Genomic DNA, 54,855 nt, shown 5'->3' on the forward strand with positions numbered 1-54,855 from the left:
CGCCCTGCGCGAGGTCCTCGACCGGCTCTGACCGCCCCGCCCCCGGCGCCCCACCGCGGTGGGCCGCCGGGGGCTTCGCCCGGGTTCAGCGCTCGACCACCACCTCGCCGCCCACCACGACCGTCTCGGCCACCGTGCCCGGGATCTCCTCGGGGGCGACGCGCAGGATGTCGCGGGAGAGGACGACGAAGTCGGCCAGCTTGCCCACCGTCAGCGAGCCCCGCTCGTGCTCCAGGAAGTTGGCGTACGCCGAGCCCATCGTGTAGCCCTCGACCGCGGTGGCGACGTCGATCGTCTCCCCCGCCGTCCACGCCTCGCCGCCGCCGGGCGGGCGGCGGGTGACGGCGGCGTGGATGCCCACCATGGGGTCCATCTCGGCGACGTTCCAGTCGCTGGAGAGGGCGAGGACCGCCCCGGCGGCGTGCAGGCTGCGCAGCGGCCAGGCCTTGTGCCAGCGGTCGGGGCCGACGTTCTCGGCCCAGTCCTGGCCGGGTCCCGCGATGTCCGGGGCGGCGTGCCGGGGCTGCATGCAGGCGACGACGCCGAGGGCGGCGAAGCGCGGGGTGTCGGCCGGGTCGAGGCACTCGACGTGGACGACCTGGTGGCGGGCGTCGCGCGGCCCGTTCACGGAGCGGGCCCGCTCGACGGCGTCGAGAACGGTCCGGATGCCCCGGTCGCCGGTGGCGTGGACGAAGCACTGGAAGCCGCGCGCGTCGAGGTGGGTGAGCAGGTCGGCGAACTCCTCGGGCGGGTAGAAGGTGTCGCCGCGGTGGTGGGAGCAGCCCGCGTACGGTTCCAGGAGGGCGGCGGTACGGGGTTCCACGACGTCGTCGATGTACAGCTTGAGCGGGCCGACCCGCAGCCGGTCGTCGGAGAACTCCTCCGCGGCGGCCCGGAACTCGTCCAGGTCGGCGTCGGTGGTGCCGCGCGGGTGGAAGAGCGCGGCGACGATCCGGGAGCGGAGCCGCCCCTCGCCCCGGGCGCGCTGGAAGAGGGCGAGGTCGTCGAGGGAGTTCTGGGGTTCGACGACGGTCGTGATGCCGAAGCCGATGGCGTCGTCGAGGCTCTTGGCGAGCCTGCCGTACTGCCGGTCGGGCGAGGCCCAGGGGAGGCCGAGTTCGCGCAGGGCGCGGTGGCCCTCGCGGGAGAGCCCCTTGATGGCGAAGTCCTTGACGAACCCGGTGGGCTCACCGGTCGTGGGGTCGGTGACGGCCCGTCCGAAGGGGAGGTCGGTGTGGTCGCGGTCGACGCCGAGCCGGCGGAGGGCGGCGGTGTTGAGCCAGGCGGTGTGGACGTCGTAGCTGAGGACGAGGGCGGGGGTGTCGCCGGTGGCCGGGTCGAGGTCGGCGGCGGTGGGCATCCGTCCGCCGGGGACGGCGGAGTAGTCGAAGGCCTCGGCCTCGATCCACTCGGCGTCCGGGTGGGCGGTGTGCCAGGCGCGGACGCGGTCGTGGATCTCGTCGAGGGTGCGGGCCCCGGCGAGCTGGACGCAGGCGTCGTCGGAGCCGAGGCGGACGTGGTTGTGGGCGTCGACGAAGCCGGGGAGGACGAGCCGGCCGGCGGCGTCGAGCACCCGGGTGCCGGGCCCGGTCCAGGCCGCCGCGTCGGCGTCGGAGCCGATCCAGACGATCCGGCCCGCGCGGACGGCGAGGGCCTGGGCCTCGGGCAGCGCGGGGTCGACGGTGTGGATCCGGGCGCCGGTGAGGAGGAGGTCGGCGGGGGCGGGGGAAGGGGTGGTGCCGTTCATGCGGGGTGACTCCATGACGTACGTACTGCGAGGGGTGTGCGAGGAGGGTTCGGGTGGGTCTCAGGCGCGCACCGGCGCCACGGTGCGGCGTGCGAGGAGCACGTACACCAGGGCCGAGACCGCCGCGCCGAGCAGGGTGAGGTCCGCGCCGCCGAGGAGGGCGACGAGCGGGCCGGTCCACAGCTCCGAGTCGCAGGTGAGCGCGGAGAAGAGGAGGCCCGCGAGGAGCGCGGTCACACCGGCCGGGTGCCAGCCGGAGCGGTACCAGTAGGCGCCGCCGGCGGGCGTGTGCAGTCCGGCGGAGTCGTACGTGCAGCGGCGGAGCACCATGTCGGCGAGGAAGACCCCGCCCCAGGGGGCGAAGACGATGATCAGGAGGGAGAGGAAGGAGAGGAGCGAGGTGGTGAAGTCGGTGAGGAAGAGGGCGCCGAGGGAGCCGAGGGCTGTGACGGCGGCGCTGATGACGATGGCGCGGGCCCGGCTCCAGGGGATGCCGAGGACCTGGAGGTTCAGGCTCGACGAGTAGAGCGTGATGATCGAGTTGGTGACGGACCCGCCGAGGACCAGGGCGAGGAAGAGGGGCTGGAACCAGCCGGGGAGCAGGCTCTCGGTGCCGGCGACGGCGTCGGTCATGTCGACCTGGGTCGCGGCGGCCACTCCCGCGACGCCCAGGGCGACGGAGGAGACGAAGCCACCGAGGGCTCCGCTCCAGGTCACGGCCTTGAGGGTGGTCGTACGCGGCAGATAGCGGGTGTAGTCGGCGGGCATCGGGAGGTACGAGAAGGGGCCCGCGAGCATCACGACGAAGGCGAGGCTCCACCCCGAGGCGCCGGGCGCGGCGGAGGGGGCGGAGGTGTCGGCGCCGGGCAGCACGAGGACGAGCAGGACGCCGAAGCCGGCGGCGAGGACGTACGCCATCCAGCGTTCGGCGAACTGGACGGTGGCGTGGCCCCAGAGGGCGACGGCGAAGGTCAGCGCGAGGGTGACGCCGAGGGCCAGGGCCCGGGCGGCCGATCCGCCGCTCCAGCCGAGGTCGGCGAAGAAGGTTTCGAGGGCGAGGGTGCCCACCACGGTGTTCACGATGGTGTAGCCGATGCTGACGATCCAGTTCAGCAGGCCGGCGGGCCAGTTGCCGCGCGGGCCGAAGGCGGCGCGGGAGATGACGAGGGTGGCGGTGCCGGTGCGCACACCGCTGAGTCCGGCCGCGCCGATGGCGAGGAAGGAGAGCCCGCTGATCACGACGACGGCGATGGCCTGCCAGAAGGAGAGCCCGAAGGCGACGGCGAGGGAGCCGTTGATGACGTAGGTGAAGGTGAGGTTCGACCCGAACCAGAGCCAGAAGACGTCTTTCGCGCCGCCGTGCCGTTCGGCGTCGGGGATGGGGTCGATCCCGTGCTCCTCGACCTGGAACACCTCGTCCCGGCCCGTGGTCCCTGTGGGTCCCGTGGTCACGGGCGCCGTCTCGTGTCCGAGCACACCGCACTCCTGTCTTGAACGCCGTTCTAACTCTTTGAATGCCATTCAAGATGTGCGATGGGTTCAGGCCACGTCAAGACCTACGGAGGTTGCGATTAAGGTCGACCTGGCGATCGGTTCGCGGAAACGGCAGGACGGGGAGTGTGACGGTGGCAGCGGCGACGGCGGGGGCGGCACGACGACGGGACGGGCACGTCACCCAGGAGCGGATGCTCGAAGAGGCCATGGCGGCGATCGCCGAGGACGGCCTCGCCTCCCTCACCATGTCGGCGCTCGCCGAGCGGCTCGGCACGAGCGGCGGCCACATCCTGTACTACTTCGGCAGCAAGGACCTGCTGCTGCTCGCCGCCCTCCGCTGGAGCGAGGCGGCGCTCACAGAGGAGCGCCGCGCGCTCCTGTCACGGCGGGTCACGGCCGAGCGCAAGCTCGACGGGTTCGTCCGGCTCTATCTGCCGCGCGGCCCGCGGGATCCGCGCTGGACCCTGTGGATCGAGCTGTGGGCCCGCACTCCCGGCAACAGCGCCCTCGGCGAGGCGCAGGAGGAGCTGGACCGGGGCTGGCAGGACGACCTGGAGACGCTGCTCGCGGCGGGGGTCGCGCGGCGGCGCTTCGCCCCCCTCGACGCCGCCGCCCGCGCCTCCGAACTCCTCGCCCTGCTCGACGGGTTGAGCACCCGGGTCGTCCTGGGCCAGCACTCCGGCCGTGACACCCGGCCGGCCCTGGAGGTGGCACGCTCGGCGACCCGGGCACTCATCACGCCGTACGGCCCCGGGACCGACGACACCCCGGCCGTAACCGCCGACTGACGGGAGGCGGGCCCGCCGACTGACGGGGGCCCGGCCCGCCGGGCGCGGGTCAGCCCCGGTACGCCTCCAGCAGGCGGAGCCACGCCTCGCTCAGCGTCGGGTACGACGGGACGGCGTGCCACAGGCGGGCGATCGGGACCTCGCCGACGACGGCGACCGTCGCCGAGTGGACCAACTCGCCGATGCCCGGGCCGACGAAGGTGGCGCCGAGGACGACCTCGCGGTCGAGGTCGACGACCATCCGGGCGTGCCCCCGGTAGCCCTGGGCGTAGAGTCCGGCCCCGGCGACCTGGCGCATGTCGAGGTCCACGGCCCGGGCCCGGTACCCGGCCCGCTCCGCCTCGGCGAGCGACAGACCGACGGCGGCCGCCTCGGGGTCGCTGAACACCACCTGCGGTACGGCCGCGTGGTCGGCGGTGGCCGCGTGCGCGCCCCAACTCCCCTCGTCCAGCGGCTCGGCGGCCCGGGCCCGGGCGGCGATCGCGGCGCCGGCGATCCGGGCCTGGTACTTGCCCTGGTGGGTCAGGAGCGCGCGGTGGTTGACGTCCCCGACGGCGTAGAGCCAGTCGCTTCCGGTCACCCGCAGGCTGTCGTCGACGTCGAGCCACGAGCCCGGCTTCAGACCGACCTTCTCCAGGCCGATGTCCTCGGTGCGCGGGGCCCGGCCGGTCGCGAAGAGCACCTGGTCGCCCTCGACGTGGTCGCCGCCCTCCAGGACCACGGTGACCGGCCCCGTACCCCCGTCGCGCACCACCGCGCTGACGGAGACGCCGGTACGGATCTCCGCGCCGCGCGCGGTGAGGCCCTCGGCCACGTGCTCACCGACGAAGGGTTCCATCCGGGGCAGCAGGCCCCCGCCCCGTACGAGCATCGTGACCTTCGAGCCGAGGGCGTGCCAGGCGGTCGCCATCTCCACGCCCACCACTCCCCCGCCGACCACGACCAGCCGCCCGGGCACCCGGTCGGAGCTGGTCGCCTCACGGCTGGTCCAGGGCCGCGCCCCGGCCAGGCCGGGCAGGTCGGGGAGGACGGCGCGGCTGCCGGTGCAGACGGCCACCGCGTGCCGGGCGGTGAGGACATGGCGCTCGCCCTCGGGGCCCGTGACCTCGACCCGGCGCTCCCCGAGGAGGCGGCCGTGGCCCCGGAAGACCCGTACGCCGATCGAGTCCAGCCAGTCCACCTGGCCGTCGTCCTGCCAGTCACCGACGACCTCGTCCCGGTGGGCGAAGACCTCCAGGGCGTCGAGCGGTCCGTAGACCGACTCGCGCAGGCCCGCGACCTTCCGGGCGTCGGAGCGGGCGAGCACGGGGCGCAGGAGCGCCTTGCTGGGCATGCAGGCCCAGTACGAGCACTCGCCGCCGATCAGCTCGCTCTCGACGATCGCGGCGCTGAGGCCGGCGGCCCGCACCCGGTCGACGACGTTCTCGCCCACCGGACCCGCGCCCAGGACCACCACGTCGTACTCGTGCTCGCGCCCGTCTTCCACCGTTCGTGTCATGGGTCCCAGTCTGGCGGCAGCGGCGCGGAATAGCGCGGCTCGATACGCCGTTGTGCCGGGCGAGTCCCCAGGGGACCGTGAGGACACCGCCAGGAGACCCCGAAAGGCAGGAAAGCATGAGCACCGTAGAGCTCACCAAGGACAACTTCGACGAGGTCGTCAGCGGCAACGAGTTCGTCCTGATCGACTTCTGGGCTTCCTGGTGCGGTCCCTGCCGTCAGTTCGGCCCGGTCTACGAGGCCGCCTCGGAGCGTCACCAGGACCTGGTCTTCGCCAAGGTGGACACCGAGGCGCAGCAGGAGCTGGCGGCGGCGTTCGAGATCCGCTCGATCCCGACGCTGATGATCGTCCGCGACAACGTGGCCGTGTTCGCGCAGCCCGGCGCGCTGCCGGAGACCGCCCTGGAGGACGTCATCGGCCAGGCGCGCAAGCTCGACATGGACGAGGTCCGCAAGTCCATCGAGGACTCCAAGGAGTCCCCGGGGCAGTGACCGTCCGCGAGGGGGGTACGGGAGTCTCTCCCGTACCCCCCTCGCGTCATGTCCGGGACGGACTCGGCGGCGGTGTGGTGAGCCGGCGACGTGGCGGTCCGGCGGCGGACGGTCGGCTCAGCGTTCCAGGACCAGCGCGATGCCCTGGCCGACGCCGATGCAGAGGGCGGCGAGGCCCGTGCCCGAGCCCGCGGCCGCCAGCTGGTGCGCCACCGACCCGGCGAGCCGGGCGCCCGAGGCTCCGAGCGGGTGGCCGATGGCGACCGCTCCGCCGCGCGGGTTCACGATCTCGGGGTCGAGTTCCGGCCATTCCGCGAGGCAGCCGAGCGACTGCGCGGCGAAGGCCTCGTTGAGCTCGAACGTCCGCAGGTCGACGAAGGAGCGTCCGGCCTTCTCCAGCGCGCGCCGGACCGCCTCGACCGGGCCGAGGCCGAAGAGCTGGGGCTCGATGCCGGTCACGGCGGAGGCGCGGATCCGGGCGAGCGGCTCCCGGCCGGTCTCGCGCAGCCCTTCCTCGTCGACGAGGAGCAGGGCCGCGGCACCGTCGTTGAGCGGCGAGGAGTTGCCGGCCGTCACGGTGCCGCCCTCGGTGCGGAAGGAGGGCTTCAGCTTGGCGAGGGCCTCCATGGAGGTGGAGTCGCGGATGCACTCGTCGCGGCCGAGCTCCACGCCCGGGTAGGGCACGACCTCGTCGTCGTACAGCCCCTTCGCCCAGGCCTCCGCGGCCTTGCGGTGACTGGCGAGGGCGAAGGCGTCCTGCTGCTCCCGGGTGAGAGCGTGCTTGTCGGCGATCAGCTCCGCGCCCTCGCCGAGCGCGACCGTCCACTCGGCGGGCATGCGCGGGTTGGTCATGCGCCAGCCGAGGGTCGTCGAGTGGAGCTGCTGGTGACCGGCCGGGAAGGCCCGCTCGGGCTTCTGCAGGACCCAGGGGGCGCGGGACATCGACTCGACGCCGCCGGCGATGGCCACGGAGGCGTCGCCGAGGGCGACGGCGCGGGCCGCCTGGATCACCGCTTCGAGGCCGGAGCCGCAGAGGCGGTTGACGGTGACGCCGGGGACCGAGACGGGCAGCCCGGCGAGCAGGACGGCCATCCGCGCCACGTCGCGGTTGTCCTCGCCCGCGCCGTTGGCGTCGCCGAAGTAGACGTCGTCGACGCGCGCCGGGTCGAGCGCGGGCGAGCGGTCCACGAGGGCCCGGACGACGTGCGCCGCGAGGTCGTCGGGGCGGACCGGGGCGAGGGCGCCCCCGAACTTCCCGATCGGGGTGCGGACGGCGTCGACGATGTAGACGTCGCGGATGCTCATCGGTTCTCTCCCACGTGACCTTCGGAACGACTCTGTCCGCCCGGTGAAAAGGCTTTCGCCCGAGCGCGCGGCCCCGGGGGCCGGGCTCGGGTGCGCGCGCAGAGTCTCCGTCCCGGTGCCCGCCGTGTCAACGGGCCCCTTCGGGCCACGGGACGGGGAGGGGCGCGGAGCGGGACGGAGGGGCGGGTGCGGGGAGGGGCGGAGGGGCGGGCGCGGAGCGGGGCAAAGGGGCGGGCACGGGGAGGGAAGGGGAGGGCGGCGGGGCGGCCCCGGGTCAGGCCGACCCCCGCTCGGGCCGGCCCCGGGTCAGGCCGACCCCCGCTCGGGCCGGCCACGGGTCAGGCCGACCCCCGCTCAGGCCGACCCCCGCTCAGGCCGGCCCCGGGTCAGGCCGGCCCCGGGTCAGGCGCGGGCCGCCGGCCGGACCAGGGCCGTCAGGCCGTAGTCGAGCTCGCGCCCGTCGACGAGCAGTGCCTCGACCGTCCGCGTCTCCGGGTCGATGTCGGCCCGGAGACCGTGCCCCTCGTAGATCGGGTAGCCCGACTCGCCCTGCCGCCCGGTGGCCTCGACGACCGCCGAACGGACAGCGCTGTCCGTCACGGAGGCGTCGCCCCGGTCCAGGACGTGCGAGGGGACCAGCAGGATCTCGAAACGCTTCGGAACTGTGCTCATGCACCCGACGCTAAGCGTTCAGCTGGACTCCCGCCGGACGACCCGCGAGGCGAGCAGCTCACGGCTGCGGGGCGGGGTCTCCGGTTCCCGCACGGCCCGGTCGACCAGCTCCGCCAGCTCGCGGCCGAGGACCATGTCGATCTGTACGGTGCTGAGCCGGGGCCGCAGGAGCCGGCCGAGGAGCAGGTCGTCGGCGCCGACGACGGCGGTCTCCGCCGGCACGGCGACACCCGCGTCCTGGAGCGCCCGCATCAGGAGCATCGCGTACTCGTCGTTGTAGGCGAAGACCCCGTCGAGGCCCAGCTCGCGCCAGCGGGCCGCGAGCGCGTGCGCCGACTCCTCCTCGTACCGCAGGGGCAGGGAGACGACGGTGGCGTCCGTGCCCTCGACCGCGCGCCGGGCGCCGTCGAGCCGGGGGCCGGAGAACATCGCGAGGCCCGGCTCCTCGGGGATGACGACGCCGATCCGGCGCCGGCCGCTCTCCACGAGGTGGGCGGTGGCCACCTCGCCCACCCGGCCCTGGTCCATGACGAGCGCGTGGGCTCCCTCCACCTCCTGGGTGCCGAGGGTGATCACGGCCCGCGCCCCGGACCGCTTGAGGATCTCCACGCCCTGGCCGGTGAGCCGGACCTCGCCGAGCGAGACCACGGCCACGGGCCGGAGCTCGGCCCAGGCGCGGGCGGCCTCCTCGGCCTCCAGGCCGACGCTGCCGTACTGGACCACCGTGTAGTCGAGGCGCCGCAGGGCCCACTGGAAGTCGTTGAAGAACTGGCTGTACAGCGGGCCGACGGGGACGTGGGAGGTGGGCAGCAGCACCATCCGGCTGTGCCCGGCGCGCAGGCTGCGGGCGGCGGCGTGGGGCACGTACCCGAGCTCCTCGGCCGCTTCGCGCACCCGGCGGCGGGTGGGCTCGCTGATGCGGACGGCCGAGGTGTTGTTCAGGACGTACGAGACGGTGGCACGGGAGACGCCCGCGAGGCGGGCGACGTCGGCGCTGGTCGGGACCGTGCGCCCGGTGGGGCGTCCGGGGGTCTGTTCGGTTGGCTGGCTCATCGCTTCGGCATCTTTCCAGAACAATCCGGCACGGGGTCTGGCGGATGGCCGGAATCGAGTGCTACACAATGCTCACACGTGTCACTGACACGTGTAAACACCTCCCGCTCGTTCCGCTTCTCGCCCCCTCGTCGGGCGATCTTCCCCAGGAGGGCACCGTGGCCCTTTCCTCCCCCGAGACCGGCTCCGATTCGGGATCCGGCACCGGATCCGACCCCGGCACCCCGTCCGGATCCGGCACCGCCTCCCCCTCCGGACCCGGCACCCCGTCCGTATCCCCCTCCGGACCCGGCACCGCCTCCCGCACGCCCGGCTCCCCCGCCGCCGCCCGGCCGACGCGCGGCCTGCTTCCCCTGCTCCTCGCCGGGAACACCGCGATGTACGCCTTGTACATCGGCGTCCCCGGCATGCTCCTCGCCCTCCAGATCGAGGAGATCGACCCCGCCGGCAAGGTGGCGAACTTCGGCCTCGTCTCCGGCATATCCGCGATCTTCGCGACCGTCTTCAACCCCGTCGCGGGCGCCCTCTCGGACCGCTCGGGCCGCCGCAACCCGTGGATCCTCGCCGGCGGCCTGCTCGCCGTCCCCGTGATGCTGCTCCTCGGCAGCGTCCACACGATCCTGCTCGTCACCATCGCCTGGTGCCTGGGGCAGGCCGTCATGAACGTCTACCAGGCGGCCCTGACCTCCGTGGTGCCCGACCGGGTGCCGCTGGCCGCCCGCGGCAAGGCCTCGGCGGCCGTCGGGCTCGGGCTGCCCGTCGGCTCGACGATCGGCGCCCTCGTCGGCGCCGCCTTCTCCGAGGACTACCGCACCGGCTACCTCGTCTTCGGCGCGATCCTCGCGGCCACCGCCGTGCTGTTCACCACCTGCGCCCGCGAGCAGCGCATGCCGGCCCGGGCCCCGCTGCCGGTGCGGGAGCAGATCGCGGCGTTCGGCAGCGCCCTGAAGGACCACGACTTCCGCTGGGCCTTCATCGGCCGCGCCCTGCTGGTCCTCGGCTATTTCGCGGTGGCCGGATTCCAGCTGTACATCCTCAAGGACCACACGGACCTGCCCGCCGGGCTGAGCCCCGAGGAGGCGGTGGCGATCCTCATGCCGCTCACCTCGGTCGCCATGGTGGTCTCCACCGTGCTCGGCGGCTGGCTCTCGGACCGGTTCGACCGGCGCAAGCTCTTCGTCGGCGCCTCGGCGGCGCTCGCCGCCGCGGCCCTGCTCATCCCGGCCGTCTCGACGAGCTGGACGGCGATGCTGGCCTTCGCCGTCGTCAACGGACTCGGCTTCGGCTGCTACATGGCCGTCGACACCGCCCTGGTGACCATGGTGCTGCCGAAGGCCGAGGACGCCGCCCGTGACATGGGCGTCCTCAACGTCGCCAACGCGGGCCCGCAGATCGTCGCCCCCTTCGTGGCCTCGCTCGTCGTCTCCCTGAGTGGCGGGTACACGGCGCTGTTCCTGATCGCGGCCGTACTGTCGGTACTCGGCGCGCTCGCCGTGCGCCCCATCCGCAGCGTGCGCTGACCCCGTCGGCGCCCGCAGACCCCCGTCAGAGAGGCGGCACCGTGCGCCTGCACACCACCACCTGGGGATCCGGTGACCGGATCGCCCTCCTCGTCCACGGCATCATGGCCGACCACCGCACGTGGCGGCGGGTCGGACCGGCGCTGGCGGAGCGCGGCTACCGGGTGCTCGCGGTGGACCTGCGGGGGCACGGGGTGAGCGGGCGGGCCGCCGGGCCGGAGGAGTACCGGCCGGAGGACTACGCCGACGATCTCGTCGAAACCCTCCCGGTCGGAGCCGAGTTGGCCGTCGGGCACTCGCTCGGCGGGCTCGTCCTGGCCCACGCCCTGGAGCGGCTGAAGCCGGTCCGCGCGGTCTACTCCGACCCGGCGTGGCACCTGGGCGCGGGCCCCGCCGGCTACCGGGCCGAGCTCTTCGTCCGGGGCAAGTCGCTGACCAGGAAGCAGATCAGGAGCTTCAACCCGGACTGGACGGACGAGGACCTCGACACCGAGATGGAGTCGGTACGCCTCTGGGACGAGCGATCGGCCTACGGCCTGGAGGAGTTCGTGGGGGCCGACCTGTGGCCGGCCCGCGCGACCGTCCCCTCCCTGGTCACCCGCGCCGACCCGAGCACGCTGGTCCCGCCCGACGCCGCCCGGATGCTGGAGGAGCGCGGATTCACCGTCCGTACGGTGGCCAGGTCGGGGCACACGATCCACCGGGACGACTTCGACGGGTTCATCTCCGCTCTGGACGGCTGGATCTGACGTACCGTTCAGACATGGACGACGCGTCGATGGACTCCTCGATGGTGGGACTGCTCGGCCGGGTGACGGGCACCGTCGGGCCCGGTCTCGTCGGTGAGGTGATCGTCCGGATCCGGGGCGGTGCCGAGCACTTCCTCGCCCATCCGGCCTCGCCGAAGGAACGGATCGATGTCGGAACGGTCGTGATGGTCATGGAACATCTCCCTCCACGCACCGTCTATGTCACAGCCGCGTACGACAGTTGACGGAACCGTTGAGTGGCGCCCGTCACAGGCGCACACTCCCCTCACCGGATCCACGTCGGCTCCGGTGAAGGGGGATCTGGCCCATGGGCATCGGCATCCTGGCGGGCGTCGTCGTCGGCGCCTTCATCGTTCTCATCGCGGTGTTCAAAATGATGTGGCGCGTCGCGGAACCCAACGAGGCGCTCATCATCTCCGGTTCCAACCACAAGAACGAGGCTCTCGGCGCGGGCATGGGGTTCCGCATCGTCACCGGCCGCGGCACGCTCGTGCTGCCCGGCGTCCAGGCGGTCCGCAAGCTCTCGCTCGACCTCAACGAGACCCAGCTGTCCGTCGAGTGCGTCACCCACCAGGGCATTCCGCTCAAGGTCCGCGGTGTGGTGATCTTCAAGGTCGGTGACGACTTCGTGTCGATCGCCAACGCCGCGCGCCGCTTCCTCGACCAGCAGAAGCTGATGTCGGAGCGGGTGCACATCGTCTTCGCCGGTCATCTCCGCGCCATCGTCGGCGGGTTGACCGTGGAGGACATGATCCGTGACCGGGAGAAGCTGACCGGGCAGGCCCGTTCGGCCTGTGGCACGGAGATGGAGAAGCTCGGCCTGATCGTCGACTCCCTGCAGATCCACGAGATCGAGGACCCGACCGGGTACATCAAGAACCTGGCCGCCCCGCACGCGGCCGCCGTCACGCGGGACGCGCGCATCGCGCAGGCCGAGGCCAACCGGCGGGCGACCGAGGCCGAACAGCAGGCCGCGGCGCGCATGTCGGAGGCGACCCGCGACAGCGAGATCCTTCAGGCGGGCTACCAGGCCGAGCGGGACCAGGCCTCCGCGCGGGCCCGGCAGGCCGGTCCGCTGGCCGAGGCCGCCTCGCGCCAGGAGGTCGTGGTCCAGGAGACCCGGGTCGCCGAGCTGGAGGGACACCGCAAGGAGCAGCAGCTCCAGGCGGAGGTCCGCAAGCCGGCCGACGCGATGGCGTACGAGACCCGGACGCTGGCCGCGGCCGAACGCGACGCCCGGATCTCGGCGGCCGAGGCCGAGGCGAAGGAGACGGAGCTGGCGAGCGCGGCCCTGGCCACCGCGACCCGGCTCACGGGTGAGGCGGAGGCGGCGGCGCAGCACGCGAAGGGGCTCGCGGTCGCCGAGGCGACCCGGGCGAAGGGCCTGGCGGAGGCCGAGGCGATCAAGGCCCGCGCGGCGGCGCTGGCGGAGAACCAGGAGGCCGTGGTCGCCCAGCAGCTGGCCGAGAAGTGGCCCGAGATCGTCTCGGCGGGCGCGTCGGCGTTCGGGAACGTGGACCAGATGGTGCTCCTGAACGGCGCCGACGGTATGGCGGACGTCTTCGCCAAGGCGCTGACCATGGGCGGGACCGGGCTCGGTCTGGCCCGGCAGCTGCTCTCCACGATGAACCCGGGCGCTCAGGAGCGGCTCGGCACCGGGGTGCCGCCGGCGCCCCGGGTGGCGGAGGCGAGCGTCGAGATCACGGTCGGCGACAAGGAGTAGCGGACCCGGCGGTGAGGGTGAGGGAGGGGCCCGGCGCCGTGACGGCGCCGGGCCCCTTCCGCGTATCCCTGTCGACCCCGTCCCCCGCTCGGCTCAGTTGTGGCCGAACTTCCGTTCCTTGCGGTGCGAGGAGTGCTCCACGAGCGGCATCGAGGGCTCCGGCCGGGGAACCGCCGTGCTCTGTTCCTTCGTTGCCGCCTCGGTGCGGTGCTCATGGCCGCCGGTACGGGCTCCCCGGTTCGTCCGGGTCTGTTTCTTGCCCACGATGGTGCCTCCCGTGCGGAGTTTCGGACGATGGTCCGTATCTCCTCAGCCTGTCACGGGGGTGCGGGGGCCGCATGTCAGGCGGCGGGCGCCCCGACGACCCGGGCGAAGGCGGCCAGGGTGGGTGTGCCCTTGGCGCGGTCCAGGACGGAGAAGACGACCTCCTCGAAGTGGCCGGCGAAGCGTCCGTCCCCGGTGAGCAGCGCCGTGAAAGCGGCTGCGACCTGCTCCGGGTCGTTCTGGAAGACGCCGCAGCCCCAGGCGCCGAGCACGAGCCGGCGGTAGCCCGACGCGGCGGCCGTCTCCAGGACCCGTTCGGCACGGGCGGCGAGGGCGGCGGGCAGGTCGCCGACGCGGTCGGGGGTGCGGCGGCGCACGACGCCCGCGTTGGGGGCGGGCGAGGTGAGGAAGCCGACGGTGAAGGGTTCGGCGAGGAGGGCGCCGCGGTCGTCGCGGAAGACGGGTACGCGGGGCGAGTGGATGACCCGGTCGGTGTAGAAGGCGTCCCGTTCCTCGCGGTGGTGGGCGTAGTAGGCGGGGGCGCGGAGCAGGGTGGTGTGGAGGGCGGAGGACCGGCAGAGGGCCTCCTCCTGGGCCTGGGCGCCGTTGAGGTAGCCGCCGCCGGGGTTGCGCGCGGAGGCGAAGTTCAGGACGGCGACCGGACGGTCCGCGTCGGCGCGGGTCATCCTGCGGGCGGCTTCCAGGCTGCTCTCGCCGGTGACGTCGAGGGTGGGCGTCCGGTCGGTGTCGGGGGTGACCGTGACGGGTTCGGGGCCGTGGAGTCGGGTTCCGGCCAGGGCGGCGGTCAGGTCCTCGGTGAGCGAGACGGTCCGGCCGTCCGGCGCCCGGTAGCGGCCCGCGGCCACGATCTCCTCGGTCTGCCGCGCGATCGCGCGCAGTCGTGCACTCATGGGCTCAGGATGATCGTCCCGTCTCGGCCGGGACAACGGGTTTTCCCGGCCATGACGCCGGGTCCCGGGGTTCCGTGCCGGCTTTCGCGGGCAGCCGGTGAAGCAGGCCGTTTCGGTCGAGCGGGTGCACGGGGGGCGCGTCCGGCGGGCCGGGGGCGCTCTTGCACGCCGCTCGGCAGTGGCTTTAGGTGGAGACAGCGACTCTCCGGGAGCAGTCCCGATGACCAGGAGGTGCACGGATGTCGTCGAGCGGCATACCGCGTGGCGGCCCCCCTCTCACCGTGAGGGAGGCGGAGGACCTGCTGCGATGTATCTGCTTCAAGACCGGCCCGCCCCGTACCGTCGGGGTAGAGCTGGAGTGGCTCGTCCACGAGCTGCGTGACCCCCGCGTCCCCGTGCGGACGCCGAGGCTCGCGGCAGCCCTGGACACCGTGCGGTCCCTGCCGCTGGTGTCGTCCCTCACCTTCGAACCCGGTGGGCAGCTGGAGCTCAGCTCGCGCCCGGCCGGATCGCTCATGGAGTGCCTCGACTCGCTCGCCACCGATCTTCGGGCGGTGCGATCGGCGCTCGGCCGGCTCGGTCTGACCCTCAGCGGATACGGGGTGGACCCCTGGCACGCGCCGCGCGGCCGGGTGCTCCACGAGCCGCGGTACGACGCGATGGAGGCTGCGCTCGACCGGACGGGCCCGGCCGGGCGGGCGATGATGCGCGAGTCGGCCTCGGTGCAGATCTGTCTCGACGCCGGCCTCGAGGAGCCCGGTCCGCTGGGCTACCACCGGCGCTGGCAGCTCGCCCATCTCGTGGGCGCGGTGCTCGTGGCGGCCTTCGCCAACTCCCCGCTGCACGGCGGCCGGCGCACGGGCTGGCGCTCGACGCGGCAGTCCCTGTGGGCGGATCTCGATCCGCTGCGGGCCCTCGCGCCCCCGCGGGACGGAGAGCCTCGCGCGCGGTGGGCGGCGCACGTCCTGGACACCCCGGTGATGTGCGTACGGATGGAGGAGGGGCCGTGGCCGGTGCCGGAGGGGCTGACCTTCCGCGACTGGCTGCGCACGGGCCTCCCCCGGCCCGCCGACGCCGACGACCTGCGGTACCACATGACGACGCTCTTCCCGCCGGTGCGTCCGCGCGGTCATCTGGAGCTGCGGATGGTCGACGCGCAGCCCGGTCCGGACGGCTGGATGGTTCCGGTGGCGGTGACGACGGCGGTGTTCGACGACCCGGAGGCGGCCGAGACCGTGTACCGGGCGGTCAAGCCGCTCGCCGAGCGCGACGGGCCGGGTCCCGCGCCGCGCAATCCGCTCTGGGTCGCGGCGGCCCGGGACGGCCTCGCCGACCCCGAGCTGCACGCCGCGGCGCGCGCCGTCTTCTCGGCCGCCCTGGAGGCGCTGCCCCGGATCGGGGCGAGCGACGAGGTGCGGCGGGCGGTCGCCGCGTACCAGGAGCGGTACGTGCTCCCCGGGAGCTGCCCGGCCGACGACTTCGAGGCGGTGACGTCATGACGACGACGGAGACGGGACCCCGGAACGATCCGGAGGCCCTGCGCCTGCGGGCCCTGGAGGCGCTGACCGTCGCGCGGGACCGTACGGCGCTGCTGACCTCCTGCGTCGAGGACGGTGAACTCACCGCCCAGCACTCCCCCTTGATGTCACCGCTGGTCTGGGACCTGGCGCACATCGGAAACCAGGAGGAGCAGTGGCTGTGGCGGGCCGTCGCGGGGCAGGAGGCGCTGCGGCCCGAGATCGACTCGCTGTACGACGCCTTCGAGCACTCGCGGGCCAGCCGTCCGTCGCTGCCGCTGCTCGCGCCGGGCGAGGCCCGCGCCTACGCGGCGGACGTACGGCTCCGGGTCCTGGACGTGCTGGAGGGTGCCCGGTTCGAGGGGCGGCCGCTCCTCGACGCCGGCTTCGCGTTCGGCATGATCGCGCAGCACGAACAGCAGCACGACGAGACGATGCTGATCACCCATCAGCTGCGGAGGGGGCCGGTCGCGCTGACCGCTCCCCCGCCGCCGGCTCCGCGGACCGGTCCGCTGCCCGCCGACGTCCTCGTCCCCGGAGGCCCGTTCACGATGGGCACCTCGGACGAGCCGTGGGCCCTCGACAACGAGCGCCCGGCGCACCCCCGGACCGTGCCCGCCTTCCGCATCGACACCACTCCGGTCACCAACGGCGCCTATCTGGCCTTCATGGCCGAGGGCGGCTACACGGACCGGCGCTGGTGGCGGCCCGAGGGCTGGGCGCAGATCAGGGAGCACGGCATCGCGGCGCCGCTGTTCTGGCGCCGGGACGGCGCCCAGTGGCTGCGCCGCCGGTTCGGGGTGACGGAGCCGGTCCCCGAGGACGAGCCGGTCGTGCACGTGAGCTGGTACGAGGCGGACGCCTACGCCCGCTGGGCGGGCCGGCGGCTGCCGACCGAGGCGGAGTGGGAGAAGGCCGCCCGGTACGACCCGGTGTCCGGGCGCTCGCGGCGCTATCCGTGGGGCGACGCCGACCCGGGGCCCGCGCACGCCAACCTGGGCCAGCGGCACCTGCGTCCGGCGGCGGCGGGCAGCTATCCGGAGGGCGCCTCGCCGCTCGGCGTACGGCAGCTGATCGGTGACGTGTGGGAGTGGACGGCGAGCGACTTCCTGCCGTATCCGGGCTTCACGGCCTTCCCGTACAAGGAGTACTCGGAGGTGTTCTTCGGTCCGGAGCACAAGGTGCTGCGGGGCGGGTCGTTCGCGGTGGACGCGGTCGCCTGCCGGGGCACCTTCCGCAACTGGGACCTGCCGGTGCGGCGCCAGATCTTCTCCGGCTTCCGCACGGCGCGCACCGCGGAGCTGGACTGATGTGCCGTCACGTCGCCTTCCTCGGCGAGCCGGTGGCGCTCGGGGAGCTGCTGGTGAGGCCGGAGCACGGCCTGCTGCGGCAGTCCTGGGAGCCACGGACGCAGAGCAGCGGTGTGGTGAACGCCGACGGCTTCGGGGTGGGCTGGTACGCGGAGGGCGATCCGGTCCCCGCGCGCTACCGGCGGGCGGCCCCCATCTGGGGCGACCTGTCCTTCGCGGACCTCGCCCGGGTGGTGCGCTCCGGGGCGCTGCTCGCGGCGGTCCGGGGCGCCACGCTGCCGGGCGCCGACGGGGAGGCGGCGGCCGCGCCGTTCGCCGCCGGGTCCTGGCTGTTCAGCCACAACGGCGCGGTCGAGGGCTGGCCCGGCTCCCTGGAGCCGCTCGCCGCGACGCTGTCGGCCGGGGAACTCCTCCGCGTCGAGGCCCGCACCGATTCGGCGCTGCTCTGGGCGCTCGTCCTGCACCGGCTGCGGTCCGGCGACGCGCCGGGCCCCGCCCTGGCCGACACGGTGCGGGAGGCCGCCGGGGCGGCCCCCGGCTCCCGGCTGAACCTGCTGCTCACCGACGGCTCGCTGATCGCGGCGACCGCCTGGGACAACAGCCTCTGGTACCTGACGGGTCCCGACCGGGTGGTCGTGGCCTCCGAACCGTACGACGACGATCCGCGCTGGCGGGAGGTCCCCGAGCGCACGCTCGTGACCGCCACCCGCGCCGACGTCACCCTCACCCCGCTCAAGGAGCCCTCCGCGTGAGCCCGTTCCAGCTGACCCGCACCCTCGCCGCGGACGCCGCCGGCGCCGATCTGCGCGCCGACGTCCTCCACGGACTCAACCGCTCCCCCAAGGAGCTGCCGCCGAAGTGGTTCTACGACGCCCGGGGCAGCGACCTCTTCGAGGAGATCACCCGGCTGCCCGAGTACTACCCGACGCGGGCCGAGCGGGAGATCCTGGTGGAGCGGGCTCCGGAGATCGCCGCCGCCACCGGGGCCAGGACCCTGGTGGAGCTGGGTTCCGGTTCCTCGGAGAAGACCCGGTTCCTGATCGACGCCCTGCTCCCGGGTCTTGACAGCTATGTGCCGGTGGACGTCAGCGAGTCCGCGCTGACCGGGGCGGCCGAGTCGCTGCTCGCCGAGCGGCCGGAGCTGCGGGTGCACGCGCTGGTCGCCGACTTCACCCGGGGGCTCGCGCTGCCGGGGACGCCGGGCCCTCGTCTGGTGGCCTTCCTCGGCGGCACGATCGGCAATCTGCTCCCGGTCGAGCGGAGCACCTTCCTGCGCTCGGTGCGGGCGATGCTCACGCCGGGCGACGCCCTGCTGCTCGGCACGGACCTGGTGAAGGACGAGGCGACGCTCACGGCCGCCTACGACGACGCGGCCGGGGTGACGGCCGCCTTCAACAAGAACGTGCTGTCGGTGATCGACCGGGAGCTGGGCGCCGACTTCGATCCGGACGCCTTCGACCACGTGGCGGTCTGGGACCGCGAGCGGGAGTGGATCGAGATGCGGCTGCGGGCCCGCCGCGCGCTCACCGTGAAGATCCCCGAGCTGGATCTCGTGGTGCCCTTCGCGGCGGGCGAGGAGATGCGGACGGAGGTGTCCGCGAAGTTCCGTCAGGCGGGCGTACGGGCCGAGCTGGCGGAGGCCGGCCTCGACCTGGACCGCTGGTGGACCGACAGCGGGGGAAGGTTCGCGCTGTCGCTCGCGACGGCCCGCTGAGCGGCTGCCGCGAGGACGCGCCGGTCCGGGTGCCGGGCCGCGGGCAGGGGTTCGCGGAGGCGTACGACGGCGGTGGGCCGGCGGGTGGTGACGACCCGCCACAGGGAGGAGCCGAGCGGGTCGTCCCCGACGTACGCGGCGGCTCCGGTGGGCCGGTAGTCGATCCGTACCGGCTGCACGGCGCAGCCGGCGTCGAGGGCGGCCTGGAACGCGGCCGGCCGGAACCGTCCCCCGGCCCGTCCGCACCAGGTCGAGCCCTCGGGGAAGACGATCACCCGGCCGCCGCCGGCGAGCACCCCGGTCATCGAGCGGACGGTGCCGGGCAGGGCCCTGAGCCCGTCCCGGTCGATGAAGAGGGTGCCGCCGAGCGCGGCGACGGTGCCGAGGACGGGCCAGCGGCGCACCTCCGACTTGGCGACCATCCGGCCGGGCAGCACGGTCGCTATCAGCGGTATGTCGAGCCAGGAGACGTGGTTGGCGACGACGAGGAGCGGGCCGCCTCCCGGCTCGCCCTCGTACCGGACGTGGACGCCGAAGGCGCGGACCACCGCGCGCAGCCAGTGCCGGACGAGGGCGATCCGGACGGCGGCCGGGAGCAGGCCCGTGGCGGGGGCGAGGAGGACGCCGAGGACGACGGTGGCGAGGCCCGCGGTCAGCCGGGCCACGGCGCGGACGGATCCGGCCGCGTCGGCCGCCCCGGGAGGACGGTGACCGGGCACGGGGTGGGCGGCTTCGGGGTGGGCGGCGCAGCGGCCCGGGGTGCAGGGCGCCGTGGGGAGCCACGGCGACGGGGCCGTGGTCCCGTTCACCGCGCCGGGGCGAGCGAGAGGAAGTGCTTGAGGTAGCGCGGGTTGGTCCGGCGCAGGGAGAGCAGGACGTAGAGGTCGGCGACGCCGAAGTCGGGGTCGTGCGCGGGGGCGCCGCAGACCCAGGCACCGAGCCGGAGGTAGCCGCGGAGCAGCGGCGGGAGTTCGGTGCGGCCCTCGGGGCGGGCGACGCCCTCGGAGTTCCACAGCCGGTGCGGGGTGACCCAGTACTCCTCGGGTGCGAGGTGCTTGGTCTTGACGGTGTCCCAGGTGGCGGCGGCGAGGGTGCCTCCGTCGGCGAGCGGCAGGGAGCAGCAGCCGGCGAGCCAGTTGTGGCCGGTGCTCGTCATGTAGCGGGCGAGTCCGGCCCAGATGAGGGCGATGACGGCGCCGTTGCGGTGGGCGGGGTGGACGCAGGAGCGGCCGACCTCCACCAGGTCGTGGCGGACGGGGGCGAGCCGGGTGAGGTCGAACTCGCTCTCGGAGTAGAGGCGCCCCGCGACGGCGGCCCGGTCGGGCGGCAGGAGGCGGTAGGTGCCGACGATCTCGCCGGTGGTCTCCTCCCGTACGAGGAGGTGGTCGCAGTACGCGTCGAAGGCGTCGGAGTCGAGGCCGGGCTCGGGTCCGTCGAGCCGGGCGCCGAGCTCGCCGGCGAAGACCTGGTGGCGCAGCCGCTGGGCGGCGCGGACGTCCTCCATGTCGCGGGCGAGACCGACGACGTACCGGGGCGTGGGCTCCTCGGCCGGGGGCCGGGGGGCGGCGAGGGGCTGGGGGACGGCGAGGGCCTGGGGCTGGGCGGGGACCTGCGGCGGGGCGGGGACGGCGAGCGTGGGGGTCGGTGCGGCCATGTCGGGCTCCTCCGGCGTACGGAAAAGAAAGGGGCGGGGCCGGGCCGTGAGCGGTGGCCCTGCTCCTTACTTCTTCCGTGACCGGCTGGATTCGACATGACCGTCCGGGGACTCGCGGGTGTGGAGGCGCTGAATGCTATTCGGCGAGGGTGTCCGTGATGGCGGTCGAGGCCTCCTTGGCGGCCTTCAGGGGGTCCTCGCCCTGGAGGACGGCCGTCATGTAGGGCTTGATGGGGTTGTCGGCCTCGACGTCGGCCCACTGCGGGGAGTTGGGGGTGGCCCGGCCGCGCGCGGCGCCCTTGGCCATGACGGCGGTGGCCTCCTGGCCGGCGACCACGGAGGCGAGGCCCTTCTTGTTGGGCACGTAGCCCATGGTGCGGGCGAGTTCGGTCTGCCACTTCTCGCCGGCGAGCGCCTTGACGACGTCGAGGGCGGCCCCGCGCTGGGGGGCGTTCTCCGGGATGATGAGGTCGGAGCCGCCGGTGAAGACGGCGCAGGGCTGGCCGGCCTTGGCGCCGGGTATGGGGAAGTAGCCGAGCTTGTCCTTGAGGCCCGGGTTGGCCTTGAGGATCGCGGCGACGGCGCCGGGCACGGCGATCAGCTGGGCCACGTCGCCTTTGGCGAAGACGTCGGCCTGCGGCGGGTTCTGCTCGTCGGCGTCCTTCGGTCCCGAGCCGAGGGACTGGAGCTCCTTGTAGTAGGCCATGCCGCGCCGGGCCGCCGGGCTCTCCAGCGCGCCGGTCCACGCGCCGCCCTTGTCGGTGGCGAGTTCCCCGCCCTCGTCCCAGATGAAGCCGGCGAGGGTGTACCAGTCCTGTCCGGCGAGGTAGATGCCCTGGGAGCCGTTGCTGTTGAGCTTCTCGGTGTCGGCGAGCCACTCGGCGCGGGTGGCCGGGGGCTTGTCGATGCCGGCGTCGGCGAAGAGGTCCTTGTTGTAGATGACGATGCGGTTGGCCGCGTACCAGGGGATGCCGTACTGGGATCCGCCGATGCTGCCGGGCTCGGCGAGACCGGGCAGCCAGTCCTCGCTGCCGAGGTCGCGGACCGACTCCAGGGTGAGGTCGTAGAGCTTCTCGGTGTCGGCGTACTGGGCGACCTGGGTGTTGCCGACCTCGATGACGTCGGGTCCGCCGGAGCCCTGGATCGCCTCGGTGACCTTCTTCCCGATGCCGGTCCACTCCTGGATGGTGACCTGGAGGTCGACGCCGTCGTGCTCCTCCTCGTAGGCCTCGGTGAAGCGGTTGAGGAAGTCCTCGCTGACGCTGTCCCGCATGAGCCAGATGCTGACGGTCTTGCTGCCGCCTCCGCCGGGCAGCATCCCGCAGCCGGCGAGGGCGAGCGCGGTGACTGCTGCCAGAGGACAGGCGAGATGGCGGTTCTTCACGTGGGTCACCTTCTGCGGTTCAGCACAGGGTCGTGCGCATGGGGGGCTGACCCGACATGGGGGGACCGAACGGGGTGTTCGCGCGGGTATGTGGCCTGGATTCTGGTCTGGACCAACGGGATGGTCAAGTCCTTGACCATCCCGGTCCGCGCCCCGGACGCACCATCTATTCCGTTACCTTCGGTAACTACCCGTCAGTCGCTTTTGGTCGGCGCCGGGACGGTGGGTTCGTCGGCCGCCCGGCCGCCGCCGTGTCGCGCGCCGCCGAGCCCTGGGGCACGGTGGAGGAACCCAACGAGAGGAGCCCGGCCCCCATGTCGAACCACACCTACCGCGTCACCGAGATCGTCGGCACGTCCACCGAGGGCGTCGACGAGGCCATCGGCAACGGCATCAAGCGCGCCGCGCAGACCCTGAGGGGCCTCGACTGGTTCGAGGTGACCCAGGTCCGCGGCCACATCGTCGACGGCGCGATCGAGCACTACCAGGTCGGCCTGAAGGTCGGATTCCGCCTGGAGGACGAGGCCTGAGTCACGGGCAGGGGGCGACCTCCGAGGACACGGCCGAGGACGAGGCCCGAGGACACACGGCAGGGCCGGCGTCGCCGCTTCGGCCGTACGCGGTCGGGTTCACCGGCCGCACCGCACGCGGCCGCGTGTGGCCGGATTCCCCGGCCTCGCGAGGCCGCCGTCGTACGCGGACTCAGGTCCGGCCCTCCTTCTCCTGGGCGTCCCTCAGCTCCTCCGACGGGGTCGCCCACAGGGCCCGTACGACCCTGAACCCGGCCGCCTCCGCCGCGTCGCACACCAACAGGTCGTCGTCGACGAGCATCCTGACCGCCCGGTCGGCGGCGAGCCGGCGCAGGATCTCCACCTTGGTCACCCGGGCCGGCCGGAAGTCCCGGTTGCGACGCATGTGGACCGGCCCCTCCGGCAGCCCCTGCCCGGCCAGCCAGGCCAGGGTGTCCCGACGGCAGCGCTCCGGACGCCCGGTGAGGTAGACGACGTCGCACTCCTCGGCCGCCTCCCGGCACAGCGCGATCCCCTCGGCGAGCGGCGGATCGTCGGGCGCCGCGGCGAAGAAGGCGTCCCAGTCCTTGGGGCGCCGCTCCAGGAAGTGCTGGCGGTGTGCGGTCGCGGCGAGGGTGTTGTCGAGGTCGAAGACGGCCAGCGGCCTGTCGTTGTCGGCTGTCACGGCCCCAGCCTAGGAGTCGCCTCGGACATCGCCCGCGCGTCCCCTCCGCGGCGCGCTCGCGCGGATGCCGCGTGCGTGCCGATGAGATGCGGACGCCGTCCCCTCCGGGCAGAGTAGGGAGGACCTGTTCGTACCGAGGTGGTCCCGTGTGGTCCCGCGTGCTGGAGACGGGACGGAGTGATGCGAGGATTGTCGTGGCGTCGGAGTGATCGATGTTTCGCAGACGGCCGGCCGACAACAGCGAGGACCTTCTGGTCCGGCTCGGATCGCTGACCGCCAGGGCGCGGGAGTTGGCCGAGACGCAGCGCTCCCGTGTCGAGTTCGCCGTGGCCCTGCAGCGCGGCATGCTGCCCTCGGACCTGCCCAGCTTTCCGGGCGCCCGGCTGGCCGTCCGCTATGAGCCCGCCAACCACGGGCTCAACGTCGGCGGTGACTGGTACGACGCCTTCTCCCTGCCCGGCGGGCGGATCGGCATGTCCATCGGTGACGTGCAGGGACACAACATCGAGGCCGCCGCCTTCATGGGACAGGTCCGCGTGGCGCTGCGCGCGCTGGCCTCCGTCACCGGAGACCCGGGCGAGCTGCTCGGCCGCACCAACGACCTGCTCGTCTCTCTGGGCGCCGACCTCTTCGCCACCTGCACCTTCCTGCGGCTCGACCCTGCCGCCGGCACCCTGGAGTGCGCCCGGGCCGGCCACATCCCCTACATCTGGGCCACCACCGACGGTAGCTCCGGGATCGACGACAGCGAGGGCGGGCCCCCGCTCGGTGTGCTGCACGGCGTCGACTACCCGACCACGCGCCACCGGCTCACCGCCGACGGTGTCTTCGTCCTCCTGACCGACGGGGTGGTGGAGGGGCCCTCGCTCCACGTCGACGAGGGTCTGGACCGGGTGACCCGGCTCGCCGGGATCACCGCCGTCGCCGGGCTGGACGTCGACGCGCTCGCCACCGCCGTCATGAAGCTGGCGGCCACGGTGGGGCACGAGGACGACGCGGCCGTCCTTGTCGTCGGCCATGACGGCGGGCCGGCCCGGCCGGCGGCCCAGGAGTGAGGAGAGGGGGCTCGCCTCGGGCTGGTCGGTCCTCGGACCCGGCCGGGCCGTGCCGGACGGCGGCGCCGACACGCAGGGCCTTGCCCGGTCGTGGCGGCCCGGCCGGTGTCTGATGGCTGACGTGTTGGATATTCGGCAGTTCCGGTCCTCTACGCAGGCGGCTCTGATGTCGCTGGCCGTGGCGGTTTGCTACTTCGCGGCCGGACGACTCGGTCTGATGGGACGCCTCGTCGTCGAAGGCGTGGTGGTCACCCCCATCTGGCCTCCCACCGGGGTCGCCGTCGCCGCCCTGCTGCTGCTCGGCGCGCGGGTCTGGCCTGGGATCGCCCTCGGCTCCTTCCTCGTCATCGCCTCCCTCACCACTCCCGGGCCCACCACAGTGGTCACCGTGGCCGGCAACACCGTCGCGCCACTCTGCGCCTTCCTGCTGCTGAGACGGGCCGGTTTCCGGCGTGACATGGCGCGGCTGCGGGACGGACTCTCCCTGGTCTTCCTCGGCGGGTTCGGCGCCATGATGATCAGCGCGACCGCGGGGGTCGGACTGCAGGTGGCGAAGGGCTCCCTGGACACGAGCGAGTTCTGGCCCGTCTGGCTGGCCTGGTGGGTCGGCGACACGATGGGGGTGCTGCTCGTCGCCCCGCTCCTGCTCGTCCTCGCGGGGCCGGCCGGACGGTTCCGGGTACGGCGGTGGAAAGAGGCGGCCTTTCTGGGGCTGACGACCCTGATCCTCATGCCCATGGCCGTGCTCAGCCCGAGCAGCTTGCTCTTCCTCGTCTTCCCCCTGCTGATCTGGGCAGCGCTCCGCTTCCAGCTCGCCGGAGGCATGCTGTGCGCGCTCTTCGCCTCCGTGCTCGCCACCTTCGAGGCGACCTCCGGACGGGGCGCGTTCCTCCACCTGACGGACGTCCAGATCATGGCCAAGCTCCAGGCGTTCAACGGTTCCGCTGCCCTGACCGCCCTGCTTCTCGCCTCCATCATCACCGAGCAGCGTGCGACCCGCCGGTCGGTGCGCCGCGCCTGCCAGGAACTGGCGGAGGTCCTGGAGCACCTCGCGGCGGGCGAGCCCTCACCGGGTCCACCCGGCGCCGCCGAGAGCCGGGCAGCCCCACCCGGCGGGCACCGGAATCCGTGATCCCCGCGCCGGAGCCGGCGCAGGGATCAGGAGCCGTACAACGACGGCAAGGCAGGGCAACTGTCCGGCGCCGACGAGCCGGTGTGTGATGGCGTTGGAGATGCACGGTCCGAGCCGGCGGCCTGCCGCGTGAGCGTCCGGCGAAACGCCAAGATCACGCGGTACAGCCGCCGCGTCAGTGCCTGGCGTGACCGGCCGGATGCCCCGTCCCCGGTGATCGGCCGACCAGGGAGGGGGCACGACGACGAACCGTCACCCCTGTCCGTCCACGATCATCCGTTCCAGAACCCGCTGCACACGGAGGCCGTCCTCGAACGACGGTGTGGGCGCGCGTCCCGCGCGGATCGCCGCGGCGAAGTCGCCGACCTGGTGAACATGCGCGCTTCCGTAGCCGACGGGCTGGCCCGGTTCCCACCACATCTCCTGGTACGGATGCGTCCGCTCGGTCACCAGGATCGTCCGCTCCACGACGCCCTGCAAGCCGTCGGCACCCTGTACGAAAACGAGCTCTCCGGGGCGCTGGAGCTCGAACGATATGCGGCCACGACTGCCGTACACGTCGATCCCCAGATCCACCTTGCGCGAGACCGCGACGCGGGACATGCGCATTTCCACCAGTGCCCCGGAAGCAAGCGAACCGCTGCACACCGCGATGTCCTCCGTCTCCGACGACAGAACGGCCGGATCGTGGGCGCCTCGGCGCGGGTACGGTGCGGTCATCGTCGACGACATGGTGGGCATCTCTCCGGTCAGATGCGCCACGAGGTCGACGAGATGGGCGCCGAGATCTCCGATGACGCCCGACCCGGCCACCTTCTTGGAAGCGCGCCAGGTGTCGGGCCGGTGAGGGTCGAGCCGCACGTCCTGAAGGAACCGGGCACTGACGAGCAGGACATCACCGAGTTCGCCTTGGTCCATGAGCTGCTTGGCCAGTGTCACCGCGGGCACACGCCGATACACGAATCCGATGGAGGCGTGAACTCCCCGCTCGGCCGCCGCTGATGCTGCCGCCGCCATGCGTTCGGCCCCGCCGAGGCTGTTCGACATGGGCTTTTCGCACAGTACATGCCGTCCGGCGCGGAGTGCCGCCACGGAGATGAACTCATGGGAGTCGTTGGGGGTGCACACGTCGATCACGTCGACGGGCGCGTCGATCAGGTCCTGAACGCGGTACACCGGGGTGCTCCATCCCCAGCGGCGGGCGAATGACCGGACGGCCTCCTCCGAATCGTCCGGACCGCCGGCAACCGCGACCAGGTCGATGTCGTCCGTGCCGAAGAGGCTGGCTGCGTTCTTCCAGGCGAACGAATGCACTCGCCCCATGAAACCGATTCCGGCCATTCCTACGCGCACTGCGTCTCCCTCCACGTTGCCGTCGAACAGCGGACTACGGCTTCCACCACCAGCTGTCCGTCGGTCTGCCCAGAATTCCGGAAGCGCTGGCGTCGGCCAGCATCGCGCCCTCAAGATCGCGAAGTCTTTCCGCGCGCTCCGGGAGTGTGACGCCGTCGGTGAACTCCAGCGCGGTGGCGACGCTGCGGATCAGGTCGGCGCGAGGAAGTTTCGTGAGTTCTGAATCATGCATGCGCCATTTGAACGGCGGAGGGTATGCGTCATTGAGCATGTATTCGATGAGCACGAGATAGTCGAGTGCGCGACGAGCCAGTTGACTCCCGATCAGCGACTCACCCCGCAGGAGGCCCTGCTTGGCCACGCCCCAGGCGTGCTTCACGTACGACTCGAACGCGTGCGGCAGGAGGGTGGCCAGATCTTCCGATCTGCGTCGCACAGCGCGATCGACGCGGGAGAGCCCGTCGCCCGACTCGTCGATCATCACCTGGTAGTGATGGAGCGAGTGCATCTTCTCGAGGTACAACTCGTCGAGGTTCGGAGGTGCCGCGAGAATCGCATCAACAGTGGCCCACCGCATCACCTTCAGATCGATCTCGGGCAGGGATGCGGGCAGGTAGTGCGACTCGACGAATTTCGATCGCTCCCGGGTGACGCGGCAGTCGCCGGCCCCTCGGACCGAATCGAGCAACCGGGGTATGCGCGTGTACAAGTCGCTGCCGCAGAAAGCGTAGAGGTCCACGTCCGAAGTCCTGGACTCGTCGGCGGTGTCCTGCCATGTGCGGCGGCCACCGAGGACGATGGACGAGAGACCGGTGTGCGCCCGCAAGTTCAGACACCACGCCGTCAAGGCCTCGCGCACTCGGAACTCCCCAAGGTCGAACCCCGATGACAGGTCGGGCGGAGGTCGCTTACCGGTCCCACCGGATGCTATCCGACGGACCGCGTTCACCGTATGGAGAGGAACGCGATTTAAATTGGCCCTTATTGGTCGTTTCAAACACGGCAGCCGCAGTTCGTGATCTGCGGCGCGTCGCTGCGGGTCATCGGGTGGGGGCGGCGGCAGAGGTGGGAACGGCCGCCACGATCTTGATCGCTTGTGACGACAAAGATGCCCCGACATGGCGCCATTCCAGTCAGGCAGGTGCGGGAAGTCTGGCGGGAAAGGACCTGTGGCCGACAGATGCCGATGCCTACGGTGGTGGCCATGCGGAGACGGGTTCTTGCAGTGCTGGGCATCATGGGTCTGCTGCAGACGGGATGCTCGACCCATGGGGTCGGCTCAGCCGAAAGCCCGTCCACATCCTCGGCTTCCGTTACGCAGCAACCTTCAAAACTGCTTCCCCATGTCATGCCGAAGCCGACATCAGACGATGTGGATGCCTTTCCCACTCCGGATTACCAGGCAAGAGGCAGTGAGAACCTTGAGCGGTTGGTGCGTCGCGAGACGGTCTGGCTGGCTGGGTACGCGGACGGGCGGATCACTGCTCAGTGCCCCGACAAGTCTCCTCGTACCGGCATGACTCTCACATGCACCAGCGACGTTCTGGGTGTCAAGGTGACGTGGACCGTCACCGTCACGTCCGTCTCGGCGTCCTCCGTCTCATACGAGTTCGATCCGAACAGTGGGCTGATCCTCCGCGACGGTGTAGTGAGCAGCTTCTACGGCGAGTACTCCGGCGCCAAGACGGTCCGCTGCAACGACATTCCCGAAGCTGTTCTGGTCCCCCTGAACAAAGAAACCACGTACGCCTGCCAAGCCCAGTACGAGGGGGAGGGCTTCTCCGCACCCCAGCGCGTCACCCCCACCACGAAGGGGCCCCAGCTCAGCGACTAGAGCGTGTCTCTTCGACAAGCTGGTCTCCCCCGACGCACGACGCTCCCGTGCCGCTGAGAGAGGTGTTTGGCGTCTCAACTCCGCAGAGCTGAGGTCTCGTTGGTCCCTGGTCATGCCGCACTCGACCTGCCGCGTGCTCTCCTGCCCGGACGCGGCCTTCCCCCACACCCTTCAGTGCCCAGGAAGCGGGCGCTGGTCGGGGCCGGTGTAGGCCCCGAGGGGCCGGATCAGGGCGTTGTGTTCGAGTTGCTCGGTGATGTGCGCGGTCCAGCCGGTGACGCGGCTCATCACGAAGAGGGGGGTGAACGTCGGGATGTCGAAGCCCATGAGGTGGTAGGCGAGGCCGGCGGGGTAGTCGAGGTTCGGGTGGATGCCCTTGCGGCTGATCATCGCGTGCCGGAGCGCCGCATGCAGCGTGGCGAGGCGGGTGACGTCCGGTTCGGCGGCGCGGGCGACGAGGCGGTCGGTGGCCTCCTGCATGATCGGGACGCGGGAGTCGCCGTTCTTGTAGACGCGGTGGCCGAAGCCCATGATCTTGCGCTTGGACGCCAGGGCCTCGTCCAGCCAGTCCGCGGCGCGCTCCGGGTCGCCGATCTCGTTCAGCATGTGCATCACGGCTTCGTTGGCGCCGCCGTGGAGCGGGCCCTTGAGTGCGCCGATCGCCGCGGTGACCGCGCTGTAGAGGTCGGACAGGGTTGAGGTGACGACGCGGGCGGTGAACGTCGAGGCGTTGAAGCTGTGTTCCGCGTAGAGGATGAGGGAGATCTCGAAGCAGCGGATGACCTCGGGGGCCGGGAGGGCTCCGAAGCACATCCGGAAGAAGTTCTCGGCGTAACCGAGTGACGGGTCGGGCTGGATGGGGGCGAGCCCGTGCCGACGGCGGTGGTCGGCTGCGACGACGACCGGGAGCTTCGCCAGCAGGGAGAGGGACTTGGTCCGGTTGGCCTGTGGGCTGCCGTCGTCCTCGGTGGGGTCTTCGGAGCCGAAGAAGCTGACGGCGGTCCGCAGTACGTCCATCGGGTGGCAGGTTTCCGGAAGCCGGGCCAGGACCTCGGTGGTGGTGCGGTCCAGGGGGCGCAGGGCCCGCTCCTGGGCCTGGAACGCGCGCAGCTGGTCCGGGGTGGGGAGTTCGCCGTTCCAGAGGAGGTGGGCGACTTCCTCGAAGGTGCAGTGGGCGGCGAGGTCCTGGACGGGGTAGCCGCGGTAGGTGAGGGAGTTGGTCTCCTGGATGACGGTGGAGATGGCGGTGGTGTCGACGACGACACCGGAGAGACCTCGGTGGATCTCGGGTGCGGTGGCGGTCATGGTGGCCTCCGGTGCGGGTCAGTCGCCGGGCGGGAGCGTGAAGTCGAACACGGTCGAGTCGAAGGCGTTGTAGTCCTCGTAGCCGAGCACCTCGTACAGCCGGGAGCGGGTCTGCATGCGCGGCAGGAGGGACTCCTGGGTGCCGTCGGCCGCGAGGGTCCTCAGGCCGTCCTCGATCGCGCCCATGGCGAGGCGGAAGAGGGTGACGGGGTAGAGCGCGATGTTGTAGCCGAGGTTCTCCAGCGTGGCCGCGTCGAGGAGCCTGCTCTTGCCGAACTCGGTCATGTTCGCGAGCAGGGGCACGTCGACGGCGTCGCGGAAGGCCGCGAACTCCGCCTCGTCGGCCAGAGCTTCGGGGAAGATCGCTTCGGCGCCGGCGTCCACATAGGCCTTGGCCCGGTCGATCGCCGCGTCGAGCCCCTCCACCGAGCGGGCGTCCGTCCTGGCCATGACGAGGAAGTCCGGATCGCGGCGGGCGTCCACGACGGAGCGGAGCCTGCGGACCATCTCCTCGCGCGGCACGACGGTCTTGCCTTCGAGGTGGCCGCAGCGCTTGGGGTTCACCTGGTCCTCCAGGTGGAGGCCGGTCAGGCCCGCGTCCTCCATGAGCTGGAGGGTGCGCGCGGCGTTCATGGGTTCACCGAAGCCGGTGTCCGCGTCGATGAGGACGGGGAGGTCGGTGGCCCGGGTGACCTGTTGGGCGCGGGCGGCGATCTCGGTGGAGGTGGTGAGGCCGATGTCGGGCAGTCCCAGGTCGGCGGCGAGCACCGCGCCCGAGAGGTACGCGGCGTCGAAACCGGCCTCCTGGATGAGCCTGGCCGAGTACGGGTTGATCGCGCCCGGGATCTTCAGGAGCCGGCCGGAAGCGAGCTGTTCGCGGAAGTGCCGCCGCCGGGAGGCGGGGGTGGTGTGCGTGTGCAGCATCAGAACAGGCCCTTCGGCAGGGTCGCGTCGTACGTGGCGACGGCGTTCGTGTCGACGGCAGGGAAGAGACCCGACAGGTCGGACGCGCCGAGTTCCTCCAGCCGATCCGCTGTCCGCAGGAAGTCGTCCTGTGCCTCGGGGGTGACGATGCCCTCGGTCAGGGTGCGGAACTTGCCCTGGTAGCCCGCGCGGTCGAAGGGGCGGGCGCCGGCCGGATGGGCGTCGGCGACGGCCAGTTCGTCCTCGACGACCGTGCCGTCCACCAGAGTGATCACCGCACGCCCGCCGAAGGCCCGGCGGGCCGGGTCGGGGTCGTGGTAGCGGCGGGTCCACTCCGGGTCCTCGACGGTGGAGATCTTCTGCCACAGCTCGACGGTGGCGGGGCGCTGGGCGCGCTCCGGGGCGTACGAGCGCTCGTGGTGCCAGCCACCGTCCTCCAGGGCGACGGCGAAGATGTACGGCACCGAGTGGTCGAGGGTCTCGCGGCTCGCGGTCGGATCGTACTTCTGCGGGTCGCCGGAGCCGGAACCGATGACGTGGTGGGTGTGGTGGCTGGTGTGCAGGACGATCGAGCGCACCTTGTCCAGCGGTCCCGTCCTCTCCCGCAGCCCCCGGGCGAGGTCGATGACCGCCTGGGCCTGGTACTCGGCCGAGTGCTCCTTGGTGTAGGTGTCGAGGATCGCGCGGCGGGCGTCGCCGGGCGCGGGGAGCGAGACCGTGTAGCGGGCGTCGGGACCGTCGAGCATCCAGGCGAGGAACCCGTCCTCGCCCTCGTAGATCGGGGAGGGCGATCCCTCGCCGCGCATGGCGCGGTCCACCGCCTCGATCGCCGCCTTTCCGGCGAAGGCCGGCGCGAACGCCTTCCAGCTGGAGATCTCGCCCTTGCGGGACTGCCGGGTCGCGGTCGTCGTGTGCACGGCCTGCTGGACGGCCTGGTACACGGTCGCGGTGTCCAGCCGCAGCATCGCCCCGATGCCGCCGGCGGTGGCGGCGCTGAGGTGGGCGACGTGGTCGATGCGGTGCGCGTGCAGGCAGACGCCCTTGACCAGGGCGACATGGATCTCGTAGGCGGCGGTGATGCCGCGCAGCAGGTCGGCGCCCGTGCCGCCGATGTGCTGGGCGACCGCCAGTAGGGGCGGGATGTTGTCCCCGGGGTGGGAGTAGTCCGCGGCCAGGTACGTGTCGTGGAAGTCCAGCTCCCGCACGGCCGTGCCGTTGGCCCAGGCAGCCCACTCCGGCGACACCCGCGTACCCCCCGCGACGCCGAAGACGGACGCGCCCGCGGGTGTCCGGTGGCCGAGGGCCTGGGCGCGGGCGACCGCCACGGGGCGGCGGCGGAGGGATGCGACGGCGACCGACGCGTTGTCGATGACGCGGTTGATCACCATCTCCGACGCCTCGGGGTCGAGCTCCGGCGCCTCCTGCGTGCCGGTGGCGACGACGGCCAGCTTCCAGGCGAGCTGCTCCTCGCGGGGCAGGCGGTCGGCGCTGGGGTGGACGCGTACCTGGTGGTCGATCACGGGACTCCTCGCGGGGTGCGGTGGACGGGGCGTACGCCGGTGAGTCTTCCTCTCCGGCGGGCTCGGAACGAGGAGGCCACATTGCGTAATCCGTCCATGGGGAACCTGCGAATCGGCGAATCTTGCGAAATCTGCGGATGGTACCTTCGCAGAGGAGGGAGCCGAAGGGAGCGTGATCCGCATGGGACGGCCTGCCGGACGGAAGATCTACGCGCACGCGAAGCTGCGCAGGTTGCGCCGGGAGCGGGGGATGAACCAGGTGGAGCTGGCGCGTGCTCTCGGTCTGTCCACCAGCTACCTGAATCAGATCGAGCACAGCCGGCGCCCGCTGACGGCGACGGTGCTGATGCGTATCGCCGAGGTCTTCGGCATCGACCCGGAGTTCTTCTCCGAGGCGGACGAGGAGCGTCTGGCGACCGATCTGCGCGCGGCCCTGGGGGACGAAGCCTGCGGCACGTCCGTACCGTCGGACGAGATCACCGATGTGGCCCGTGACCATCCGGAGGTGGCACGCGCCCTGGTCGCCCTCCACCAGCGGTACAGGGACGCCTCCGAACGTGTGGCGGCTCTGGCTTCACCCGAGGACACCGCAGGTCTGCTGCCCGCCGAACCCCACGACGAGGTGCGGGACTTCTTCTACGCCCACCACAACCACTTCGCCGCCCTCGAGAGGGAGGCCGAGTCGACCGCCGCGGCCCTGGGCATCGGTCGGGCCGGTCGCGCCGCGGAAGCGCTCGCCGATCGCCTCGCGGTCGGGCACGGCATCAAGGTGCTCCAGGCGGGCCCGGAGAGGTCCGCCGATGCCCGGCGGTTCGACGCCGAGAGAGGCCTGCTTCTGCTGTCGCCCTGGCTCAGCGAAGGACAGCGCGCCTTTCAACTCGCCACCCAGCTGTCGTTCCTGGAGCACGGACCGCTGCTGGACGAGCTGGTGGAAGCGGCGGGGCTGGCCTCGTCCCAGGCGGAGGGCCTGGCCAGGATCGGTCTGGCCAACTACTTCGCCGGCGCGGTCCTCATGCCGTACACCGCATTCCACACTGCCGCCGAGAAGCTCCGCTACGACATCGAGCTGCTCCAGGCCCGCTTCGGCGTCGGCTTCGAAACCGTCTGCCACCGCCTGTCCACCCTGCAGCGTACGGACCGCCGCGGCGTCCCCTTCTCGTTCCTCCGCGCCGACCGCGCCGGCAACATCTCCAAGCGGCAGTCCGCCACCGACTTCCACTTCTCCAGGCTGGGCGGGACCTGCCCGCTGTGGACCGTGTACGAGGCCTTCTCCGCACCCGGACGCATCCTCACGCAGGTTGCCGAAATGCCGGACGGCAAGAAGTACTTCTGGATCGCGCGCACGGTCACCCGCGGCGGATTCGGCCACCACGCCCCGCGGGCCGACTTCGCCGTCGCCCTCGGCTGCGAGCTGCGCCACGCGCCACGCATGGTGTACGCGGAAGGCATCTCGCTCGATGATCCGCGCGGCACCACCCCCATCGGCCTGGGCTGCCGGATCTGCGAACGGCAGGACTGCGCCCAGCGGGCACGGCCCCCGGCCGGCGGCGTCCTCGCCGTTGACCCCGACCGGCGTACCCACGTCCCGTACCCGGTGGTCGGCGAGCTCTGACACCGAGGGGCCCGCGCCCGGCGGCGTGGCCACACATTCGTCTCATTTTCGGGTCTGAATGGTGGACTTCGCTGGTGGCAGGAGACGTCGTAAGAGGGAACCCGGTGGGAATCCGGGACTGCCCCGCAGCGGTGAGCGGGAACGACCGCCGTCATACGCACTGGGACCGGAGAACGGTCCTGGGAAGCGACGGCCAGTAGGTGTCCTCCACGAGAGGGCGTGCCCGCGAGTCCGAAGACCTGCCCGTTGCCCGCACGCGGACGATTCCGCGCGCGGACATTCCGGTGACCTCGTGGGCGGGTCGGCGTACACGACGAGTGGCACGTGCGGATTACTCTCGCGACGTGCTTCGCGCGTTCTGGCGTTCCTTCGCGTCCATGTCCCGGTTCCGGGGTGTTCTGGACACATCTCGCGAAGGAGAGTTCCGTGACAGCGAAGCCCGCGGCAGCACGAGCCACCGTGTACGGCTACCCCCGCCAGGGTCAGAACCGCGAACTGAAGAAGGCCGTCGAGGGCTACTGGAAGGGCCGCGTCACCGCGGATGCCCTCCAGCGGACTGCCGCCGACCTGCGCCGGTCGAACCGGCAGCAGCTGACCGACGCCGGTATCCACGAGGTCCCGACCGGTGACTTCTCGTACTACGACCACGTCCTGGACACCAGTGTGATGGTCGGCGCGATCCCCGAGCGGCACCGTGCGGCCGTCGAGGCGGACCCGCTCGACGGGTACTTCGCGATGGCCCGGCACCCGGGACATCGCACCGCTGGAGATGACCAAGTGGTTCGACACCAACTACCACTACCTGGTGCCCTGGCTCGGACCCGACACCGTCTTCACCGCCGACTCCCGCAAGCAGGTCGCCGAGCTGCAGGAGGCCCTGGCACTCGGACACACCGCCCGCCCGGTCCTCGTCGGCCCCCTCACCTACCTCCTGCTCGCCAAGCCCGCCCCCGGCGTCGCAGCCGACTTCGAGCCGCTGACCCTCCTGGACCGGCTGCTGCCCGTGTACGCGGAGGTCCTCGCCGATCTCCGCGCCGCGGGCGCCGAGTGGGTGCAGCTCGACGAGCCCGCCCTGGCGCAGGACCGCACGCCCGCCGATCTGAACGCCGCCGCGCGCGCCTACCGCGACCTCGGCGCGCTCACCGACCGGCCCAAGCTGCTCGTCGCCTCCTACTTCGACCGGCTCGGCGACGCCCTCCCCGTACTCGCCGCCGCTCCCGTCGACGCCTCGCCCTCGACTTCACCGAGCGCGCCGAGGGCAACCTCGAAGACCTCGCCGCCGCCGGCGGCCTGCCCGGAGCACCCGCACCAGATGCACCGCACCCTCGGCGACACACGGGTACGTGCCGTCGACCTGTTGGCCGTACGACGCCCCGGGTCTCCCCCGCCGAGTGCCCAGATCCGTTCCACCGTGGCTCTCGCTCTGGAGTACTCCGCCGCCTGGCTGCGGGGACGGGGCGCCGTCGCCGACGGGCCGCGGGAAGGCACGGCGGCCGCTGAGCCCGCCCGCGCCCGGCTCTGGCAGTGGCGCAGGCAGCGGATGGTCACCTCCGCTGAACTCCGCGAGCTGATCGACACCGAGTGCACGTCGTCGGACCGCGCGCACCCCGGCCGGCCACTGATGGAGGCTCGTGAGTTCCTCGAACGGGCCTTCCTCTCTGACGAGTTGCCGCCCTTCCTGACGACCGAGGCATACCGCCGGCACCTCATTTCCCGGACGGCGGTCCCGTCATGACTCCGCCTGCGGCGCCGGCCGGCGCACCGGGCGCCGTCGGCCAAGGCGGCGCTGTCGCCGGTCTCCCGGACTGGGGCCGGTGCGCGGTCATGGGCGTGGTGAACGTGACCCCCGACTCCTTCTCCGACGGCGGCCGTTGGTTCGACACGACGACGGCGGTCACTCACGGCCTGGACCTCGTGGCCGGGGGCGCCGACCTGGTCGACGTCGGCGGCGAGTCGACGCGGCCGGGCGCCACCCGGGTCGACGAGGACGAAGAGCTGAGACGGGGGGTACCCGTGGTCCGGGCCCTGACCGCCGAAGGGGTCGTCGTCTCCGTCGACACCATGCGCGCCTCGGTCGCCGCGCGGGCGATCGACGCGGGCGCGGCTCTCGTCAACGACGTCAGCGGGGGTCTGGCGGACCCCGCGATGGTTCCGGCCGTCGCGGCCGGCGGCGTTCCCTTCGTGGTGATGCATTGGCGAGGGTTCAGCCACGACATGAACAGCCGTGCGGTGTACGGGGACGTGGTGGGCGAAGTCGTCGCCGAACTCGCCCTTCGCGTCGAGGCCGAGGTGGGCGCCGGCATCCCGCCCGAGCGGCTCGTGATCGATCCGGGGTTGGGCTTCGCGAAGCGGGCGGAGCACGATCTGAGCCTGGTCGCGGGGCTCGGTGCCCTGCGTTCACTGGGCCGCCCCGTGCTGGTCGCGCGCTCCCGGAAGAGGTTCCTCGGGCATGTCCTGTCCGACCCCGAGGGAGTCCCCCCGCCCGCCGAGGGCCGGGACGCCGCCACGGCCGCGCTGTCGGCGATCGCCGCCTACGCGGGCGCCTGGGCCGTCCGGGTACACGACGTCCCGGCGACAGCCGATGCCGTCAGGGTCGCGCACGCGATCGCGTCGGCCACCTGAGGAGGCCGGGCGGCGTAGTCGCCTCGCCGACGCGCCGCCCCGGGTCACCGGGGCCGCACCCCATCACTGTGGTGCCCCTGCACGCTCACCGGGCCAGGACACGGGCGGTCTGCAATGTGGCGTGAACCGCATGGGGACATGTGGCGGAATTCGTAGGCCAGTACATAGCGATGCCTCGTCCGCGCCCGTGGGACCGGCCGACCCGGCGCCCGCGCCCGCCGCGCACGCCGTCGATCACGGCAGGGGAACCCCGGGATTCCGCCCGGACACCAACGGCGTCACGGTGATCATCGGCCTCCAGGAGCTCGGCGGCGGCACGGTCGTCCGCTGCGCCCCCCGGCGACCAGGCCGAGGCCGGCGCCTAGGCTCGAGCCATGCGCATCGTTTCTCTGCTGCCCGCCGCGACCGACATCGTGGCCGAGCTGGGTCTGTCCGCCGATCTGGTGGGAAGGACCCACGAGTGCGACTGGCCGCCACGGGACGTGGCCGGGGTGCCGGTGGTGACCTCGGCCGAGTTCTCCTCGGACAGCCTGACCAGCCGGGAGATCTCCGCCGCTGTCGGCGGCGCCGCACACAGCGGCTCGTCCCTCTATACCCTGGACATCGAAGCTCTCGGGGCTCTCGCGCCCGATGTCGTCCTCACCCAGGACCTCTGCGACGTGTGCGCGGTCTCGTACGAGGGAGTGTCCCGTGCGGTGCGCGTCCTCGACAGCGGGCCCCGGATCCTCAGCCTGGAGCCCCGCACCCTCGACGACGTGCTGGACTGCCTGGTCACGGTGGGCGAGCTGCTCGGTGTACGGGAACGAGCCGAACAGCGGCGCGCGGAACTGCTCGCCCGACTCGGCACGGTACGACGGCTCACGGCCGGCCGGGCCCGGCCCCGGGTGGTGGCCATCGAATGGCTCGACCCGCTGTGGCCCGCCGGGCACTGGGTTCCCGAGCAGATCGACGCCGCCGGTGGCGAGCCGCTTCTCGCCTCACCGGGCGAACACACCGGTCCGATGACATGGGACGCCCTCCGCGACGCACGCCCCGACGTCCTGCTGCTCCTGCCGTGCGGCTTCCCACCCGAGCGGACTCTGCGGGAGCGCGAACTGCTGACCTCCCTGCCCGGCTGGAACGCACTCCCCGCCGTCCGCGCCGGGGACGTGTGGGTGCTCGACGGGCCCGCCTACTTCAATCGCCCCGGCCCCAGGGTCGTACGGGGGGCGGAGGTCCTGGCGCAGGTCCTGCACGGGGTCCGAGCCGGGGAAGTCGTGACCGGGACCGAGGCCTTCCCGCTGGGCTGATCACGGGACCGGCGCCGGGCCGTGCTCACGCACATCGGCACGGCCTCCATGGCCGCTCCGCGGCCTTCCCGTGCCCGAAATCCCATCGCGAGTGACCGTATGCTGATACGTCACTGCGGCGGCCGGTCAGGGCGTTGACGCACCGACCAGGCGGCGACAAACGGGGGAAGCACGTGACGAAGCCAAGGCAACTGCGCGTGAACGGGGAGCAGATGGTGCTGCTCCCCGTCGCCGAGTACGAGAAACTGCTTGCGAGCCGCCGTCAGCTGGGGGGCCAGGCGGCCCGCGTACGGACGCTGCGCGACGGGCTGTCCGAGCTCATCGACTACCTCGAAAGGCTCGACCGGCGCATCGACCTGACCGGGCTGTCTCCGGAGACGGAGGACCTCGCCGGCGACCTGCGCCGAAGGCTCGACAAGGTCCGCAGGGTCACCGGACTCGGTTGAGCGTCGACGGCCGGTACTGGCCGCCCACCCCCGCACTCCCACCTCCGACGCGCCGGCAACGCGTCCCGGGGCCTCGTGCCGCGAGGCCCGCCCGCTCCGGGCGCCTGGTGTCACCGGGCCGCCTGCGGGGACCAAAGGATAAAATCATCCCATGTCAGACAGCCCCCATGATCCGTACGTCCGTGTCCGCGGTGCCCGCGAGCACAACCTCGCCGGGGTGGACGTCGACATCCCCCGCGACGCGCTCGTCGCCTTCACCGGGGTCTCGGGCTCCGGCAAGTCGTCCCTGGCCTTCGGCACGATCTACGCGGAGGCGCAGCGGCGCTACTTCGAGTCGGTGGCCCCGTACGCGCGACGGCTGATCCACCAGGTGGGGGCGCCCGCGGTCGGCGAGATCACGGGGCTGCCGCCGGCCGTCTCCCTTGAGCAGCGCCGGTCCTCCCCGAACGCCCGGTCCTCCGTCGGTACGGTGACGACCCTCTCCAACTCCCTGCGGATGCTGTTCTCGCGGGCGGGGCGGTACCCGGAGGGTGCCGAGCGGCTCGACTCCGACTCCTTCTCCCCCAACACGGCGGCCGGCGCCTGCCCGTCCTGCCACGGCCTGGGAAGGGTCCACGAGACCAGCGAGGAACTCCTCGTCCCCGATCCGGAGCTGTCGATCCGTCAGCGTGCCGTGGCGGCCTGGCCGGGCGCCTGGCAGGGGAAGAACCTGCGGGACGTCCTCGACGCCCTCGGCCACGACGTCGACCGGCCCTGGCGCGAACTCGACGCGAAGGACCGGGAGTGGATCCTCTTCACGGACGAGCAGCCGGTGGTCACCGTCCATCCGGTGCGGGACGCCGATCGCATCCAACGCCCGTATCAGGGAACGTACATGAGCGCCCGGCGCTATGTCCTGCGCACCTTCTCGGACTCGAAGAGCACGTCGCTCCGCGCGAAGGCGGAGCGCTTCCTCACCAGCGCGCCGTGCCCGGTGTGCGGTGGTGGGCGGCTGCGGCCCGAGGCCCTCGCCGTGACGTTCGCCGGCCGGTCCATCGCCGACCTCGCCTCGCTGCCGCTGACGACCCTGTCCGCGCTCCTCTCCGGAGCGGCCGCCGAGGGCGGGGAGAGCGGCCGGGTCCTCACCGAGGACCTCGTCTCGCGCATCGCGACGGTGACCGAACTCGGTCTGGGCTACCTGAGCCTGGACCGCGCCACGCCCACCCTCTCCAACGGCGAACTCCAGCGGCTGCGGCTCGCCACCCAGCTCCGTTCCGGGCTCTTCGGCGTGGTGTACGTCCTCGACGAGCCCTCCGCCGGACTGCATCCGGCCGACACCGAGGCGCTGCTCGTGGTCCTCGACCGGCTCAAGGCCGCCGGGAACTCCGTCTTCGTCGTCGAGCACCACCTCGATGTCATCCGCCACGCCGACTGGCTCGTGGACGTCGGCCCGCGCGCCGGGGTGCACGGCGGGCGGGTGCTGCACAGCGGCCCGCCGCGCGAGCTGGCGGACGTCGAGGCGTCCGCGACCCGGCGGTTCCTCTTCGACCGGGCGCCCGCGCCCGCGCGGGAGGTGCGCGAACCCGCCGGCTGGCTGCGTACGGGGCCGGTCACCCGGCACAATCTGCGGGCGGTCGACGCGGCCTTCCCGGTCGGGGTGCTGACGGCCGTCACCGGCGTCTCGGGCTCGGGGAAATCGACGCTCGTCGGCGCCCTCACCGAGGAACTCTCGGGTGTGGAGCGCCTGGTGACGGTGGACCAGCGTCCGATCGGACGCACTCCGCGCTCGAACCTGGCCACCTACACGGGCCTGTTCGACGTCGTGCGCAGGCTGTTCACGGAGACCGAGGAGGCGCGGGCCCGCGGCTACAGGGCGGGGCGCTTCTCCTTCAACGTCTCGGGAGGGCGCTGCGAGACCTGCCAGGGCGAGGGTTTCGTCTCCGTCGAGCTCCTCTTCCTGCCCAGTACGTACGCGCCCTGCCCCGACTGCCACGGCGCGCGCTACAACCCGGAGACCCTCCAGGTGCGGCTGCGCGGTCTGACGATCGCCGAGGTCCTCGATCTGACCGTGGAGTCCGCCGCGGACTTCTTCGACGACACGCCGGCCGCCGCCCGGAGTCTGCGCACGCTGCTCGACGTGGGCCTCGGCTATCTGCGGCTCGGGCAGCCCGCCACCGAACTGTCCGGCGGCGAGGCGCAGCGCATCAAGCTCGCCTCGGAGCTCCAGCGGCCGCACCGGTCCCCCACCCTGTACGTGCTGGACGAGCCGACGACGGGTCTGCACCCGGCCGATGTCGAGGTCCTGATGCGTCAGCTCCACGGCCTGGTGGAGGCCGGGCACTCGGTGATCGTCGTCGAGCACGACATGGATGTCGTCGCCACCGCCGACTGGGTCGTCGACCTCGGCCCGGGCGGCGGCGACAAGGGGGGCCGGATCGTGGCGGCGGGGCCCCCGGACCGGGTGGCCCGGGCGGCGGACAGCCGTACCGCGCCGTATCTGGCCCGGTCCCTGGGGATCGCCTGACGGCTCGGTCCGCCGCGCGCAACCTCGCCGTGCGGGACTGCGCCGCGCGAAACCTCGCCGTGCGGGACTCCGCCGTGCGGGGCCCCGCGGGCGGTGGCGCCGGGCCGGAGGCTTCCCGCCCCCGCCCCGGCGCCGTCCGGCGGGTCAGGCCGCCGTGTCGAAGGTGTAGTGCGGCGTGTGGTCGAGCATGTCCGCCGGGGTCACGTCGTTCCACGGGCGCATGGTGTCGCCGAGGTCGACGACGTTCGCGGTGCCCGCGGCCGGCAGGTAGGTCGACCGGGGGTGGCGGGCCTGCCAGTCGGCCCACAGCTTGTCGATGAAGGCGTGGTGCAGCCAGAACACCGGGTCGTTGGGGGAGACTCCGGTGCCCATCTGGCCGCCGACCCAGACGTGGACGCGGTTGTGGAGGTTGACTCCGCGCCAGCCCTCCAGGTGGTTGCGGAAGCCGTCCGAGGAGCTGTTCCAGGGGGCGGTGTCGTACGTCTCCATGGCGAGGACCGAGTCCACCTCGGCGCGGGTGGGGAGCTGGCGGCCGCCCGCCCCGAGGTCGCGGCGGAGGTAGTCGCGCCCGTCGACGCGGACGGTGATGGTCCAGCGGCTGCCGACGCGGGCGAACGGGCCGTCGAGCACCTGGCCGTCGCGGGCGCGGCCGGTGCCGCCGAGGAAGTCGGGGGCCCAGAGCGAGGAGCGGGAGGTGCGGTCGGCCGTCCAGTCCCAGTAGGGGAGGTTGACGGTCGGGTCGACGGACTGGAGCGCCTGCTCGAACTCTATGAGGAAGCGGCGGTGCCAGGGCAGGAAGGACGGCGAACGGTGGCCGACGCGGTCGCCGTTGTCGGTGTCGCTCATGATGAAGGCGTTGTGGGTGGTGACGAAGGTGTCGTACCGCCCGGAGCGCTTGAGCTCCAGGAGGGCGTTGACGAAGCGCCGCTTCTCGTCGGCGGTGAGGGTGGCCTGGTTCTTGCGTACGGTCATGGTGGCGCGGCTCCTGGAACGATCAGCTGAGGGTGAGGGGTACGAGCGTGGCGCCCTGGAGTTCACGGACGGCCGCGCGGGCCAGCGCCTTGGGCGTGGCGACGGGCTCGTAGTGGTTGATCACGCTGATCCAGGTGCCGTCGGCGTTCTGCATGACATGCAGTTCCTCACCGTCGATCGTCACGGAGTAGCCGCCTCCGTGGTGTCCCCCGTGGTGGCCGCCGCCGTGCGAGGGCCCGCCCTGGATGCGGCGGCCCTGGTAGACCTCGTTGAAGGAGGCCGGGGCCGGGCCGGCCGCCGGAGCGGCGGGGCGGGTGGCGTCGGCGACGGCGTTGCCGGCCAGGGCGAGGCCCGCGGCGGCGCCTGCTGCGCCGGCCGCGACGCCGAGTGCCCGGCGGCGGGTGATGCTGGACATGGAACCCCCAAGTGGTCTGTGCGACCGGGGGTTTGGTCATATGCCCCCGGCAGCCGTCATCAGTACCCGGGGGTGTCGGCGCGGCGGAAATCGCCAGGGGCCGGTTGGCTGTGAAGTGGACAACTTGTCATGAAATGTACAGAGTTGAACAGAGTTGATCTTGCTGTCCGATCGGCCGGGGGCGCCCCGCAGCGAAGATCTTACGGAGAAAGTGATCATTTCGTGAACGATCTTTCGCTACGGGGCGTGCGGTGTGGCGGAGCCCACGCCCCGAGACTGTCCTGATCCGGACTCAGCCGCGGCCCCCCTTGCGCTGCGCCCGCAGCCACTCCCGGTTCATCGCCGCGATCGACGGCAGCGGGATCCCCTTCGGGCAGGCCGTCGCGCACTCCCCCGTGAGCGTGCAGCCGCCGAAGCCCTCCGCGTCCATCTGGGCGACCATGTCGAGGACGCGGGTCTCGCGTTCGGGGGAACCCTGGGGCAGGACGTTCAGGTGGTTGATCTTGGCGGAGGTGAAGAGCATCGCCGAGCCGTTGGGGCAGGCCGCCACGCACGCGCCGCAGCCGATGCACTCCGCGTGCTCGAAGGCGGAGTCCGCGTCGGCCTTGGGGACGGGGGTCGCGTGGGCCTCGGGGGCCGCGCCGGTCGGCGCGGTGATGTAGCCGCCGGCCTGGATGACGCGGTCGAAGGCGGAGCGGTCGACCACCAGGTCCTTGACGACGGGGAAGGCGGAGGCGCGCCACGGCTCGACGTCGATGGTGTCGCCGTCGTCGAACGACCTCATGTGGAGCTGGCAGGTGGTGGTGCGCTCGGGCCCGTGGGCGTCGCCGTTGATGACGAGGCTGCACGCGCCGCAGATGCCTTCGCGGCAGTCGTGGTCGAAGGCGACGGGGTCCTCACCGCGCAGGATGAGGTCCTCGTTGAGGGTGTCGAGCATCTCCAGGAACGACATGTCGGCGGAGATGCCGTCGACGTCGTAGCTGGACATGGCGCCGGGGGTGTCGGCGTCGCGCTGGCGCCAGACGCGCAGGGTGAGCCTCATGCGTAGCTCCGCTGGGTGGGGTGGACGTGTTCGAAGGTGAGGTCCTCCTTGTGGAGGACGGGGGCCTCGCCGGTGCCGCCGAACTCCCAGGCCGCCGCGTAGGCGAACTCCTCGTCGCGGCGGGCGGCCTCGCCGTCGGGGGTCTGGGACTCCTCGCGGAAGTGGCCGCCGCAGGACTCGGCGCGGTGGAGCGCGTCGAGGCACATGAGTTCGGCGAGTTCCAGGTAGTCGACGATCCGGTTGGCCTTCTCCAGGGACTGGTTGAACTCGGCGCCCGTGCCCGGGACCTTGATCCGGCTCCAGAACTCCGCGCGGATCTCGGGGATCCGCGCGAGGGCGGTGCGCAGCCCGGCTTCGGTGCGGGCCATCCCGCAGTGCTCCCACATGAGTTCGCCGAGTTCGCGGTGGAAGGAGTCGGGGGTGCGGTCGCCGTCGACGGCGAGCAGCAGGTTGAGCCGGTCCTCGGTCTCGGCGAGCACCTCCCGTACCGCCGGGTGCTCGTCGGTCACGGGTTCGGTGTGGGGATGGCGGGCCAGGTAGTCGTTGATCGTGGCGGGGAGGACGAAGTAGCCGTCGGCGAGGCCCTGCATGAGGGCGGAGGCGCCGAGCCGGTTGGCCCCGTGGTCGGAGAAGTTGGCCTCGCCGATGGCGAAGAGGCCGGGGACGGTGGTCTGGAGGTCGTAGTCGACCCAGAGTCCGCCCATCGTGTAGTGGACGGCGGGGTAGATCCGCATGGGGACCTCGTACGGGTTCTCGGCGGTGATCCGCTCGTACATGTCGAAGAGGTTGCCGTACCTCTCCTCGACCGCCTTGCGCCCCATCCGCCGGATCGCGTCGGCGAAGTCGAGGTAGACGCCCTGGCCGCCCGGTCCGACGCCGCGGCCCTCGTCGCAGACGTTCTTCGCGGCGCGCGAGGCGATGTCCCGGGGGACGAGGTTGCCGAAGGAGGGGTAGATCCGCTCCAGGTAGTAGTCGCGCTCGTCCTCCGGGATGGCTGACGCGGGCCTGTTGTCGCCCTTGGCCTTCGGGACCCAGATGCGGCCGTCGTTGCGCAGCGACTCGCTCATCAGGGTCAGCTTGGACTGGTGGTCGCCGGTGCGCGGGATGCAGGTGGGATGGATCTGGGTGAAGCAGGGGTTGGCGAAGTACGCGCCGCGCCGGTGGGCCCGCCAGACGGCGGTGGCGTTGGAGTTCATCGCGTTGGTGGAGAGGTAGAAGACGTTGCCGTAGCCGCCGCTGGCGAGGACCACCGCGTCCGCGTAGTGGGTGGAGATCTCGCCGGTGATCAGGTCGCGGGCCACGATGCCCCGGGCCCGGCCGTCGACGACCACGAGGTCGAGCATCTCGGTGCGGGCGTGCATCTCGACGTTCCCGCCGGCGATCTGCCGGGACAGCGCCTGGTAGGCGCCGAGGAGGAGCTGCTGGCCGGTCTGGCCCCGGGCGTAGAAGGTGCGGGAGACCTGGACGCCGCCGAAGGACCGGGTGTCGAGGAGTCCGCCGTACTCGCGGGCGAAGGGGACGCCCTGGGCGACGCACTGGTCGATGATCTCGACGGAGATCTGGGCGAGGCGGTGGACGTTGGACTCGCGGGCGCGGAAGTCGCCGCCCTTGACGGTGTCGTAGAAGAGGCGGTGGATCGAGTCGCCGTCGTTGCGGTAGTTCTTGGCGGCGTTGATGCCGCCCTGGGCGGCGATGGAGTGGGCGCGGCGCGGGGAGTCCTGGAAGCAGAACTGGACGACGTGGTAGCCCTGTTCGGCGAGGGTGGCGCCGGCCGAGCCGCCTGCCAGGCCGGTGCCGACGACGATGATCCGGTGCTTGCGGCGGTTGGCGGGGTTGACCAGCTTCGCCTCGAAGCGGCGGGTGTCCCAGCGTTCGGCGACGGGTCCGGCGGGGGCCTTGGTGTCGGCGAGCGGGGCGCCGGTGGCGTACTCCGCGAATTCGGTGGAGGTCATGGTCAGCTCACCACTCCGGTCATGACGGCGACGGGGACGGAGACGAAGCCCGCGGTCAGGACGAGCGCGAGGGTGTTGGCGAGGCCCCGCAGGAGGCGCTCGCGGCGGGCGCTGCCGACGCCGAGGGTCTGGGCGGCGCTCCAGAAGCCGTGGCGGACGTGGAGTCCGACGGCGAGCATGGCGACGATGTAGATCACGTTGCCGTACCAGGTGGAGAAGGTGTCGACCACGTTCTGGTAGGGCTTGCCCTCCTCGAAGCCGCCGGGGTGCACGGTGCCGGTGGTCAGGTCGAGGATGTGCCAGACGATGAAGAGGGCGAGGATGATCCCGCCCCAGCGCATGGTGCGGGTGGCGTAGGAGGCGCGCCGGCGGCGGTGGGCGTAGGCCACGGGGCGGGCCTTCACGTCACGGCGGCTGAGCTGGTACGCGCAGACGGCGTGGGCGACCACGGCGGCCAGGAGCACGACGCGGACGATCCAGAGCGCCCACGCGTAGTGGAGGACGGGAGCGCCCATGACCCGCAGCCAGTGGCCGTAGGCGTTGAACTCCTCGGGGCCGAAGAAGACCTTGAGGTTGCCGGCGACGTGGGCGACGAGATAGCCGAGCATGAGCAGCCCGCTGACGGCCATGACCGTCTTCTTGCCGAGGGTCGATGACAGGAATCCGCGTGACGGTGTGGGGGACGGCGGGCGGCCCGTCGTCCGGTCCCTCGTGGGTGCCAGAGCCATGTTCACGACGGTAGGGCCGAAGGCCCCGAGAGGTCCAAGACATGGTCCGGCTGATCTCGATAGGTGCAGCCTATTCATGTGCCCTACCCTGGGGCCATGCAGTTCCAGCAGCTCCTCTACTTCGTCGCCGTGGCCGAGACCCGTCACTTCACCCGGGCCGCGGAGCGCGTCCACGTCTCGCAGCCCTCGCTCTCCCAGCAGATCAAGGCCCTGGAGCAGGAACTGGGCGCCGAGCTGTTCAGCCGCGCCCGGGGCAACATCACGCTGACCGACGCGGGCGAGGCGCTGCTCCCGCTCGCCCGGCGGATCCTCGCCGACACCGAGACGGCCCGCATCGAGGTGCAGGAGCTGGCCCAGCTCAAGCGGGGCCGGGTGCGGCTCGGCGCGACCCCGAGCCTGTGCACGGGGCTGCTGCCGGACGTCCTGCGGGCCTTCCACGACCTGCACCCGGGGATCGAGCTCCTCATCGAGGAGGGCGGCTCGCACGATCTCGTACGGGAGCTGGCGCGCGGGGCCCTCGACCTGGCGCTCGTGGTGCTACCGCTGCCGACCCCGTCACCGGCCCTGACGACGGTCGAGCTGCTCCGCGAGGACCTGGTGGTGGTCTCCGCCGCCTCGGCCCCGGCGCCCCGCCGTCCGGTGCGGATCACGGACCTGCGCGACCAGCCCCTCGTGATGTTCCGGCACGGCTACGACCTGCGGGAACTGACCGTGGCGGCCTGCCGGGCGGAGGGCTTCGAGCCCACGTTCACGGTCGAGGGCGGCGAGCTGGACGCGGTCCTCGGCTTCGTACGGGCCGGGCTCGGGCTCGCGGTCGTCCCCGCGATGGTGGCGGCGCGCGCGGGCAGGGACCTCCGGGTGACCGCCCTCGGCCGGCCGGGGCTGCGCCGGACCATCGCACTGGCCCACCGCAGCGACGTGGCTCCCCCGCGCGCCGCGCGGGAACTCCAGCGGATGCTGCTGGCCTCGCGGCGGGGCGGACCGCAGCGGGCCGCGGACATCGGCTGAGGCGGTCGTCGCCGCCCCCGCCGCCTCCGGCCGGACCCCGGTATATCCGCGTGCGACGGACCGTCGGCGACTGCGAGCATGCCCCCATGGTCCACGCGCTCGAACACCTGGTCGTCCGGCACACCCACCGTCTCCCCCTTCCCGCCGGCCCCGCCGGCGACGGGAGCGCCGCCGCGCGCCGGTTCGACGCGGCCCTGATGACGGCCGGGTTCAAGCTGTCGGCCGAACTGACCGCGCGCCTCTCGGCCCTCGCCGAGCCGGTGGTCGTGGAGACCGCCGTCCGCACCCTGGCCTCGGTCCGCGAGCTCGTCGGCGACCACGTCCGGCACAACGTCTACTTCGTCGACTTCCCGGACAACGTGCCGGACACGCTCGACTTCTGGACGGAGTGCTTCGCCCGGGCGGTCGACGGACGCGACGCCCGCGCCGGTCTGCTCCGGCGGCTGCGCACGGGCCTTCTCGACCTGCTGAGCCTCCCCTCGTACGGCCGATACCCGCACACCTACGAGGAGATGATCGCCGGGCACGACGAGCTGATCGCGGCGGCCGGTGACCGGCTGACCGTGCTCCACCCCGGCGGCGACGCCGAGGAGGAGGTCGCTGCGCTCTACCGGGCCCTGGCCGGCAGCACGACCCCGCTGGGCGAGGAGCACCTGGAGGATCTGGCGCTCCTCGCCGGGCACCACGCGCACGGAGCCGAGCCCGAGGACATCCCGGTCCGCGAGAACCGCGCCGTGGTCAACCGGGGCCGGCTCGGCGCGGGCGCGGCCCCGCTCATGGACACCGTCACCGACGTCCTGCGGCTCGCCTGCGCGCTCGTGGACGGCGATGTCACCCTGCGCGGGTCCACCCGGTTCCGCGCGCTGTCCCGCCCGCACCGCCGGGCCCTGCTCGCGGGCCTCGACGCGCTCGTCGCCGCCTCCCCGGGCAGGCTCGCGGACGTCTCCGCGCACGGGGAGTCGTGGAAGCGGCTCGGGGAGCGGCTGCACCCTCACGAGTACCCGCACTGGCCGCACGCGGCCGAGGTGTTCGCCGTGGCCAGGGGCGAGCGGAAGGCGCCGTCCCTCGACGGCCGCGTGGAGGAACTCCTCGTACGGGGTGACGTCACCGGCGCGGCGGACCTGCTGGCCTCGCACGCCCCGGGCCGGCTCTTCCGCGCCGTGGACCGGTTCCTGCGCACCGCGAAGGAGGGCGCGGAGCGGGAGGCGGTCCTCGCCGCCGTGGAGCGGGCCGCGCCGGAGGTGTCGGGCCGGGTGGTCCTGTCACTGCGCGAGCACGTCCACAACCGGGCGGGCCTGCCGGGGGCGGACACTCCCCGGCGCCGGGTCTTCGTGAACCGCGAGGGCCGGGCCTGGGTCGGCCCCGACACGCGTCCGCCGCTTCCGGACGACGTCCGCGAGCGGCTCGTGGCCGTGCTCGACGCGGAGACCCGGCGTCGGCTGCCGGACCCGGGATCGCTGCTGATCGATCCTCGGATTCTTGCGGTGGCACTGCCGTTGAGCGGGCGGGCGGCCTCGTCGGGCCTCGGTGTACTGCCGCGCGGATCGGTCTCGCCGGTCGACGGCGAGCTGCTGCGGTTCTTCACGTACTGGAGGGAGGAGCGGCACACCACGGACCACGACCTGTCGGCCCTCGTCCTGGACGGGGAGTACGCGACCGTCACCTGGCTGTCGTACACGGCGCTCTCCGACGTCGAGGGCGTGCACTCGGGCGACATCACCGAAGCGCCCGACGGGGCGTCGGAGTTCATCGATCTGCGGCTGGGCGCGGTGCGCGGCACGTTCGTCGTGCCACAGGTGCACGTCTACGCGGGCGAGGGCTTCGACGAGGCGGCCGAGTGCTTCTTCGGCTTCATGCTGCGCGAGGCGGCGCAGGAGGGGCGTCCGTTCGAGCCGCGGACGGTGCGGACGAAGTCGGATCTGCGCGGCCCCGGCCGGGTGGCGCTGCCGCTGGCGTTCCGCCGTGACGAGAAGGGCCGCTGGCACGCGCACTGGCTCCACCTCTATCTGCGGGGGAAGCCGTCGGCCAACCAGGTCGAGGAGCACCGGGTGTCGATCGCGGTCCTGCTGCGGGGCCTGCTCGGGCGGGAGTCGCTGACGGTCGGTCATCTGGTGTCGCTGATGGAGGAGTCCGGTGCCCGGGTGACGCTGTGGGACGGCCGTTCGGTCCCGGAGGCGCCGGTCATGTACCTCGGCATGGAGCGTCCCGAGGGACTGCCCACGGGCTCACGGGTGATCACCCCGGAAAACCTGCGCGACCTGCTGCCCGCCTGAGTGTTACGGTCGTTCCGGGGCGAGGCCATGGAGAGGCTTCCTTCTCAGAAATCTCTGCCGATATAGCCTCTCCGCTTTCCTCCCCCGTCTCTCTTCCCGGCCTCCCCGCTTCGTGCGGGGAGGCCGGTTGCGTGGGGTCCGGGAGTCAGACCGCGTCCGCCAGCAGCAGCGAGTGGATGCGGTCCGGGGCGCCGGGGCGGGCGTAGTACCAGCCCTGGGCCGTGTCGCAGCCGAGTTCGCGGAGCTGGCGGGCCTGGGTGCCGGTCTCCACGCCCTCGACGGTGACGGCGAGTTCCAGGCTGTGCGCCAGGGAGACGATCCCCTCGACGATCTTGAGGTCGACCGGGTCGACCGGGTGCTGCTGCATGCCCCGGGTGAAGGAGCGGTCGAGCTTGAGGACGCTCACCGGCAGGCGGCGCAGGTTGGCCAGGTTCGAGTAGCCGGTGCCGAAGTCGTCGAGCGCGATGTCCACGCCCATCTCGGCGAGCTGCCGCAGCGGCTTGAGCAGGTCCTCGTCGGCGCCGATGAGCGCCGACTCGGTCACTTCCAGGCAGAGGGCGCCCGGGTCGAGCCCCGACCGTTCCAGGACGTCGACGGTGTCGGCGACCAGGCGGGGGTGGTGGAGCTGGGTCGGGGAGAGGTTGACGTTGATCCGCAGCGGCCCGCCGTCGGCGTGCCGGGTCTGCCAGAAGCGGGCCTGGCGCACGGCCTCCTGCAGCACCCAGCGGCCGAGCGGCACGATGAGGCCGGTGTCCTCGGCGAGCGGGATGAAGCGGTCGGGGCCGAGCACGCCGTGCTGCGGGTGGCACCAGCGGACGAGCGCCTCCGCCCCGTGCACGCTGCCGTCGTCGAGGTGCACGAGCGGCTGGTACTCGATGAAGAACTCGCCGCGTTCCAGGGCGGTCGGCAGGGCCGTGGTGAGGCCGTGCCGGGTGATGGCGCGGGCGTCGGCCTCCGGGTCCGCGAGCTCGAAACGGTTGCCTCCGGCGGACTTGGCCCGGTACATGGTGATGTCGGCGCTCCGCAGCACCTCGGCCGGGGTCCGCTCGCCGGCCGGTCCCTCGACCACGCCGAGGCTGCCGCGGACGGTCAGTTCGCGGCCGTCGATGCTGAGGGGGGTGGCGAGGGCCGCGAGGATGCGGTCGGCGAGTTCGGTGACGTCGCGTTCGCCGCCGGAGGCGGTGGTGAGGGCGACGAACTCGTCGCCGCCGAGCCGGGCCACCATCTCGCCCGCGCCGGTGACGCAGCTCTGCAGCCGGTCGGCGACCTCGACGAGCAGCCGGTCGCCGGTGGAGTGGCCGAGGCTGTCGTTGATGACCTTGAAGCCGTCGAGGTCCAGGTAGCAGAGGCCGAAGCGGGCGTTGTCGCCGGGCGCGAGGGCCTTCTCCAGGCGCTCGAAGAACAGGGTCCGGTTGGGCAGCCCCGTCAGCGCGTCGTGGGTGGCCTCGTACCGCAGGCGCAGGTGGAGCAGGCGCCGCTCGGTGGTGTCCTCCATGAGGGCCAGCTGGTACTGCGGGTTGCCGTCGGCGTCGCGGAGGAGGGAGACGGTGAGGTTGGTCCAGAGAACCGTTCCGTCGCCGCGGTAGTACGGCTTCTCGACACGGTAGTGCTCGCGGTCGCCGCGGACGAGCTCCTCGTACAGCTTCCAGACGTGCGGGCCGTCCTCCGGGTGGACCCACTCGCTGACCTTCCGGCTGCGGAGCGGGCTCTCCATGCCGCCGAACATACGGGTGAGGGTCTCGTTGACCTCCAGGACGTTGCCGTCGAGGTCGGCGATGCCGATCCCTATCGCCGCACCGTCGAAGACCGCGCGGAAGCGGCTCTCGGTGGCGTGCAGGGCGATCTCGGCGGCGCTGCGGGCGGAGAGCGCGGAGCGGGCGATGGCCTCCTGCTCGGCGCGGGTCCGCTCGCGCAGGGCCTGGGCGTAGCCGGTGGCCATGGCGTGCTGGAGGCGGGCGCAGCGGGCGCGGAGCTCCTCGGCCGGCAGGTCCGAGTCCATGCCGCAGTAGAGCACCAGGTAGGAGTCGACGACGCCGAGGCTGCGGCCGAGTGCGTCCGGGTCGGTGCAGTGGGCGGCGACGAGGGCCGCTCCGGCGCCCTGGGCCGGGGCCGTGTCGAAGGGCCGGGCGTGCAGGGCGTCGCACAGAGTGCGGGCCAGCGGCAGCAGATGCCCCTCGAACTCGGCGCGGGTCAGCGAGGTGGCGGTCACCGGGAAGATCGCGCGGCTCCAGATGGTGACGAACCGCCGGAGTCTGTCCTCGGGCCCGTCGGCTTCGGCAACCGTGCCGGACGGCTGCGACGGGACCTTCACGCCTTGCGCCCCACCCCTGCGAAACCGGAGAAGGCGTAGGGATCCTCCTCCTCGACCGGACTGTCCGGTCGCCAGTGCGGCATCGCGACGAGGCCGGGCTCGACCAGGTCGGTGCCGGCGAAGAAGCGGGTGATCTCGCCGCTGGTCCGCATCACCAGGGGGCTGCGGATGTTCCGGTAGACGCCGACGGTGCCGCCCGCCTCCTCCTCGGAGAGCGGGATGCCCTCGTACGAGGCGTGGGTGAGGACGAGGAGGCTGCCGGGCGCGAGGGCGTCGAGCAGTTCGGTGACGGCCTCGTACGGCCGGTCCTCCTCTTCGAGGAAGTGCAGGACGGCGACGAGGAGCAGCGCCACCGGCCGGTCCAGGTCGAGGAGTCGGGACACCTCGGGGCTGCTCAGGATGTCGGCCGGCTTGCGCAGGTCGGCGGCGACGACCGCGGCGCTCCCGTCACCCTCCAGGACGGCGCGGCTGTGGGCCACGGCGACCGGGTCGTGGTCGACGTAGACGACGCGGGCGCCGGGGTCGGCGGCGCGGGCGACCTCGTGCACGTTGCCGAAGGTGGGTATGCCGGAGCCGATGTCGAGGAACTGGGTGACGTCGTTGTCAACGGCATGGCGCACGGCACGCCGCATGAAGGCACGGTTCGCCTGCATGATCTTGGGCAGGCCCGGCATGAACTCCATGGCCTTGCGCGCCGCGTCCCGGTCCACTTCGAAATTGTGCGAGCCGCCCAGATAGAAGTCGTACATACGGGACACGCTCGGCACCGAGATGTCGATACCAGGCGGAGCCCAGGCGGGACGCTCCATCAATGTCTCCAACAAGTCGCCATGGGGGATGCGGCCATGTGTTCGCGGCCGGTGTTCGAGGTGAGGCTACTGATCGCCCGCCGGGAGAGCGAGTAGAAACGGAAATTCGCGGTCCGTTCTTGGTCACACGCCTTTGGCACGTGCTCTCCGAGCGAAGAGTTCACGCCTTCAGGCTGTGCAAATTCACGTGCATATGAGTGTGCGTCGGCTCCTCGGCCGGCCGTGGTTCCACCCGGTGGGCGCCCGGGCCCCGCCCGTACCACGGTCGTTGCCGTCGGCGGAGCCTGGTCGCCGGTGCAGGATGCCCCGTTCGGCGTCACCTCGACAGGGCGACAACCGGACAGTTATCGAATCGAAGGCCGGAACGGGCCGACCCGGCCTCCTCTTCCCCATTCAAGAGGCCTGTGACAGCCGTGGATTGCGTCTCCTCGCCCTCCGAACCGACGAAACGTCAAACCGGCGCATCCGGAGATCCCCTCCATCTGGCGAATCCCACCGGATTCCGCCCCGGCGCGCCGTCTCTGTGATCAAGCTCGACTGCGTGTCTCTGTACGGATCACTCCTCGCGCGGCCGTTGGCGGCCTTCGCACTCGTCTGGCTCCTCGCCACACCCGTGCCCGCCGCCGCCGACTCCTGCGCCTACGCCACGACCGGCCCCGGCGGGTCGAACACGTCGGTGGCGGTCATCGGGCCGGGCGCCTGTTCGCCCACGCCCGCCCCGCCGTCGCCGCCACCCCCGCCACGTCCCACGAAGCCCACGAAGCCCGCGCCACCGGCGCCGCCCGTGCCGCCCCGGCCCACCCCGGCACCGCCGCCCCCACCGGTCCCGGCGCCGCCCCCGCCTCCCGTACGGACGACGCCGCCTCCCCCGGCCGGCACACCGGCACCGAGCCCGGCCCCGGCGTCCCCCGCACCGCCCGCGACACGGTCGCCGGAGCGCACCCCGGCGCCCGCGCCGCCTCCCGCGCCCGCGCCCACCGCGGGTCCGCGGCCTCCGGCGGCGGGCCCCGTCGCGCTCCCCCACTACCGCCGCACGGCACGGCCCCAGCCGAAGGGCAGCACGTCCGTCGTCACCATGACGCTGGTGATCATCGCCCCCGCGGTCCTCGCGACCGCCATCCTGCGCCCCCGCTCCCGCTGATCCCCGCCGGAGGAATCCATGTCTGAATGGCTTGTTCTCACCCTTGCGATGGCCGCCGCGTGCGCCGTCGTCCTCACCATCGTCGTCATCAACAACCGTCGGATCACCGAGGACGACGACCCGAGCGAGACCCCGGACGTCATCGAGTACATGACGATGATGATCGGCGTGATCTACGCGATCGTCCTCGGCCTGGCCATCGCCGGAGTGTGGGAGGCCCGCGGAGCGGCCCAGGAGACCGTGCGGCAGGAGGCGCAGGCGATGCACGAGATCTCGGCCCGCGTCGAGGTCTATCCGCAGGCGGTCCGCGACCGCGTCCGCGCCGACGTCGACGCGTACGTCGCCTACGTGGTCGACGAAGAGTGGGCGTACATGTCCGAGGAGGGCTCGCTGAGCGAGGAGGGCACCGCGCTCCTGGAGCGGGTGCGGCGCAGCGTCACCGACTACCGGCCCGCCGACGACTTCGAGGGGCAGGCCTACCAGCCGCTGGTGGACCAGGTCGCGGTGGCCGACGACGCCCGTGGGGCGCGGGGCCAGAACGCGGGGGCGACCATGCCGGGGGTGGTGTGGTTCGGCCTGATCCTCGGCGGCCTGGTGACCGTCGGCCTCATCTTCACGCTCCAGATCCGCAGGACCGGGAGGGAACTGCTGCTCGCCGGGCTCTTCAGCGTGCTGATCGCCTTCCTGCTGTTCCTCATCTGGGACTTCGACGCGCCCTTCGGCCGGGGCGTCTCGGCCACCGTCGCGCCGTTCACCGATCTGTTCCCGCAGGTCACACGGTGAGATGACACGGCCGAGTGGGGCCACCCGAGGGACATCGGTGCCCCATTCGCACCTCTGGGATCGCGGCTGTGGTAGTGCGCTCCTAGCGTTTCGAACATCGAGGTGTACGCACGGTCTTTCGCGGAAATCCCCTTCCGCGGCTGCCCCTCGGGACCCGGAGGATTCACCATGCGCGCGATACGTGCCGCGTCCACTGCCCTACTGGGGGCGGCCGCCCTCGCCCTGGCCGCCCCCGCCGCACTCGCGGCGGACGGTGCCCCCGCACCCAACCCGCGAGCGGCACGGGCCAAGGCACCGGGCGATTTCGTCGTGTCGCCCTCGCTCGTCGCCCCCGGCGGGCGGGTGACGCTCAGCGCCCCCGGCTGCGCCAGCACGGCGACGGCCTCGGCCGGCATCTTCGACACCGCCGTCATCGCCCCCGGCTCGGTGGCGACCGCCACCGTGGACCTGGACGCCAGGCCGGGCGCCGTCTACACGGTCGTGTTCAACTGCACGGGCGGCGTACAGGAGACCGTCACCCTCACCATCAGCGGCACGCCCACCGCCACCCCGACGATCCGCTCCACGATCACCGCGCTCCCGCGGGGTGTCCAGGGCGGCCTCGGCGGCTCGGTGGACAACGGGGTCGGGCCGGCCGAACTGGCCGCGGGCGGGGCGCTCGTCCTGGCCGCCTCGGGCGGCGTCTTCTACGTGGTGCGCCGCCGTGCCGCCGCGTCCCGCCGGCACTGACGGCCGGTGCGGCGCGGACCGGAGCGGTACGCGGTCGTCCCCGGACGCCCGTCGCCCCCCCGGCCGGGGGGGGACCCCGGGGCGCCCG

49 protein-coding genes, 1 pseudogene and 1 riboswitch are annotated in these 54,855 nt (G+C 72.4%); of the genes and pseudogenes, 25 read left to right on the plus strand and 25 right to left on the minus strand.

Annotated elements, in window-relative coordinates:
- Positions 1–85: 85 nt before the first annotated feature.
- Positions 86–1,747 (minus strand): amidohydrolase, encoded by a 1,662-nt coding sequence (locus tag ABT129_RS32240; protein ID WP_351908699.1) that lies wholly within the window; start codon positions 1,745–1,747, stop codon positions 86–88.
- Positions 1,748–1,807: 60 nt separating this feature from the next.
- The gene (locus ABT129_RS32245; protein WP_351908701.1) at positions 1,808–3,223 is read right to left on the minus strand and encodes a purine-cytosine permease family protein; all 1,416 of its coding nucleotides are present in this window, start codon (positions 3,221–3,223) and stop codon (positions 1,808–1,810) included.
- Positions 3,224–3,432: 209 nt separating this feature from the next.
- Here ABT129_RS32245 and ABT129_RS32250 point away from each other — a divergent pair, with 209 nt between their 5' ends.
- Positions 3,433–4,029 (plus strand): TetR/AcrR family transcriptional regulator, encoded by a 597-nt coding sequence (locus ABT129_RS32250; protein ID WP_351908788.1) that lies wholly within the window; start codon positions 3,433–3,435, stop codon positions 4,027–4,029.
- A 49-nt stretch (positions 4,030–4,078) separates the two neighbouring features.
- Here ABT129_RS32250 and ABT129_RS32255 read toward each other — a convergent pair whose 3' ends face one another.
- Complete coding sequence (locus ABT129_RS32255) at positions 4,079–5,527, minus strand: dihydrolipoyl dehydrogenase family protein (RefSeq protein ID WP_351908703.1); 1,449 nt, start codon at positions 5,525–5,527, stop codon at positions 4,079–4,081.
- A 116-nt stretch (positions 5,528–5,643) separates the two neighbouring features.
- Here ABT129_RS32255 and trxA point away from each other — a divergent pair, with 116 nt between their 5' ends.
- Complete coding sequence (trxA, locus tag ABT129_RS32260) at positions 5,644–6,018, plus strand: thioredoxin (RefSeq protein WP_351908705.1); 375 nt, start codon at positions 5,644–5,646, stop codon at positions 6,016–6,018.
- A 117-nt stretch (positions 6,019–6,135) separates the two neighbouring features.
- Here the strand turns inward: trxA and ABT129_RS32265 are convergent, their stop codons facing one another.
- The 3 genes from ABT129_RS32265 to ABT129_RS32275 all read right to left on the minus strand — a co-directional run bounded on the left by ABT129_RS32265 (position 6,136) and on the right by ABT129_RS32275 (position 9,048).
- Positions 6,136–7,323, minus strand: a complete 1,188-nt coding sequence (locus ABT129_RS32265) for a thiolase family protein (protein WP_351908707.1) — start codon at positions 7,321–7,323, stop codon at positions 6,136–6,138.
- A 402-nt stretch (positions 7,324–7,725) separates the two neighbouring features.
- Positions 7,726–7,995, minus strand: a complete 270-nt coding sequence (locus tag ABT129_RS32270; RefSeq protein ID WP_351908709.1) for a hypothetical protein — start codon at positions 7,993–7,995, stop codon at positions 7,726–7,728.
- 18 nt (positions 7,996–8,013) lie between these two features.
- On the minus strand, positions 8,014–9,048 hold the full coding sequence (locus ABT129_RS32275; RefSeq protein ID WP_351908711.1) for a LacI family DNA-binding transcriptional regulator: 1,035 nt from the start codon (positions 9,046–9,048) through the stop codon (positions 8,014–8,016).
- A gap of 158 nt (positions 9,049–9,206) precedes the next feature.
- Here ABT129_RS32275 and ABT129_RS32280 point away from each other — a divergent pair, with 158 nt between their 5' ends.
- The 4 genes from ABT129_RS32280 to ABT129_RS32295 all read left to right on the plus strand — a co-directional run bounded on the left by ABT129_RS32280 (position 9,207) and on the right by ABT129_RS32295 (position 13,061).
- A complete protein-coding gene (locus tag ABT129_RS32280; RefSeq protein WP_351908713.1) occupies positions 9,207–10,568 on the plus strand; it encodes an MFS transporter in 1,362 nt (453 codons plus the stop codon).
- Positions 10,569–10,609: 41 nt separating this feature from the next.
- Entirely contained in the window at positions 10,610–11,317 is a 708-nt protein-coding gene (locus tag ABT129_RS32285; RefSeq protein ID WP_351908715.1) for an alpha/beta fold hydrolase, read from the plus strand.
- A 41-nt stretch (positions 11,318–11,358) separates the two neighbouring features.
- Positions 11,359–11,562 (plus strand): NfeD C-terminal domain-containing protein, encoded by a 204-nt coding sequence (locus tag ABT129_RS32290; protein WP_502981975.1) that lies wholly within the window; start codon positions 11,359–11,361, stop codon positions 11,560–11,562.
- Positions 11,563–11,645: 83 nt separating this feature from the next.
- Positions 11,646–13,061 carry a flotillin family protein gene (locus ABT129_RS32295; protein WP_351908718.1) on the plus strand — a complete coding sequence of 472 codons (1,416 nt, stop codon included), beginning with the start codon at positions 11,646–11,648 and terminating at the stop codon, positions 13,059–13,061.
- 93 nt (positions 13,062–13,154) lie between these two features.
- Here the strand turns inward: ABT129_RS32295 and ABT129_RS32300 are convergent, their stop codons facing one another.
- Complete coding sequence (locus ABT129_RS32300; RefSeq protein ID WP_351908720.1) at positions 13,155–13,325, minus strand: hypothetical protein; 171 nt, start codon at positions 13,323–13,325, stop codon at positions 13,155–13,157.
- Between the two features lie 77 nt (positions 13,326–13,402).
- Positions 13,403–14,236 (minus strand): TIGR02452 family protein, encoded by an 834-nt coding sequence (locus ABT129_RS32305; protein WP_351908722.1) that lies wholly within the window; start codon positions 14,234–14,236, stop codon positions 13,403–13,405.
- 239 nt (positions 14,237–14,475) lie between these two features.
- Between ABT129_RS32305 and egtA the strand changes: the two genes are divergently transcribed.
- From egtA to egtD, 4 genes are read left to right on the plus strand one after another with little or no spacing between them, the layout of a single operon-like run.
- Positions 14,476–15,735: an ergothioneine biosynthesis glutamate--cysteine ligase EgtA gene (egtA, locus tag ABT129_RS32310; protein ID WP_351908724.1), complete on the plus strand. Its 1,260-nt coding sequence runs from the start codon at positions 14,476–14,478 to the stop codon at positions 15,733–15,735.
- Positions 15,732–17,063: an ergothioneine biosynthesis protein EgtB gene (gene egtB / locus ABT129_RS32315; RefSeq protein ID WP_351908726.1), complete on the plus strand. Its 1,332-nt coding sequence runs from the start codon at positions 15,732–15,734 to the stop codon at positions 17,061–17,063. The genes egtA and egtB overlap by 4 nt, the downstream gene beginning before the upstream one ends.
- Positions 17,063–17,815, plus strand: coding sequence for an ergothioneine biosynthesis protein EgtC (gene egtC / locus ABT129_RS32320; protein ID WP_351908728.1), 753 nt, complete (start codon positions 17,063–17,065; stop codon positions 17,813–17,815). The genes egtB and egtC overlap by 1 nt, the downstream gene beginning before the upstream one ends.
- A complete protein-coding gene (gene egtD / locus ABT129_RS32325; protein ID WP_351908730.1) occupies positions 17,812–18,777 on the plus strand; it encodes an L-histidine N(alpha)-methyltransferase in 966 nt (321 codons plus the stop codon). Before egtC ends, egtD begins: the two co-directional genes overlap by 4 nt.
- Here the strand turns inward: egtD and ABT129_RS32330 are convergent.
- The 3 genes from ABT129_RS32330 to ABT129_RS32340 all read right to left on the minus strand — a co-directional run bounded on the left by ABT129_RS32330 (position 18,672) and on the right by ABT129_RS32340 (position 21,815).
- A complete protein-coding gene (locus tag ABT129_RS32330) occupies positions 18,672–19,586 on the minus strand; it encodes a lysophospholipid acyltransferase family protein (protein WP_351908732.1) in 915 nt (304 codons plus the stop codon). The genes egtD and ABT129_RS32330 overlap by 106 nt on opposite strands.
- The gene (locus tag ABT129_RS32335; RefSeq protein ID WP_351908734.1) at positions 19,583–20,431 is read right to left on the minus strand and encodes a GNAT family N-acetyltransferase; all 849 of its coding nucleotides are present in this window, start codon (positions 20,429–20,431) and stop codon (positions 19,583–19,585) included. The genes ABT129_RS32330 and ABT129_RS32335 overlap by 4 nt, the downstream gene beginning before the upstream one ends.
- A 136-nt stretch (positions 20,432–20,567) precedes the next feature.
- On the minus strand, positions 20,568–21,815 hold the full coding sequence (locus tag ABT129_RS32340; RefSeq protein WP_351908736.1) for an extracellular solute-binding protein: 1,248 nt from the start codon (positions 21,813–21,815) through the stop codon (positions 20,568–20,570).
- A gap of 314 nt (positions 21,816–22,129) precedes the next feature.
- On the opposite strand from ABT129_RS32340, the gene ABT129_RS32345 reads away from it, so the two are divergent.
- On the plus strand, positions 22,130–22,345 hold the full coding sequence (locus tag ABT129_RS32345) for a dodecin (RefSeq protein WP_351908738.1): 216 nt from the start codon (positions 22,130–22,132) through the stop codon (positions 22,343–22,345).
- A 172-nt stretch (positions 22,346–22,517) separates the two neighbouring features.
- Here the strand turns inward: ABT129_RS32345 and ABT129_RS32350 are convergent, their stop codons facing one another.
- Positions 22,518–23,009 carry a phosphatase domain-containing protein gene (locus ABT129_RS32350; RefSeq protein WP_351908740.1) on the minus strand — a complete coding sequence of 164 codons (492 nt, stop codon included), beginning with the start codon at positions 23,007–23,009 and terminating at the stop codon, positions 22,518–22,520.
- Positions 23,010–23,221: 212 nt separating this feature from the next.
- Between ABT129_RS32350 and ABT129_RS32355 the strand changes: the two genes are divergently transcribed.
- Both ABT129_RS32355 and ABT129_RS32360 read left to right on the plus strand, forming a co-directional pair.
- Positions 23,222–24,064 carry a PP2C family protein-serine/threonine phosphatase gene (locus ABT129_RS32355; RefSeq protein WP_351908742.1) on the plus strand — a complete coding sequence of 281 codons (843 nt, stop codon included), beginning with the start codon at positions 23,222–23,224 and terminating at the stop codon, positions 24,062–24,064.
- Between the two features lie 112 nt (positions 24,065–24,176).
- Entirely contained in the window at positions 24,177–25,196 is a 1,020-nt protein-coding gene (locus ABT129_RS32360) for an MASE1 domain-containing protein (protein ID WP_502981973.1), read from the plus strand.
- Positions 25,197–25,448: 252 nt separating this feature from the next.
- Here ABT129_RS32360 and ABT129_RS32365 read toward each other — a convergent pair whose 3' ends face one another.
- Both ABT129_RS32365 and ABT129_RS32370 read right to left on the minus strand, forming a co-directional pair.
- A complete protein-coding gene (locus ABT129_RS32365) occupies positions 25,449–26,537 on the minus strand; it encodes a Gfo/Idh/MocA family protein (protein WP_351908790.1) in 1,089 nt (362 codons plus the stop codon).
- Positions 26,538–26,583: 46 nt separating this feature from the next.
- Complete coding sequence (locus ABT129_RS32370) at positions 26,584–27,288, minus strand: hypothetical protein (RefSeq protein WP_351908746.1); 705 nt, start codon at positions 27,286–27,288, stop codon at positions 26,584–26,586.
- Positions 27,289–28,065: 777 nt separating this feature from the next.
- Here ABT129_RS32370 and ABT129_RS32375 point away from each other — a divergent pair.
- Positions 28,066–28,383 (plus strand): hypothetical protein, encoded by a 318-nt coding sequence (locus tag ABT129_RS32375; RefSeq protein WP_351908748.1) that lies wholly within the window; start codon positions 28,066–28,068, stop codon positions 28,381–28,383.
- A 171-nt stretch (positions 28,384–28,554) separates the two neighbouring features.
- Here the strand turns inward: ABT129_RS32375 and ABT129_RS32380 are convergent, their stop codons facing one another.
- From ABT129_RS32380 to ABT129_RS32390, 3 genes are read right to left on the minus strand one after another with little or no spacing between them, the layout of a single operon-like run.
- Positions 28,555–29,688 (minus strand): bifunctional 2-methylcitrate synthase/citrate synthase, encoded by a 1,134-nt coding sequence (locus ABT129_RS32380; RefSeq protein WP_351908750.1) that lies wholly within the window; start codon positions 29,686–29,688, stop codon positions 28,555–28,557.
- 18 nt (positions 29,689–29,706) lie between these two features.
- On the minus strand, positions 29,707–30,612 hold the full coding sequence (gene prpB, locus ABT129_RS32385) for a methylisocitrate lyase (RefSeq protein ID WP_351908752.1): 906 nt from the start codon (positions 30,610–30,612) through the stop codon (positions 29,707–29,709).
- Complete coding sequence (locus ABT129_RS32390) at positions 30,612–32,132, minus strand: MmgE/PrpD family protein (RefSeq protein WP_351908754.1); 1,521 nt, start codon at positions 32,130–32,132, stop codon at positions 30,612–30,614. Before ABT129_RS32390 ends, prpB begins: the two co-directional genes overlap by 1 nt.
- A gap of 181 nt (positions 32,133–32,313) precedes the next feature.
- Between ABT129_RS32390 and ABT129_RS32395 the strand changes: the two genes are divergently transcribed.
- The 7 genes and pseudogenes from ABT129_RS32395 to ABT129_RS32425 all read left to right on the plus strand — a co-directional run bounded on the left by ABT129_RS32395 (position 32,314) and on the right by ABT129_RS32425 (position 40,604).
- Positions 32,314–33,744 (plus strand): short-chain fatty acyl-CoA regulator family protein, encoded by a 1,431-nt coding sequence (locus ABT129_RS32395; RefSeq protein WP_351908756.1) that lies wholly within the window; start codon positions 32,314–32,316, stop codon positions 33,742–33,744.
- 42 nt (positions 33,745–33,786) lie between these two features.
- A riboswitch (cobalamin riboswitch) is annotated at positions 33,787–34,005 on the plus strand.
- Positions 34,006–34,170: 165 nt separating this feature from the next.
- A pseudogene (locus tag ABT129_RS32400) lies at positions 34,171–35,043 on the plus strand (5-methyltetrahydropteroyltriglutamate--homocysteine S-methyltransferase); the annotation flags it as partial.
- Between the two features lie 13 nt (positions 35,044–35,056).
- Positions 35,057–35,479 carry a hypothetical protein gene (locus ABT129_RS32405; RefSeq protein ID WP_351908758.1) on the plus strand — a complete coding sequence of 141 codons (423 nt, stop codon included), beginning with the start codon at positions 35,057–35,059 and terminating at the stop codon, positions 35,477–35,479.
- Positions 35,476–36,366 (plus strand): dihydropteroate synthase, encoded by an 891-nt coding sequence (folP, locus tag ABT129_RS32410; RefSeq protein WP_502981974.1) that lies wholly within the window; start codon positions 35,476–35,478, stop codon positions 36,364–36,366. The genes ABT129_RS32405 and folP overlap by 4 nt, the downstream gene beginning before the upstream one ends.
- 374 nt (positions 36,367–36,740) lie before the next feature.
- The gene (locus ABT129_RS32415; protein ID WP_351908760.1) at positions 36,741–37,655 is read left to right on the plus strand and encodes a cobalamin-binding protein; all 915 of its coding nucleotides are present in this window, start codon (positions 36,741–36,743) and stop codon (positions 37,653–37,655) included.
- Positions 37,656–37,828: 173 nt separating this feature from the next.
- Positions 37,829–38,101 carry a hypothetical protein gene (locus ABT129_RS32420; protein ID WP_351908762.1) on the plus strand — a complete coding sequence of 91 codons (273 nt, stop codon included), beginning with the start codon at positions 37,829–37,831 and terminating at the stop codon, positions 38,099–38,101.
- Positions 38,102–38,252: 151 nt separating this feature from the next.
- Positions 38,253–40,604, plus strand: coding sequence for an ATP-binding cassette domain-containing protein (locus ABT129_RS32425; RefSeq protein ID WP_351908764.1), 2,352 nt, complete (start codon positions 38,253–38,255; stop codon positions 40,602–40,604).
- 144 nt (positions 40,605–40,748) lie between these two features.
- On the opposite strand, the gene melC2 is transcribed toward ABT129_RS32425, so the two are convergent.
- From melC2 to ABT129_RS32450, 5 genes are all read right to left on the minus strand, one after another.
- On the minus strand, positions 40,749–41,576 hold the full coding sequence (gene melC2 / locus ABT129_RS32430; RefSeq protein WP_351908766.1) for a tyrosinase MelC2: 828 nt from the start codon (positions 41,574–41,576) through the stop codon (positions 40,749–40,751).
- 22 nt (positions 41,577–41,598) lie between these two features.
- The gene (melC1, locus tag ABT129_RS32435; RefSeq protein WP_351908768.1) at positions 41,599–41,991 is read right to left on the minus strand and encodes an apotyrosinase chaperone MelC1; all 393 of its coding nucleotides are present in this window, start codon (positions 41,989–41,991) and stop codon (positions 41,599–41,601) included.
- 292 nt (positions 41,992–42,283) lie between these two features.
- The gene (locus ABT129_RS32440) at positions 42,284–43,033 is read right to left on the minus strand and encodes a succinate dehydrogenase/fumarate reductase iron-sulfur subunit (protein ID WP_351908770.1); all 750 of its coding nucleotides are present in this window, start codon (positions 43,031–43,033) and stop codon (positions 42,284–42,286) included.
- A complete protein-coding gene (locus ABT129_RS32445; protein ID WP_351908772.1) occupies positions 43,030–44,985 on the minus strand; it encodes a fumarate reductase/succinate dehydrogenase flavoprotein subunit in 1,956 nt (651 codons plus the stop codon). Before ABT129_RS32445 ends, ABT129_RS32440 begins: the two co-directional genes overlap by 4 nt.
- A gap of 2 nt (positions 44,986–44,987) precedes the next feature.
- Entirely contained in the window at positions 44,988–45,614 is a 627-nt protein-coding gene (locus ABT129_RS32450; RefSeq protein WP_351908794.1) for a succinate dehydrogenase, read from the minus strand.
- Positions 45,615–45,809: 195 nt separating this feature from the next.
- Here ABT129_RS32450 and ABT129_RS32455 point away from each other — a divergent pair, with 195 nt between their 5' ends.
- Together ABT129_RS32455 and ABT129_RS32460 are read left to right on the plus strand one after the other, a co-directional pair.
- Positions 45,810–46,721 (plus strand): LysR family transcriptional regulator, encoded by a 912-nt coding sequence (locus tag ABT129_RS32455; RefSeq protein WP_351908774.1) that lies wholly within the window; start codon positions 45,810–45,812, stop codon positions 46,719–46,721.
- A gap of 86 nt (positions 46,722–46,807) precedes the next feature.
- Entirely contained in the window at positions 46,808–48,994 is a 2,187-nt protein-coding gene (locus ABT129_RS32460) for a TerD family protein (RefSeq protein ID WP_351908776.1), read from the plus strand.
- 145 nt (positions 48,995–49,139) lie between these two features.
- Here ABT129_RS32460 and ABT129_RS32465 read toward each other — a convergent pair whose 3' ends face one another.
- The 3 genes from ABT129_RS32465 to ABT129_RS32475 all read right to left on the minus strand — a co-directional run bounded on the left by ABT129_RS32465 (position 49,140) and on the right by ABT129_RS32475 (position 53,092).
- Positions 49,140–51,305, minus strand: coding sequence for a putative bifunctional diguanylate cyclase/phosphodiesterase (locus ABT129_RS32465; RefSeq protein ID WP_351908778.1), 2,166 nt, complete (start codon positions 51,303–51,305; stop codon positions 49,140–49,142).
- A complete protein-coding gene (locus ABT129_RS32470; RefSeq protein ID WP_351908780.1) occupies positions 51,302–52,114 on the minus strand; it encodes an SAM-dependent methyltransferase in 813 nt (270 codons plus the stop codon). The genes ABT129_RS32465 and ABT129_RS32470 overlap by 4 nt, the downstream gene beginning before the upstream one ends.
- A 639-nt stretch (positions 52,115–52,753) precedes the next feature.
- Entirely contained in the window at positions 52,754–53,092 is a 339-nt protein-coding gene (locus ABT129_RS32475) for a hypothetical protein (protein WP_351908782.1), read from the minus strand.
- A 181-nt stretch (positions 53,093–53,273) separates the two neighbouring features.
- On the opposite strand from ABT129_RS32475, the gene ABT129_RS32480 reads away from it, so the two are divergent.
- Both ABT129_RS32480 and ABT129_RS32485 read left to right on the plus strand, forming a co-directional pair.
- A complete protein-coding gene (locus ABT129_RS32480; RefSeq protein ID WP_351908784.1) occupies positions 53,274–54,038 on the plus strand; it encodes a bestrophin-like domain in 765 nt (254 codons plus the stop codon).
- Positions 54,039–54,206: 168 nt separating this feature from the next.
- Complete coding sequence (locus ABT129_RS32485; protein ID WP_351908786.1) at positions 54,207–54,767, plus strand: hypothetical protein; 561 nt, start codon at positions 54,207–54,209, stop codon at positions 54,765–54,767.
- Positions 54,768–54,855 lie beyond the last annotated feature (88 nt).

Source organism: Streptomyces sp. NPDC002057 (assembly GCF_040296665.1).
Classification (GTDB): domain Bacteria; phylum Actinomycetota; class Actinomycetes; order Streptomycetales; family Streptomycetaceae; genus Streptomyces.

Coding starts and splice junctions, on each gene's coding strand:
- ABT129_RS32240 (WP_351908699.1), bottom strand. CDS start 1,747: ATGAACGGCACCACCCCTTCCCCCGCCCCCGCCGACCTCCTCCTCACC.
- ABT129_RS32250 (WP_351908788.1), top strand. CDS start 3,433: ATGCTCGAAGAGGCCATGGCGGCGATCGCCGAGGACGGCCTCGCCTCC.
- ABT129_RS32255 (WP_351908703.1), bottom strand. CDS start 5,527: ATGACACGAACGGTGGAAGACGGGCGCGAGCACGAGTACGACGTGGTG.
- trxA (WP_351908705.1), top strand. CDS start 5,644: ATGAGCACCGTAGAGCTCACCAAGGACAACTTCGACGAGGTCGTCAGC.
- ABT129_RS32265 (WP_351908707.1), bottom strand. CDS start 7,323: ATGAGCATCCGCGACGTCTACATCGTCGACGCCGTCCGCACCCCGATC.
- ABT129_RS32270 (WP_351908709.1), bottom strand. CDS start 7,995: ATGAGCACAGTTCCGAAGCGTTTCGAGATCCTGCTGGTCCCCTCGCAC.
- ABT129_RS32275 (WP_351908711.1), bottom strand. CDS start 9,048: ATGAGCCAGCCAACCGAACAGACCCCCGGACGCCCCACCGGGCGCACG.
- ABT129_RS32290 (WP_502981975.1), top strand. CDS start 11,359: ATGGTGGGACTGCTCGGCCGGGTGACGGGCACCGTCGGGCCCGGTCTC.
- ABT129_RS32295 (WP_351908718.1), top strand. CDS start 11,646: ATGGGCATCGGCATCCTGGCGGGCGTCGTCGTCGGCGCCTTCATCGTT.
- ABT129_RS32305 (WP_351908722.1), bottom strand. CDS start 14,236: ATGAGTGCACGACTGCGCGCGATCGCGCGGCAGACCGAGGAGATCGTG.
- egtA (WP_351908724.1), top strand. CDS start 14,476: ATGTCGTCGAGCGGCATACCGCGTGGCGGCCCCCCTCTCACCGTGAGG.
- egtB (WP_351908726.1), top strand. CDS start 15,732: ATGACGACGACGGAGACGGGACCCCGGAACGATCCGGAGGCCCTGCGC.
- egtC (WP_351908728.1), top strand. CDS start 17,063: ATGTGCCGTCACGTCGCCTTCCTCGGCGAGCCGGTGGCGCTCGGGGAG.
- ABT129_RS32335 (WP_351908734.1), bottom strand. CDS start 20,431: ATGGCCGCACCGACCCCCACGCTCGCCGTCCCCGCCCCGCCGCAGGTC.
- ABT129_RS32345 (WP_351908738.1), top strand. CDS start 22,130: ATGTCGAACCACACCTACCGCGTCACCGAGATCGTCGGCACGTCCACC.
- ABT129_RS32355 (WP_351908742.1), top strand. CDS start 23,222: ATGTTTCGCAGACGGCCGGCCGACAACAGCGAGGACCTTCTGGTCCGG.
- ABT129_RS32360 (WP_502981973.1), top strand. CDS start 24,177: ATGGCTGACGTGTTGGATATTCGGCAGTTCCGGTCCTCTACGCAGGCG.
- ABT129_RS32365 (WP_351908790.1), bottom strand. CDS start 26,537: ATGGCCGGAATCGGTTTCATGGGGCGAGTGCATTCGTTCGCCTGGAAG.
- ABT129_RS32375 (WP_351908748.1), top strand. CDS start 28,066: ATGACTCTCACATGCACCAGCGACGTTCTGGGTGTCAAGGTGACGTGG.
- ABT129_RS32380 (WP_351908750.1), bottom strand. CDS start 29,688: ATGACCGCCACCGCACCCGAGATCCACCGAGGTCTCTCCGGTGTCGTC.
- prpB (WP_351908752.1), bottom strand. CDS start 30,612: ATGCTGCACACGCACACCACCCCCGCCTCCCGGCGGCGGCACTTCCGC.
- ABT129_RS32395 (WP_351908756.1), top strand. CDS start 32,314: ATGGGACGGCCTGCCGGACGGAAGATCTACGCGCACGCGAAGCTGCGC.
- ABT129_RS32405 (WP_351908758.1), top strand. CDS start 35,057: ATGCACCGCACCCTCGGCGACACACGGGTACGTGCCGTCGACCTGTTG.
- folP (WP_502981974.1), top strand. CDS start 35,476: ATGACTCCGCCTGCGGCGCCGGCCGGCGCACCGGGCGCCGTCGGCCAA.
- ABT129_RS32415 (WP_351908760.1), top strand. CDS start 36,741: ATGCGCATCGTTTCTCTGCTGCCCGCCGCGACCGACATCGTGGCCGAG.
- ABT129_RS32425 (WP_351908764.1), top strand. CDS start 38,253: ATGTCAGACAGCCCCCATGATCCGTACGTCCGTGTCCGCGGTGCCCGC.
- melC2 (WP_351908766.1), bottom strand. CDS start 41,576: ATGACCGTACGCAAGAACCAGGCCACCCTCACCGCCGACGAGAAGCGG.
- melC1 (WP_351908768.1), bottom strand. CDS start 41,991: ATGTCCAGCATCACCCGCCGCCGGGCACTCGGCGTCGCGGCCGGCGCA.
- ABT129_RS32440 (WP_351908770.1), bottom strand. CDS start 43,033: ATGAGGCTCACCCTGCGCGTCTGGCGCCAGCGCGACGCCGACACCCCC.
- ABT129_RS32445 (WP_351908772.1), bottom strand. CDS start 44,985: ATGACCTCCACCGAATTCGCGGAGTACGCCACCGGCGCCCCGCTCGCC.
- ABT129_RS32450 (WP_351908794.1), bottom strand. CDS start 45,614: ATGGCCGTCAGCGGGCTGCTCATGCTCGGCTATCTCGTCGCCCACGTC.
- ABT129_RS32455 (WP_351908774.1), top strand. CDS start 45,810: ATGCAGTTCCAGCAGCTCCTCTACTTCGTCGCCGTGGCCGAGACCCGT.
- ABT129_RS32460 (WP_351908776.1), top strand. CDS start 46,808: ATGGTCCACGCGCTCGAACACCTGGTCGTCCGGCACACCCACCGTCTC.
- ABT129_RS32470 (WP_351908780.1), bottom strand. CDS start 52,114: ATGGAGCGTCCCGCCTGGGCTCCGCCTGGTATCGACATCTCGGTGCCG.
- ABT129_RS32480 (WP_351908784.1), top strand. CDS start 53,274: ATGTCTGAATGGCTTGTTCTCACCCTTGCGATGGCCGCCGCGTGCGCC.
- ABT129_RS32485 (WP_351908786.1), top strand. CDS start 54,207: ATGCGCGCGATACGTGCCGCGTCCACTGCCCTACTGGGGGCGGCCGCC.